Raw genomic sequence first — 56,544 nt, forward strand, 5'->3', positions numbered from 1 at the left:
TTAGCGAGACCCCGTCTGGACCGAGCACCGCAGGTTGCCCGTAGCGAAGCGCAGGGACGCAGCAACCAGGGTCGCCTTTTCTTTTGCTTACTTTTCTTTTGGCGAAGCAAAAGAAAAGTGAGTAGCCGCCGGGCTACCCCCGGCCAGCAGCCCTCAGCAGAGAAAACAGAACTCCCATGCTGAGCCGCCTAAAATCCCTCCCTCGCGACGCCCGCGACACCCTGTTCCTCCTGGCCGTCATAGCCTGGATCCTGCTACCGCAGGTCAACGAACTACCCCTCTGGTGCAGCGCCCTGGCAGCCGCCGTGCTGCTCTGGCGCGGCCGGCTGGCCGTGCTGGCGCGGCCGCTGCCGGGCAAGTACTGGCTGCTGATGCTGCTGGCTCTCACCATCATCGCGACATGGATCACGCATCGCTCGCTGCTGGGCCGCGACGCGGGCGTGACCATGCTGGTGGTGCTGTTGACGCTCAAGACACTGGAACTGCGCGCGCGGCGCGATGCCTTTGTGGTGTTTTTCCTCGGCTTCTTTTGCATGCTGAGCAATTTCTTCTACTCGCAGTCCCTGCTGACGGCCTTCAGCATGCTGGTGGGCCTGCTGGGCCTGCTGACCATGCTGGTCAACGCACACATGCCGGTCGGCAGGCCGCCGCTGGCCCAAGCCGCAAAAACCGCCGGCTGGATGGCACTGCTGGGCACGCCCATCATGCTGGTGCTGTTCATGCTGTTCCCGCGGCTGGCGCCCTTGTGGGGCGTGCCCGGCGACGCCATGACGGGGCGCAGCGGCCTGAGCTCCAGCATGCAGGTGGGCACCATCGCAAAACTGGCGCTCGATGAAAGCGTGGCCCTGCGCATCAAGTTCGAGGGCGCGCCGCCGCGCAAGCAGGACATGTATTTTCGCGGCCCGGTGCTGTCCAGTTTCGACGGCATCGAGTGGCGGCCCGCGCGCCTGAACACGGCGGTGCGCTACGGCGTGACGGCCGACCTGGCGGTCTCGGGCGAACCGCTCAACTACGAAGTCACGCTGGAGCCCACCAACCGCCCCTGGCTGTTCGTGATGGAAGCGGCGGTGCAAAGCCCCGCGCTGCCGGCCGGCTACCAAAGCGCCATGCAGCCCGACCTTCAATGGCTGGCCAACCGTCCCTTCACCGACCTCATACGCTACAAGGCCCAGAGCTACCCCGCCTTCCAGCACGGCCCGCTGCAATCCGTGCCGGGCCTGCAGGAGTTCAGGGACCTGCCATCCGGATTCAATCCCCGCACCCTGGCGCTGGCCCGCGAAATACGCGGCGACCCGCGCCTGCGAGGCGCGGACACCGCCCGGCTGGTGGAGGTGGTGCTGGAACGCCTGCGCACGGGCGGCTACACCTACACGCTGGAGCCCGGTGTTTACGGCCAGCACACGGCCGACGAATTCTGGTTCGACCGCAAGCAGGGCTTTTGCGAACACATCGCCTCGGCCTTCGTCATCCTGATGCGCGCCATGGACGTCCCGGCACGCATCGTCACCGGCTACCAGGGCGGGGAGCTCAACAGCGTCGACGGTTTCTGGGTGGTGCGCCAAAGCAGTGCCCACGCCTGGGCCGAGGTCTGGCAGTCGGGCCGCGGCTGGATGCGCGTGGACCCGACCTCGGTGGTCGCGCCCGCGCGGATCGGTGAGTTCGAGCGGCTGGTGGTGCCGCAAGGCGCGGTCGCGCGGGCCCTGGGTTCCTTCAGCCCGACGTTCACGACCCAGTTACGCCTGTTCTGGGAAGCGGCCAACAACAACTGGAACCAGTGGGTGCTCAACTACACCGAGGGCCGGCAGCTCGACCTGCTGAAAAACCTGGGCTTTGAGTCGCCCAGCTGGGAAGACTTGAGCTATGTCCTGATCGCCATCATCGTGGCAGCCGCGCTGCTGGGCGCCGGTTGGACCTTGTGGGACCGCGCCCAGCACGACCCCTGGGTGCGCCTGCTGGCCCGCGCGCGCAAGCGGCTGGACAAGGCCGGCATTCCGAGCACGCCGGCCAGCTCGCCGCGCCAGCTCGCACAGGAGGTGCTGGCCCGCTACGGCCAGCAGCCGGGCAGCACCGCCCAGGCCCTGGCCGACTGGCTGCTGCGCCTGGAGCAGCAACGTTACGCCGCGGGCAAAACGGCGCCGCAGCTGCATGCGCTCAGGGAAGAGTTCAGCCGGCTGAGCTGGCCTGCTTAAAATCGGGCTTGCTTTACCCCTCTACCTGATCGCCGCGCCATGCCCCTTCACCGCTCCGGACTTGCCCTTTTGCTGACGGCGGCCCTGGCCTGCTCCGCCTGGGCCGGAGACACCCAGCCCGCCCGGAAAAAAGTCTCGGGCAACGCCGCGCAAACCCAGGGGCCCTTGTATTCGACGCGGCCCGAGGCCATGCAGTTCGCCGACGACATGGCCGCGCGCCGCGACCTGGACCCCGACTGGGTGCGCGACGCCATCGGCCAGTCGCGCTACAACGCCACCGTCGTGCGCCTGATGCAGCCGCCCACCAAGGCTTTCGTCAAGAACTGGCGCGTTTACCGCAGCCGTTTCATAGACCCGGTGCGCATTGAAGCCGGCCGCCGCTTCTGGCTGGAAAACCAGCAGACCCTGGAGCGCGCCGAAAAGGAATACGGCGTGCCCGCCGAGATCATCGTCGGCATCATCGGCGTGGAAACCATTTACGGCCGTGACACAGGCAGCTTCCGCGTGATGGACGCACTCACCACGCTGGCTTTCGACTTCCCCGCCAATCATCCGCGCGCCAGGGAGCGCAGCGAGTTCTTCAAGGGCGAGATCGAACAGTTCCTGACACTGCAGAGCCGGCGCGAAGCCAGCCCCTTTGACGCGCGCGGCAGCTTTGCCGGCGCCATGGGCATGCCGCAGTTCATGCCCTCGAGCTGGGTCAAGTACGCCGTCGATTTCGACGGCGACGACAACATCGACCTCTGGAACAGCCCCGCCGACGTGATCGGCTCCGTCGCAAGCTACTTCAAGGCCTTCAACTGGCAGCCGGGCATGCCCACGCATTACCCGGTCAGCTTCGACAAAAGCCGCCTCGACATGGACGCGCTGATGGCGCCTGACATCCTGCCGACCTTCAGCGTCGCCAGCTTCAGCGCCAAAGGCGCGGTGCTCGAAGGCCCTGCTCTGCAACACCCCGGCCCGCTCGCGCTGATCGAACTGCTCAACGGCCAGGACGCCCCGCAATACGTGGCCGGCACCGAAAACTTCTACGCCATCACGCGCTACAACTGGAGCAGCTACTACGCGATGGCTGTGATTGAGCTGGGGCGGGAAGTGGCGGCGCGGGTCAAATCAAGCACACCGTAATTGCCATTTAAATTCTGTCGCGGGATTGGCGGCTGTTTCCCTTTGAAGCCTGAAAGGCAGACATGAAGCAACTGACAACATGGGCGCTTGGACTGCTGATGACTGCGGCAGCGATGGCGCAGACGGCGCCCGCGCCGCAGACCCAACCAGCCGTACGCTGGTTTCCCATCTATGCCCGCTTCGCACCCGATGACAGCTGGGTCATAGTCAATCTTTGCAGCTACCACAACCCGCTGTACTGCCGCCTGGTGCGTTGGGAGCCGGATGGGCAAGCGCAGCCCCTGGAAGACGGCACGCCGACCACCGGCCATTGGAGCCTCATTGCAGGACAGGACCCCGGCAAAAGCTACATCTGGCCCAGCGTGTCCTGGAATGGCAAAAAGCTGGCTTATGTGCTTGCCGACTGCCCCGTCAAATCGCAGCCCGCGCCGCCAAGGGCTTCGGGCACCGTACCATCGGTCCCACATCCATTGGAAAAGCTGGACTGCGCCTTCTACAACGGCCAGCCCGCCATGAGCGAATCCACGACCGACTTGAGTCAGGGACAACAGATTGCAGCCGTCTACAGCGCAACCAGGCCCGCCTGGCGACCCGACGATCAGGCTATCTTGTATTGGCGAACTGTCGCCAAGGTCACCTTGGCCAGCGGAAAAACCGGTGGGCTACGCGATGTCTACGAATACGACTTCAAGGCGCAATCAGAAACGCCGAAGTTTGATCGTTTTGCCACACATATATCGTGGGGTCTTGAGACTACAGGGCCTTTTTATGCACCAGATGGGAAGACGTTTGCATTCTGCGGATATGGATTTAACTTTCCACCCGCGCTTGGACTGCAACACATGATCCAGTGTGTCCAGGTCAACCCTCAGAATGTTGTTGATTTCAAAGGCCTCAACCCTCTTTCCCACAACACGACATTCCGATGGTTGATGGAAGATTGGCAAGGCACACACTGGATCACCAACGGGGAGCGCGTACGTCTTGTCGATAAAAAAACCCTTCTTGTCACCGACGAAATTTTAAATACACGACTTCCAAGCGGTTACATCGGCAATCTAAAAAGCCCCAACGGCGTCAGCGTATCAAAAGACAAAAATGCCATTTTCGTTAATCAAACGCTTTTTAGCTCACAGCCGGTTCGAAGAAGCGCTTATTGGATTGCGGACGGACGCGACGCACCGCCGGCACCGCATCTGTCTTACTACGACGCGCGGACACGGGAAATCCGACCCGTCTTTTGGCCCAACGTCGATCAATTGAACTAAGGAATTTTTACCTCACCCTGGTTCGACCTGGATGGACGGTTGAGGCAAGTTCACCTTCGTTAAACAGGCCGCGCTACTCGGGCCTGATGTTTGCGCTCTTGACCAGTTTTCCCCAGCGATCCGCTTCCGATTTGATCAGGGCGGCGAACTGCTCGGGTGTACCGCCGCCGAGTTCGTTGCCCTGGCCCAGCATCTGTTCTTTGATGGTCGGGTCGGCCAGCGCCTTGTTGACGGTTTCATTGAGCAACTTGATGAGGGCCGCGGGTGTGCCGGCCGGTGCCACCAGGCCTTGCCAGTTCTGTACCTCGAAGCCCGGCACGCCGGCCTCGACCATGGTGGGCACATCGGGAAACAGCGGCGAACGCGTCTTGCTGGTGATGGCCAGCGCGCGCAGCTTGCCGGCGCGGATCGAGGGAGCGGCCGAATACATCTGCTCGAACATCATGTCCACCTGTCCGCCCATCAGGTCCGTCGTGGCGGGCGCTCCGCCCTTGTAGGGAATGTGGGTGATGGACAGGCCGGCCAGCGACTTGAACATCTCGCCCGACAGATGGTGCGAGCCGCCCAGGCCGCCGGAGGCAAACGACAGCTTGCCGGGGTTGGCCTTGGCGGCGGCGATGATGTCTTTCACGCTCTTGAACTGGGAACTGGCGGGCACCATCAGCACCAGCGGACCCTTTTCGATCAGGCAGACCGGCACCAGCTCTTTGGCCGGGTCAAAGTTCATTTTCTTGAACATGGTGGGATTGACCGCCAGAGGGGCGAAGTTGCCCATGCCGATGACGTAGCCGTCCGGTTTCGCATGGGCAACGGCCTCGGTACCGATGTTGCCGCCTGCGCCTGGCTTGTTGTCCACGAGCACCGGCTGGTTCAGCGCCGTGGAGAGAAAGCGGCCGATCTGGCGCGAGCGCTGGTCGGCATTGCCGCCGGCCGAGTAGGGACAGATCAGCGTGATGGGCTTGCTGGGGTATTTGTCCTGGGCCCAGGCCAGCGAGGGCAGAGCGATGGCGACCGAAGTGGCTTGCAGGAGGTGGCGGCGTTTCATGGGGGATCCTTGTTATCAGTGGTGTTCCCCAACCTTAGTGCGCGTAGCTGTCAATCAGCTGCCATTGGGGACTGGTGGTTTCCCGTATAGGGCCATCCGGACCTGGGTCCGGCGCAGGCCGCAGTCATGACAGCCCGGGCGAAGAGCTCAAGCCGTCTTTTTTTGCGAAGGCCAGCGATAGCCCAGCACCGCCGCTAAAGGATAAAAATGCTCACGCACCTCGTCGAGCTGGTTGCCGCCCCACAAATACACATACTCCGCATCCGCGCGAAGAAAGAAACCGACATGGCCTTTCCAGCCGCCGGGGTCTTCACGCGACAGCACGGCGATGCAGCCGGGCACGGGTGCGGCCAGCGGTTCACCCCACTCCAGCCATGAGCGCGCCAGCGCCGACCCGGTGCCGGGAATACCAGCCTGGGCCAGCGACCAGTTGACGAACGACGAACACCAGGAAGCCTTGTCGTCATAACCGCGGATATTGGTCAGCGCGTGGTATTCGGTGACCCTGGGATTGCTCTGCCCCACGGGAAATGTACGGATCCCGGCTTCGGCGAGGGCGATGGGCATCCAGGGTCCTAGCTGCATAAAAGTCCAATCAGGCGCAACGATGAAATTCAACCTGCCGCAATTGCAGACTCGACCAGTGCTTAGTTTTCATCGCCGGAGCCCCGCTGTTGCATCGCCTCCTGCCACAGCCTGGCGAGTTCCCCCGGGCGATCAGGGTGGGTTTCGTACGCGGCTACGCCCGGTGGAATCACCATCCAGGAAAGCGCGCTTTTTGTCCAGAGGTGCGCAACAGGCTCAAACTCCCGCGCGTTATGCAATGTTCCAGGCAGCAGCGCCGCCATGGTTGGCTTGTCGGCCGGTTCCGCCCACAACCGGGTATCGCAATCAACGCACACCCTCGCCCTGCGTTGGCGCCCATTTCCCATATCAAATGTCAGGAGCTGCGGGCTTCCCTGCGTGACCTCCAGCGCCGAACGGTCAACCCACATGGCCAGCCGCATGCTGCTGCCGGAGCGCCGCTGGCAGTCTGTGCAATGACACGCGTAGAACGTCAGCGGATGCGCGGTCAGCTTGTAATGCACCTTCCCGCAAAGGCAGCTGCCGGTCCATGGGGGTTTTGATTCGGGGTAACGCATTGCGGTCAAAGGCTGGCACTGTTTGGAATTTGCATATGGCGAAAAGCCGCATTGTGTTGCACGTCAGTGTCTATCCAAATGCTGGACCACACCCGGCACCATTCGACGAAAGGCTCAGGCAGCATCCGCAAGCCGTGACGGGGAGAGTTCGAGGGCCAGGTATTTGGTGCCGGGAACGGGATTGAAGGTGACGGGCGCCGAAGCTTGAAAACCCAGGGATTCGTAGATGCGCTGTGCTGCAGCGAACTCAGGCAGGACATCGAGGCAGATGCGGGAGTAGCCCGCGGCCCGCGCTTCATCGAGGATGCGTTCGATGAGCCGCCGGCCAAGGTTTTCGCCTCTCGCATCCGGCCGCACGTAGACGCGCTTCATTTCACAGGTGCTAGCGTCAACGCGGCGAAGCGCGGCACACCCGACGACAGCCGATCCTTTCCACGCGAGAAGCAGACGGCCTTCAGGTGCCGCGTACTTTCCGGGCAAGGCAGCGAATTCCGCCTCGTAATTCTGGAAGGCCAGGCTCACGCTGGGACTGGCGACATACTCACGAAGGATGGCGACGACATGCGCAAGGTCGTCGGGGAAGATTGCGGGCTTGATGTCGGTCATGGCGAAAGCGTACTGCATTGTTGCAAGGCAAGCACAACGGATGGGAATTGACGAAGCGCATCTTGCATGGTCGGCTCCAGGGGACGGGCCAGGCTTGACCCGGACGTCAACCGAATGGCGACGCGCGCATCAGCTCTCCAAAGAGGAGCGTGATTGCATCACACCACATCACAGAAGCTCGGTGAGAGGCTGGGCGGCCCAAGACGGTATATCTTGATAGAAGGCATGGAATCCTTCCGAAAAACTGCCAAAGTGAAGCCCATGGCTCTGCGCCAGGAGCGCCAGGCTGCGCGATGAAAAAAGGCTGATGTGCCCATTGCGTGGCGCGGCATACCACCAGCTGAGTGGCTGGCCGGCCTGGATATGCCCGTCAGACGTCAAGGTCGAGAACAGGAGCACGCTATCCGGTGACATCAGCTTCTTGAGGTTGGCCATCAACGCCCAGACGTCCGGAACATGCTCAAACACCTCAAAGGCGGTAATAAGGTCGAACTTGCCCAGCGTCTCAACCCTGAGGTCTCTGTCCACAAAGGGGTCATATGAAGTGGATGGCCAATCGATTTCGCGCAACAGCCTGGACAGCGTGCCATTGCCGCCGCCATAGTCGAGATGCCTGAGGGCGGGATGCAGATTGCCGAATCCGGCGCGAAGCATGGTTGCGTTGGCTTTTGGCCGGGTTTCTATGTAACCGGGGTCGACAGCAACGTAATGATCGTTGTAGATTTTTTCCTCGAACTCCTGCAGGCTCCAGGTGCAGATCTCCGGCGCGAAACAAAAAGCACAGTTCTGGCAAATTGCGTAGGTCACAGGCACGCCGGAAAGCCCCAGCTTATTGGGGTGGCATGAGGTGTTGAAATCAACGGGATCAAGCAGCGTGCAATCGGCACTGCAGACCGGGCAAACCGTTTTGTCTGTCTTCATGGAGTTTTACGCGCATCGCGAGGCAGGAAGGCGACCTCAAGCTCTAGATGGTTGGTGGAATCGGGAAGCTGTTAGTTTCCCACAACCGGTTGAATCGTGATCTCCACTGTCATGGACTCTTCGCCGCCGCCCTGGCGCACACCCTTGATGGGCGGGCAGGCGTTGTAGTCGGTGCCCATGGCCAGGCGCACGTGGCGCTGGTCGATCTGGCAGCTGTGGGTCACGTCTATGCTCACCCAGCGGCGGGTGGCGACGTCGAGGCAGACGTCGCACCAGGCGTGGCTGGCCAGGTCGGGTTCGTTGGCGGCGTAGAAATAACCGCTGACATAACGTGCAGGGTAGCCCAGGCTGCGGCAGATGGCGACCATCACGTGGGCCTGGTCCTGGCAGACGCCCGCCCCCGACTTGAAGGCTTCAAGCGCGGTGGTGGTCACGCTGGTGCTGTTCTTGCGGTAGCTCACCGCGTCGGCCACGCCTTTGCTCAGGGCCAGCAAGGCCTGCAGGTCGGCCCTGCCGTCCAGGCTTTGTGGAATAAAGCGCCGGCCGAATTCGGCGAGTTCCCAATGCGGTTCGGCCAGATGGGTGGCGCGCAGAAAGAAATAAGGGTGCGGCAAGGTCTCCGCATCATTGAACTCAGCCACACCCAGGGTTTCGACGTCACCGGCCGCATTGACCAGGCTCCAGCGCACGTTGTCGGCGTCCTTGCCGACAAAGGTGTAGGAGCTGATGGTGTTGCCGAAGGCGTCGCGCTGGGTGAACAGCTTTTCGGGCGCGCCCAGGCTCCAGTAGTCCACCGTCTGGGCCGGGCCGGACTGCGGCGTGAGCCACAGGGTTTGCAGCGCGTAGCGCAGCGGCTCGGTGTACCGGTAGTCGGTGATGTGCCGGACGTGAAGTTTCATGCTCGCGCAAACGCTGAATCGGACGCACTACGGCCGCGCTGCAGCCTCGCCGAGAGAGAGGTCTTGGCTAGCAGGGGCCGCGGAACCGGCTTTGCCGGGCCGCAGGCGTAGCGCCCACTAGGGGCTGGAGCCCGCGGCTCCAAGCCTGCCTGCGCAGGCTTGGACGGGCGACAGGGGCGAAGCGTCTCGCGAGCCGCGGCCTGCAAGGCCTCGAGAGCTACGCGCAGCGAGCGAACGTGGGGGCTCAATGTGTGGCCGGCACAAGAAATTCGCGGCTGATGTGCGCGCCTATCTCGTTGACGCGGTCCAAAAATTGGGTCAGGAAAGCGTGCAGACCTGTGGCCAGGATTTCGTCGATGCGGGCGTACTGCAGGTCGGCGCGCAGCTTGCCGGCGCGGCGCTGGGTTTCGCTTGCCGTGTCGCTGGTCACCATGGCGAGGTTGCTCATGAGCTCGTTGAGGCAAGCCAGCAGCGAACGCGGCATGTCGGGCCGCAAAATCAGCAGCTCGGCCACGCGCTCGGGCTTGATGACGTCGCGGTAGACCTTGCGGTAGACCTCAAAGCCGGAGACGCTGCGCAAAATCGCGCTCCAGTGGTAGAAGTCGTATTCCTGGTCCTTCTCGCCGTCGGTGCCCAGGAAGTCGTTCTGCACCGCGTGGAACTTCACGTCGACCAGGCGGGCCGTGTTGTCGGCGCGTTCCAGGAAGGTGCCCAGGCGCAGGAAGTGAAAGGCCTCGTCCTGCAGCATGGTGCCGGCCGTGACACCGCGCGACAGGTGGGAGCGGAACTTGACCCATTCAAAAAACTGGCCGGGGTCGCGCTCGAAGTCGCCGTTGCGCAGCATGCGGATGACTTCAAGGTAGGTCTGGTTCTGGGTTTCCCAGACTTCGGTGGTCAAGGTACCACGCACGGCGCGGGCGTTTTCACGGGCGTTCTGCAGGCAGGAGACGATGCTCGAAGAGTTCTGTTCGTCGCGCACCATGAAGTCCATGACTTCGCGCGGGTTGATGCTGTCGCCGTACTTGGCGGCATAAGAAGGCTTGAGCTCGCTGATGCTCAGCAGGCTTTGCCAGCCGCCCTGCACGACGGCGGCGGACTGCGGCAGCAAGGAGGTCTGGTAGTTGACGTCGAGCATCCGGGCTGTATTCTCCGCACGCTCGGTGTAACGCGACATCCAGAAGAGGTGATCGGCAGTACGAGACAACATGATTATTTCCCTCCTTGGGTCTGCGACTGCGATTGGAACGCCACGGGCGATGACGGCCCCTCAAGAATCCAGGTGTCCTTGGTACCGCCGCCCTGCGACGAATTGACCACCAGCGAGCCGTCTTTCAGCGCCACGCGCGTGAGGCCGCCGGGCACCATCTGCACGTCCTTGCCGCTCAGCACAAAAGGCCGCAGGTCGATGTGGCGCGGCGCGATGCCGCTTTCGACATAGGTCGGGCAGGTCGAAAGGCTGAGCGTGGGCTGGGCGATGTAGCCGGATGGGTTGGCCAGCAAGGCGGCGCGGAATTCCTCGATCTCGGCCTTGGTGGCGGCCGGGCCGACCAGCATGCCGTAGCCGCCGGCGCCGTGCACTTCCTTGACGACCAGGTCCTTGAGGTTGGCCAGCGTGTACTGCAAATCCTCGTTGTTGCGGCACATATAGGTGGGCACGTTCTTGAGGATGGGTTTTTCGCCGAGGTAGAACTCGATCATCTTGGGCACGTAAGGGTAGATCGACTTGTCGTCGGCCACACCCGTGCCTATGGCATTGCACAGCGAGACATTGCCGCTGCGGTAAACGTTGAGCAGGCCCGCGCAACCCAGGGTGGAGTTGGGGCGGAAGGCCAGCGGGTCGAGGAAGTCGTCGTCGACGCGGCGGTAGATCACGTCGACGCGTTTGGGGCCGCGCGTGGTGCGCATGTAGACGAAGTTGTCCTTGACGAAGAGGTCCTGGCCCTCGACCAGTTCCACGCCCATCTGCTGCGCGAGGAAGGCGTGCTCGAAATAAGCCGAGTTGTACATGCCGGGCGTGAGCACCACCACCGTGGGCTCGGCCGTGGCCGGCGGCGCCATGCCGCGCAGGGTTTCGAGCAGCAGGTCGGGGTAATGGGCAACGGGCGCGACACGGTTCTGGCTGAAAAGCTCGGGGAAGAGCCGCATCATCATCTTGCGGTCTTCGAGCATGTAGCTCACGCCGCTGGGCACGCGCAGGTTGTCCTCGAGAACGTAGTACTCGCCCTCGCCCTGGGCATTGGGCGCGCGCACGATGTCGATGCCGCTGATGTGCGAATAGATGTTGCCGGGAACGTCGACACCCATCATCTCGGGACGGAACTGCGCGTTCTGGAAGATCTGCTCGGACGGGATGACGCCGGCCTTGATGATTTCCTGGCCGTGGTAGACGTCGTGGATGAAGCGGTTGAGCGCCGTGACGCGCTGGACCAGGCCTTTTTCCATGCTGGCCCACTCGTGCGCCGGAATGATGCGGGGGATCAGGTCGAAGGGGATCAGGCGCTCGGTGCCGGCGCCGTCTTCATCTTTAGCGCCGTAGACGGCAAAAGTGATGCCGACGCGGCGGAAAATCATCTCGGCTTCGGCGCGGCGCGCCTGCATCACGTCGGCCGGCTGCTTGGCCAGCCAGCGCTGGTAACCCTGGTAGTGTTCACGGACGCTGGATTCCGTGGCATTCATTTCATCAAACATCGGTCGGCTCATTGGCTTGATCTCCAGCAAGTTTTTGCTCAGGGCATTGTTTTGACGTAGCTTAGCAAGTTATGCGCCAAGGCGGCGCAGGCCCCAACCAATTTTTAACGCCCAGGCACATGATGCCAGTAGCGTTTGCCCTCCTCCCGCTGGCAGCGCAGGGCATCCGGATGCTGGCTGTCCCACAGCGCCGCGCCGCAGGGGGCGGACTTCACAAGGTGTATGCTGCGCGCCTCGTAGCGCGCCGCCACGGCCTCGGCCGGGTGGCCGAAGCGGTTGCGGTAGCCGGCCTGCGCCATGGCCCATTGCGGCTGCACGGCATCGAGGAAGGCCACAGTCGACGAGGTCTTGCTCCCGTGGTGGGGCACCAGCAGGAAATCGGCTTTGAGGCTGGCCGGGACGCTGGCGACGAGCGCGGCTTCCTGGGGCGCCTCGATATCGCCCACCAGCAAGGCCGTGCGGCTACCGTTGGAGATACGCAGAACACAGCTCATGGCGTTGGGCTTGGCGGCCGCGCCGTAGGCCTCGGCGGCCGGGTGCAATACCTCGAACCGCACGCCATCCCATTCCCATTGCTGGCCGGCCACACAGCGTTCAGCCTTGCGCAGGGCCTGCAACGGGTGGGTGTCTTCAATCGAACTGAGGAACCGGGCTCCCGGCTGCATCGCCAGCACGGCAGCCGCCCCGCCTATGTGGTCGATGTCGCGGTGGCTGATCATGAGCATGTCCAGCCGTTCGCCGAGCGCGCGCAGCAGCGGCACCAGCACGCGGTGGCCGGCATCGCTTTCGCGCGAAAAGCGCGGGCCGGCGTCATAAAGCAGGCTGTGCCTGGCGGTGCGCACCAGCACCGCATTGCCCTGCCCTATGTCGGCCGCCAGCAGCTCAAACTGCCCGGGCACGACCCGCACCGGCTGCCACAGCAGCACGGGCAGCAGCAGCGGGATGCCGAGCACGCGCCAATGCCAGGGCAGGCGCGTAGCCAGCAAACCGCCCCCCGCCACACCCGCGGTGGCGCACCACAGCGGCGCCGCGGCCACACTGATCGAGGCCATGGGCCAGGCCGCCAGCCACTGCAGGAACAGCGCCAGCACGCTGACGCAGCCCGCCGTGGCAGCCCAGGCCGGCGCCCACAGCACGCCCAGCAGGGCCAGCGGCGTGATCAGCAAGGTCACGGCCGGAATGGCCACGGCATTGGCCAGCAGGCCTACCAGCGAGACCTGGTTGAACAGCAGCAGCGACAAAGGCGTGAGCGCGAGCGTCACCACCCATTGTTCGCGCAGGGCGCGGGCCAGGCCGGCCAGCCAGCGCGGGCCGAACCGCCGCCATCCCGTCTGCGGCGCGCCCGAAGGGTTCATCCTTTCGTCCCCCGCATGGCCGGCGCCCGCATCCGTGGCAAACAGCACGCCGACCGCCACAAAAGAGAGCCAGAAGCCGGCCTGCATCAGCGCCCAGGGGTCCAGGGCCACCACCACGGCCATGGCCAGCAGCCAGGTCTGCGTCCAGGGCCATTGCCGGCCACCCTGGCGCAGCAGGATCACGGTGGCCAGCATCCAGATGGTTCGCTGCGCGGGCACGCCCCAGCCTGAAAACAGCGCATAAAGCGCCGCCAGCAACAGCCCGCCCAGCGCGCCGGCGCCGGCGGCCGGCAGTGCCAGGCACAGGCTGGGTGTGAGGCGCGCGGTGCGCCGCCACAAACCGCCCACCAGCAGCGAGGCGGCCCAGGCGAACATGGTGATGTGCAGGCCGGAAATACTCATCAAATGCGCGACACCGGTGGCGCGAAAGACGTCCCAGTCAGCGCGCTCAATGGCATTCTGGTCGCCGACCACCAGCGCGGCGATGATGCCGGCCCACTGGCGGTTCTCCACACGTTCAAAAATCCGCTCGCGCACCGCCTGCCGGGCTTGCTCCACAGGGTGCCGCCAGCTGCTGGAAAGTTTTTCGGGTGGCGCGTCATGCGTGCCGGCGCGCACATAGCCGGTGGCCTGTATGCCCTGCTCCCACAGCCACAGCTCGTAGTCGAAGCCGTGCGGGTTGCTGTTGCCGTGCGGTGCCTTGAGCCGCACCGTCATGCGCCAGCGTTCGCCGGCCCGCAAGGCCTGCGGCTGGCGCTGCAGGGCCAGCGCCACTTCGAAAGGGTCCGAGTCCTGGGCCAGGGGGCGAGGCTCGCGCCCGGCAAAGCCCGAATACCAGCCCAGCAGGATTTGTGGCGGCAGGGTGAGTTTGCGGCCGTCCAGGCGGGCGGACTCGATGCCGAGGCGAAAGCGCAAGCCATCCTCGCCGGGCTGCGGCATGGCCAGCACGCTGCCGGTGACCTCGATGTCGCGGCCTTCCAGGGCCGGTTCCAGGGCCGTGGACTGGAAAGCGCAGGCCCGCCAGCCGGCCGAGCCCCATCCCAGCAGCGCCGCCAGCGCAAACGCGAGCATCACCCTGCCCCACAGGGGTTTTATCGCGCGCCGGCCGAAACGCCAGAAAATCCCGGCCACGGCGACCGCCAGCAGGGTGCACAAGGTATAGCCTGTCTGCGACCACAGCGTGGGCTGCTGCAACTGCAGGGCCACGCCAGAGATGAAACCGGCCAAAACAGGCCCCGGGCTCGCAGCGTATGGCCGTGGCACCGTGAATACAGCTGGCTTCAAAGCTGCCTCCCCTTCTTTTTTTGCTTTTTTTAGAACCTGTTTAACGGGAGGCCCAGGCAAAGAGCCGACAGCAGGCCATGCAAACTCCGCATATGGCGCAGCTCTTGCTTTCAGAAATACCGTCAAATCCGGGTAAGCTGTCTACGCGTCCTAATGTCCAGGCTGCATGATGTGGCGGCCTGTGATGGGTTTATTTTTCCGGCGGTGTGCCACGCCCTGTTATTTTTTTAAGCGAGGTTGCCTTGTCCATCCACGTTGCCCTGAGCCACATCACCCACTACAAATACGACCGGCTGGTGAAACTCGGCCCCCAGGTGGTCCGCCTGCGGCCAGCGCCGCACAGCCGCACGCAGGTGCTGTCTTATTCCCTCAAGGTCGAGCCCGCCGGGCATTTCATCAACTGGCAGCAAGACCCGTTTGCCAACTACCAGGCCCGCCTGGTGTTTCCCGAGCCGACACGCGAGTTCAAGGTCACGGTGGACCTGGTCGTCGAGATGGCGGTGTTCAACCCCTTTGATTTCTTCCTGGAACCGGCCGCCGAGGAGTTCCCCTTCACCTACAACGCGCTGCAGGCCCGCGAACTCGCCCCCTACCTGGCCACCCAGCCGGCGACGCCGCTGCTCAAGCGCTACCTCGAAAAAATCGACCGCACGCCCAAGCGCACCATCGACTTCCTGGTGGGCCTGAACCAGGGCTTGCAGTCGGACATCAAGTACTCGATCCGCATGGAGCCCGGCGTGCAGACGCCCGAAGAAACCCTGCGCCTGGCCTGCGGCTCCTGCCGCGACACCGGCTGGCTGCTGGTCCAACTGCTGCGCCACATGGGCCTGGCCGCGCGTTTTGTCTCGGGCTACCTGATCCAGCTCAAGGCCGACGTCAAATCCATCGACGGCCCCAGCGGCGCCGAAGCCGACTTCACCGACCTGCACGCCTGGTGCGAAGTCTTTCTGCCCGGCGCCGGCTGGGTGGGCCTGGACCCGACCTCCGGCCTGATGGCGGGCGAAGGCCACATCCCGCTGGCCTGCACACCCGAGCCATCGAGCGCCGCGCCGGTCGAAGGCGGCGTCGACAAATCCGAAGTCGAATTCGAGCACCACATGGCGGTGCAGCGCATCTACGAATCGCCGCGCGTGACCAAGCCCTATACCGAGGAACAATGGCAGGAGGTGCTGGCGCTCGGCGAAAAGGTCGACCAGGACCTGGCAGCCGGCGACGTGCGCCTGACCATGGGCGGCGAGCCGACCTTTGTGGCCACCACAGACCGCGACGCGGCCGAGTGGAACATCGACGCCCTGGGCCCGACCAAGCGCGGCTACGCGACCGAACTCGTGCAGAAGCTGCGCGCCGAATACGGCGAAGGCGGTTTCCTGCATTTCGGCCAGGGCAAGTGGTACCCCGGCGAGCAGCTGCCGCGCTGGGCGCTCAGCATCTTCTGGCGCAAGGACGGCCAGCCGATCTGGCAAAACCCGGCGCTGTTCGCCGACGAGCGCCAGCCCTGCAACTACAGCAGTGCCGACGCGCAGCGTTTTGTGCAGACCCTGGCCGGCAAGCTGGGCCTGGCCACCACCTACATCACGCCGGGCTATGAGGACACCTGGTACTACCTCTGGCGCGAGCGCCGGCTGCCGGTCAATGTCGACCCCTTTGATTCGAAGCTGGACGACGCCATGGAGCGCGAGCGCCTGCGCCGCGTCTTCATGCAGGGCCTGGATTCGGTCGTGGGTTATGTGCTGCCGCTGCAGACCAAGGAGCAGCTCAAGCAGAGAAACGCCGGCGCTTCGCCTTCGCTGGCCGGCCCGAAATGGACCACCGGCCCCTGGTTCTTCCGCGAAGAACGCATGTACCTGATGCCGGGCGACTCGCCCATGGGCTACCGCCTGCCGCTGGATTCCGTGCCCTGGGTGTCCAAGACCGACTACCCCTACATGATCGAGGCCGACCCGTTCGCGCCACGGCAAGAGCTGCCGGCCGCTTCGGCGCTGGCCGCGCGCTACAACGGCAGCTTCAGCGCGGCCCGCGGCGCCACGCCGGTGGCGCCTTCCACGGGTGGAAGCGCCAGCTCGCTGGCGCAGTACATGGCGCGCTACATGGCCGGCAATACGGCACTGACGCAGGCCAGCCGCATCCTGCAGTTCCGCCCGCTGGGCAACAACGGCACGAACGGCGCCCAAGGCGCCGACGGCAAACCAGCCGGCGCTTCACCCGAGACGGCCGCGCCCCAGGACGACCGCGCGCCCAAGCCTTTTGAATCGGCCGCCTGGCTCACGCGCACCGCGTTGTGCGTCGAAGTACGCGACCCCCAACGCGCCAACGGTCCCAAGGACAAGCCCAAGGCCAATCCCGACAGCAAGGCCAACAAGTCGGGCCGCGGCGAAACCGGCGCGATCTACGTCTTCATGCCGCCCATGGAGCGCCTCGAAGACTACCTGGACCTGCTGGCCGCCGTGGAAGCCACGGCGCAGTCGCTGGGCGTGAGCATCGTGCTCGAAGGCTACCCGCCGCCGCGCGACCCGCGACTGAAGATGCTGCAGGTCACACCGGATCCGGGCGTGATTGAAGTGAACATCCACCCGGCCTATAACTGGGGTGAATTGGTGGAACATACCGAGTTCCTCTACAAGATCGCGCACGAGACGCGCCTGTCGGCCGAAAAGTTCATGACCGACGGCCGGCACACCGGCACCGGCGGCGGCAACCACTTCGTACTGGGCGGCGCCACGCCGGCCGACAGCCCCTTCCTGCGCAAGCCCGAGGTGCTGGGCAGCCTGATCGCCTACTGGCACAACCACCCCTCGCTGAGCTACCTGTTCTCGGGCATGTTCATAGGCCCGACCAGCCAGGCGCCGCGTGTGGACGAGGCCCGCAACGACCAGCTGTACGAACTCGAAATCGCCTTGCGCGAAATCGAAAACAACCGCAAGAAATACGGCGCCGACATGCCGCCCTGGCTGGTGGACCGCACTTTGCGCAACATCCTGGTCGACGTCACCGGCAACACCCATCGCAGTGAGTTCTGCATCGACAAGATGTATTCGCCCGACTCCGCCACCGGGCGCCTGGGCTTGCTGGAGCTGCGCGCCTTCGAGATGCCGCCGCATGCGCGCATGAGCATCGCCCAGCAGTTGCTGCTGCGCGCGCTGGTGGCGCGCTTCTGGAACAAGCCTTACCACGGCCGCGTCACGCGCTGGGGCACCGAACTGCACGACCGCTTCCTGCTGCCCGGCTTCATCCGCATGGACTTTGAAGACGTGCTGACCGAACTGCGCGAAGCTGGATACGCCTTCGACATGGCCTGGTTCGAGCCGCATTTCGAGTTCCGCTTCCCGCTGATCGGCCAGGTCAAGTCCAACAGCATTGAACTGACGCTGCGCAGCGCGCTGGAGCCCTGGCATGTGATGGGCGAGGAAGGTTCGGCCGGCGGCACCGTGCGCTACGTCGATTCCTCGCTGGAACGCATCGAGGTGCACGTCACCGGCCTTAACGACAACCGCTACGTGGTCACCGTCAACGGCCGCGCGCTGCCGCTGCAAAGCACGGGCCGCGTCGGTGAATACGTGGCCGGCGTGCGCTACAAGGCCTGGAACCCGCCTTCGGCCCTGCACCCGTCGATAGGCGTGCATGCGCCGCTGACCTTCGACATTGTCGACACCTGGATGGAACGTTCGCTGGGCGGCTGCCAGTACCACGTGGCGCACCCGGGCGGGCGCAGCTACGACACCTTGCCGGTCAATTCGTACGAGGCCGAAAGCCGCCGCCTCACGCGCTTTTTCCGCATGGGCCACACGCCAGGCAAGATGCGCGTGGCGCCGGCGCAGGCCAGCCGGGAATTCCCGTTCACGCTGGACTTGCGCTGAGGACTCATAAGACAGGCCCATCAGCCTGTCTTATGGCTGCAACAATTGCATGCGCAAGCGGCATAAATAGCCGCTTTGGCCGGAAACCAGCCCCTCATTGAGTCTTTGCGCTCCTGGGCCGCAGGCATACTTGCAGCACGTGGAAAATAACACCCAGTCCCTTTTTGCCGCCCAGGCGCTCGAATCCCCCTGCGCCCTGGCCGCCGCGCTGGCGCCGCATGCGGCAGCCGGCCATTTCGACGAGTTGCGGGGCCGTGCCTCCGAAGGCCCCGCGCCCGTGGAAGCGGCCGCGCCCGCCCAGCCCGCCTTGCGCGCGGCCGGCAGCGCCCCTGAAGCCGCCGCATCCCAACCCGAAGCCGCCGCCCCCGACGACAGCCTGTCGCCCGACTGGGCGCGTTTTTTCAACTTCCTGGGCACCGACGGTTTTTACGACCTGAACCACCGCACCGCCAACCTGCGCCGCCAGATCCGCGACAACGGCGTGACCTACAACGTCTATGCCGACGCCAACGGCCCGCAGCGGCCCTGGGCGCTGGACCTCTTTCCCATGATGGTTTCGGCCGGCGACTGGGCGGAGATCGAGGCCGGCATCCAGCAGCGCGCCCGCCTGCTGGACCGTGTCATGGCCGACATCTACGGCCCGCAGGAGCTGCTTTCCAAGGGCCTTTTGCCCAGCGCGCTGGTGCATGCCCACCCGGGTTACCTGCGCGGCATGCAGGGCGTGCAGCCGGCCGGCGGCACCTACCTTCACATAGCAGCCTTCGACATCGCCCACGGCCCCGACGGCCGCTGGTCGGTGGTCTCGCAGCGCACGCAGGCGCCTTCCGGCCTGGGCTACCTGCTCGAAAACCGCCTCACCATCTCGCTCTTGTTCCCCGAAGCTTTCCGCGAAATGCAGGTCGAGCGCCTGGGCGCCTCGTACAAGGCGCTGGTCGACGGACTCAAGGCCATGAGCCCGGGCGACGGCAACGAGGAAAGCCGCGTGGTGCTGCTGACCCCGGGGCCTTACAACGAAACCTATTTCGAGCATGCCTACCTCGCCCGCTTCCTGGGCCTGACGCTGGTGGAAGGCAGCGACCTGCTGGTGCGCGACGACAGGCTTTACCTCAAGACCCTGCGCGGGCTGGAGCCGGTGCATGGACTGCTCAAGCGCCTGGACGACGAATTCCTGGATCCACTGGAGCTGCGCTCGGACTCCACGCTGGGCGTGCCCGGCCTGCTGCAGGTGATACGCGCGGGCAATGTGCTGGTGGTCAACACGCCGGGCTCGGCTTTCCTCGAATCCAGCGCGCTGCTCGGTTTCCTGCCCGCGCTGTCGGAACACCTGCTCGGCGAAACGCTGGCGCTGCCCTCGCTGGCCACCTGGTGGTGCGGTGAGCAGGCCGTCATGCAGGACGTGCTGGGCCAGCTCAAGAACTGCGTGATCAAGCCGACCTACCCCGGCTCGGGCATGGAGTCGGTGATAGGCCATACGCTGTCGCGCCGCGCGCTCGACGAATGGGCCGGCCGCATCGTGCGCCGCGGCGAAGACTACACGGTGCAGGCCTACCTGCCGCTGCCGCAGACCCCCACCTGGCAGGGCGAGCGGATTTCCCCGCGCTCGGCCATGCTGCGCGTGTTTGCGGTGGCCGACGGCAAGGGTTCCTGGCAGGTGCTGCCGGGTGGGCTGGCGCGGCTGGCCGGCAAGAACGAAAACATGTCCTCCATGCAGCACGGCGGCAGCAGCGCCGATGTGTGGGTGCTGGGCGATACCTCCGCGGCCAGGGCCGGGCACGCCGGCGTCCCGCGCGCCGAGCAGCCCGCGCCGGCCTGGGCCGCTGCGCCGCTGCGCCACCGCCCGCCGGTCACCAGCCGCGCGGCCGAAAATCTTTTCTGGCTGGGCCGCTACACCGAGCGCGCAGAGAACTCCACGCGCCTGGCGCAGATCACGCTGCAATGCCTGGGCGGCGAAGACCAGACCTCACAGCCGCTGCTAGCCTGGCTGACCAGCATGGCCGTCGGCAATGCGCTGGTGCTGGACAGCGTGCCGCCGGCCACACAGGCGCGCCGGGTCTTTGAACGCGCCTTGATCGCCAACCTGGCCGACACCGAGCAGGCCGCCAGCGTGGGCTACAACCTGCGCGCGCTCAAGAGCGCGGCTTCGGCCGTGCGCGAACGCCTGTCGCAGGAACAGTGGCACATGATCGTGCGCACCGAGGCTGATTTTTTCCAGCGCTGCTCGATTTTCAGCAGCGTGGGCCAAAGCCAGACGCAAAGCCAGGGCGGACAGAGCCAGCAGCAGACCAGCCAGTACCTGCTCGAATACTCCTCGGTCGAGGCGCTGCGCGCGCTCGAATCGGCCAGCGGTTTCCTCTCGGCCATGACCGGCGCGCAGACCGACCGCATGACGCGCGACGACGGCTGGCGCCTGCTTAGCATGGGACGCCTCATCGAGCGGCTCAACACCCTGGCCGGTGCGCTGGTGCGCGGTTTTGAAACCGGCTCGGTGTTCGAGGAAGGCGGCTTCAACGCCATGGTGGCACTGTTCGACAGCACCATCACCTTCCACGCGCAATACCAGCAGCGCCGAGACATCCCGGCCCTGCTCGATTTGCTGGTGCTGGACCGCGACAACCCGCGCTCGCTGGGCTGGGTGGTGCAGACCCTGCGCGGCCGCCTGGCCAAGCTGGCCGGTAGCGCGCCGGGCGACATGCCCGAGCTTGCGATGGAACTGCCCGATCCCGGCAGCTGGGCCCTGGCCGACCTGTGCGCGGACATGCAGACCGAAGGCGACGGCGAGGGCCAGTGTCATGACGGTCGCCTGGTCGAGCTGCTGCGGCAATGCTGCGATGCCGCGCTGGATCTGTCGGACACCCTGAGCCGCCGCTACTTCAGCCACGCGGCCTCCGGCAGCCAGAGCCTGGGCGCCTGAGCGCCGGGACAAGCGAGTCATTCCATGCTGCTGCACGTCGTCCACGAAACCCGCTACCGCTATGCGCCGGCGGTGGAAAATGCCCACCACGTGGTGCACCTCAAGCCCGCCAGCCGCAACGGCCAGAGCCTGCTCAGTTACGCGCTGCACGTGGACCCGGCGCCCGTGCAGTTGCGCGAGACCGTGGACGTCTACGGCAACACGCGCAGCTATTTTTCGCTGCAGGCCGCGCATGAAAGCCTGACCGTGGTGGCCGACAGCGTGGTCTCTACCTCGGTGGCCAACCCCTTGCAATCCGAAAGCTCGCTGTCTTCCGGCGGGCCGGTGTCGCCGCCCTGGGAGCAGGTGCGCGAGCAGTTCCGCTACCGCGCCGGCGCGGCCTACGACAGCGCCTCCGAATTCCTGTTCGCCTCACCCTATGTGCCGCGCGATGAGGCTTTTGTCGAGTTCGCCCGCCCCAGCTTCCTGCCGGGCCGGCCGCTGCCCGAAGCCGCGCGCGACCTGATGGAGCGCATCCACCACACCATGGCCTATGAGAGCGAAAGCACCGAGGTCAACACGCCGGCGCTCGAGGCGCTCAAACAAGGCAAGGGCGTGTGCCAGGACTTCGCCCACATCATGGTGGCCTGCTGCCGCGCCATGGGCCTGCCGGCGCGTTATGTGAGCGGCTACCTGCTGACCAGCCCGCCGCCCGGCCAGCCGCGCCTGGTTGGCAGCGACGCCTCCCATGCCTGGGCCTCGGTCTACTGCCCGGGCCTGGGCACCTGGCTGGATTTCGATCCCACCAACAACCGCGCGCCGGGCGAAGACTACGTCACGCTGGCTACCGGCCGCGACTTCCTCGACGTCTCGCCCATGCGCGGCGTGATACGCGGCGGGGCGCAGCACATTCTCGACGTGGCCGTGACGGTGGAGCCGCTGCCAGAGACCGAAGTCCAGTCCCTTACGACGGGGAACTGAGCGGCGCTTCGCCCAACAGCGAGCCTTCGGGCAGGCTGCCCACCAGCCGGCGCCGGCACAAGCCCACAAATTCCTGCGCGGCGCCCGACTGGGCCTGCAGCGGCTTGAAAGCCAGCAAGGCGCGAAACGACACGTCGGCCGCCAGCGGCACGCTGCGCAGGCCCAGCGCCAGGTACTCGCGCGCCACCAGTGGATTCGTCACCGCCAGCCCGGCGCCGGCCAGCACCAGCGCGCATTGCGTAGCGCTGTAAGGCGTTTCAATCACAAAGCGCGCCTGCACCCCGGCCTGCGCGAGCGCCGCTTCCAGGCGCCGCTGCGCCGGGTCGGAGGCCGACAGGCCCACCAGCGGCACCTCCTGCAGGTCCTGCAAATGCAGCAGCTGCTTGCGCGCCAGCGGATGGGCGGCCGGCATGATGCAGACGGCGGGCGCCTGGTAGAACAGCGAAGACACCAGGCCGCTGGTGTCGGCCTCGTCGCCGAGGAAGGCCAGGTCCACCGCCCCCTGGAACAAGGCTTCGCGCAGCACCTTGGAGCTGTCGACCAGCAGCAGGCAGCGCGTGCGCGGGTAGCAGCGCTGGAACTCGGCCAAAGCCCAGGGCATGACGCTGGCGGCCATGGCGTGTAGCGAACCTATGCGCAGCACCGTGTCTTCATGCGACTGCAGCGCCACGATTTTTCGCTGCACGGCTTCCAGGCCTTCGTAGACCCGTTCCACCTCTTCCATCAGCGCATGGGCTTCGGGCGTGGGCGTGAGCTTGCCTTTGGGCCGGTCAAACAGCTTGAGGCCGGCGCGCGCCTCCAGTTGCTGCAGCAGCTGCGTGACGGCCGGCTGGCTCACGTGCAAAGCCGCAGCCGCGCGGTTGGCCGTGCCCAGGCGCATGACCATGCGGAACACTTCGATCTGGCGTGCGCTTGCTTCGGCCATGGTGGACTCCTATAAGTTTTACTTATTCTAAATCGCCATCAGGCGCTGCACGGCCACCTCCGGCCTTCGTACCATTGGCCGCATGAATTCCCTTGTTTCCCAACCCGGCGCGGCGCCCCTCACCGTGGTCCGCAACCCGCAGCTGTCCGGGCTGCGCTGCATCCACTGTGCCCGCGAATACCCCTTGCGAGACCTCCCGGCCGGTTGCCCGCACTGCGCAGCGACGGGCACGCCCGCGAGCCTGGAAGCGGTCTATGCCGAACTGCCCAAAACCCTCAAATTCACCAGTACGGGTTATAAGTGGGGCGCCTGGCTGCCCTACACCCAGGGCGTTTCCCTGAGCGAAGGCGGCACGCCCTGCCTGGACCTGCCGCGCCTGGCGCGCGCTTTCGGCCTGCGGCAGCTGTCGGCCAAACACGAGGGCATGAACCCCACGGGCTCGCACAAGGACCGCATGTCGGCCCAGGCCGTCAGCCGGGCGCTGGACGTGGGCGCGCAGACCGTGGTTCTCGCCTCCAGCGGCAACGCGGCGGTGTCGGCCGCGGCTTATTGCGCGGCCGCCGGCCTGGCCTGCGAAGTCGCCACCTACCACGACATGCCGGAGCCCTATGCGCGCGCGCTGCACCGCCTGGGCGCCAAACGCCTGGCCTTCGAGCGCGGCTTCGGCCGCTGGGAACACCTGCGCCGCCGCGTCGAGCAGGATGGCGCCTTCGCACTGACCAACTACAGCGTGCCCGCCGTCGGCAGCCCGGCCTTCGGCGTCGAGGGCTACCGCGCGGTGGCGCTCGAATGTGTGGCCGATGGCTGCATCCCCGACCACGTACTGGTGCCCACGGCGCGCGGCGACCTGCTCTGGGGGCTTTACAGCGGGTTTCGCGACCTGCTGCAGGCCGGGCTGGTCGCGCGCATGCCGCGCCTCTGGGCGGTCGAGCCTTTCCCGCGCCTGTCTCGCGTGCTGGGCGGGGAATCACCGCAGTCCGAATTCGCCGGCCAGACCGCGCAGTTTTCCATCGCCGGCAGCACCGTCACCTTGCAGCAGGCGCTGGCCGTGCGGCGCTCGGGCGGCGGCGCGGTGGTGGTGGACGACGCCGGCGCCGTGGAAGGCAGCAGGCAGCTGGGCGCGCAAGGCCTGTGGGTGGAACTGTGCGCGGGCGCCTGCCTGGGCGCGCTGGCGCAGTTGCGTGCGCGCGGCGAAATCGCGCCTTCAGAGCACGCGCTGCTGCTGCTGACCGCCAAGGGTGACCGCGACACCTTCGACGCCTTGCCTTGACCTCCTCGATTCCCCGACTCCCCCGACCCCTCCCCCAGACCGCAAAGGATTTCCCCATGAAGACCCGACTGTTCACCGCCCTCTTCCTGGCCGGCGCCGCCTTGATCAGCGCAAGCGCCCATGCCGCCTACCCCGACAAGCCCCTGCGCCTCATCGTGCCCTGGGCGCCCGGCGGCAGCACGGACGCGATCGCGCGCGCCATCGCGCAGCGCATGGGCGAGACCATGGGCCAGAGCGTGGTGGTGGACAACCGCTCCGGCGCCTCGGGCCGCATAGGCACCGAGGCCGCGGCCAAGGCTGCGCCCGACGGCTACACCTTCGCCATCGTCGAGTTGCCGCATGCGATCGCGCCGGCCGTGTTCAACAAGATGCCTTATGACCTGCTGCGCGACTTCACGCCGGTTTCCATGGTCGGCACCTCACCGCTGATGCTGTTCGCCGGCGCGGCGTACAAGAACGGCGACATCAAGGGCTTCCTCAAAAACCACCGCAACAGCAAGGTGCCGCTGGCCCTGGCCCACAGCGGCAACGGCTCCATCAGCCATCTGTCGAGCGAGTTGTTCGCCACCGCCACCGGCATCAAGGTCAACGCCATTCCCTACCGCGGCTCGGCGCCGGCGCTCACCGACGTCGCGGCCGGCCAGGTGGACGCGCATTTCGCCACGCTGGCGAGCGCCAGCTCGCTGTTGGGCGCGAACAGGATTTCAGCCCTGATGGTGACCGGCAACACGCGCCTGGCCGGCTTGCCCGACGTCCCCACCGCGCGCGAAGCCGGCATGGAAGGCATGCAGTTCAACCAGTGGTGGGCCCTGGTGGCGCCGGCCACCACGCCCATCGAGATCGTCGAGCGGCTGCGCAACGAAGCCGTCGCGGCGCTGGCCCACCCGTCGACGCGTGAGCGGCTCACCACGCTGGGCATAGACCTCAAGGGCTCGAGCCGCGACGAGTTGCGCGCCTTCATGCGCAGCGAGGTGGACCGCTGGGGCGCCGTGGTGCGCAAGGCCGGCATCAAGCCCGAATAAGCCAGCCCCGCTGCATCACTTCCTTTCATGCCGCTACAGGCCCGCCCGCTGGCGGGCCCGCCCTACAATTCCCTGCACCACCCCGCCTGCGGGAACCGCCTTCAACCAAAGGGAAACACCATGAGCGCCTACGACAAGCTGAAAGCACTGAACATCACCCTGCCCCCCGTCGCGATCCCCGTCGCGGCCTACCTGCCCTTTGTGCGGACCGGCAATCTGGTGTTCCTGAGCGGCCACATCGCCAAGAAAGACGGCAAGCCCCTGGTCGGCCAGCTCGGCAAGAACATGACGACCGAAGAAGGCAAGGCCGCCGCGCGTTCGGTCGCCATCGACCTGATGGGGACGCTGGAAGCCGCCGTCGGCCTGGGCAAAGTCAAGCGCATCGTCAAGCTCATGAGCCTCGTCAACTCGACCGGCGACTACACCGAGCAACACCTGGTGACCAATGGCGCGAGCGAACTGTTTGCCGAAGTCTTCGGCGACGCCGGCAAGCATGCGCGCAGCGCGTTTGGCGTGGCCCAGGTTCCCATGGGTGCTTGTGTCGAGATCGACCTGGTCGCGGAAGTCGAATAAGTTCGCGTGATGAAACAGGCGCTGCTCGTCATCGATGCCAGCGCTGGCTGTTCGACACATTGCTGCGGCCCTTTGAGGCCGCCGGCAGCGGAAATCCTGTTCGGCCAGCAGGCCCAATAATTCCCGGGCAACGACCGGCGGTCACCCGGCCTTAAACTCAGACCGTCCCGGCCATTTCGCCGGGGCAGCGTTCTCAGGGCGGGGTGAAATTCCCCACCGGCGGTGTTTGCAGGCAACTGCATCAGCCCGCGAGCGCCCGCACCTCTTCACCGGGGCGCGGGGTCAGCAGATTCGGTTCAACTCCGAAGCCGACGGTCACAGTCCGGATGAAAGAGAGCGCGATGCAAACGGCTGTGCCGTGGGCGCCTGCGCGCTCATGGCCGGCCGCAGGCTCGTGCGCCCTGATTCTGGTAATACCTACAGAGGCCATCCATGAGTCAGACAAACAGTTCAGTCGCTTCCCCTTCCGCCATCCATTCCGGTGGCGCCCCCAAGGCTCGTTTCGCCTTTATCCAGTCGTCCTGGCACGAAGACATCGTGGACCAGGGGCGCGGCGCCTTCCTGGCCGAAATGGCCAGGCAGGGCGTGGGCCCTGAATCCATAGACACGTTTGAAGTGCCGGGCGCCTTCGAAATTCCCCTGCACGCCAAAAAACTCGCGCAGTCGGGCCGCTATGCGGGAGTGGTCTGTTGCGGGCTGGTGGTGGACGGCGGCATCTACCGCCACGAGTTCGTCGCCGATGCGGTGATCAGCGCGCTGATGGGCATACAGCTGGAAACCGGCGTGCCGGTGTTTTCGGCAGTGCTGACGCCGCAGCATTTCCATGAGCACGAAGAGCATCGCCAATTTTTCACCGCGCACTTCCTGACCAAGGGCAAGGAAGTGGCGCAGGCCTGCCTGGAGACGGTGGCGAGCCTGAAAAAGCTCGAGTCATTGCTCGCGGCTTGATGAGAAGGCCGAGCCCGTAGCGTTGCGCTACGGGCGTACGCTTACTCGACGCGCGCGATACCGCTGGGCTTGAAGCCCAGGTCGGCGGCCTTGCCCTTGCGCGCGCGTGCCGCGCGGGCGTTGTTCAGCGTGCGGATTTCCAGTGTTTCTTCGCGCGCTTTGCCGCCGCGGCCTATGCCTTCGATCTTGACGCTGCGAGTGTAAGCCGCCGCGCCGGCGAGGGTGTCCTTGGCTTCGAGGTCAATCAGCATCAGGCCGCGTCCGCCGGCGGCCTGCATTTTCAGCTCGCCGATTTCAAAGGTCAGGATGCGGCCGCCGGTAGAGGCGCAGGCCACATGCGTGGCGGGCACCATCGGCGTCGTGCCGCTGTTGAAGGCGGCGTGCGAGGGCCTGCAGATGGTTTCGCCTTCGGCGCAGCTGATGAAGGCCTTGCCGGCCTTGAGGCGCGACGTCATGTTCTCGACCGTCGCGAGGAAGCCGTAGCCGCCACTAGCGCTGAGCAGCAGCGCGGCATTGGACGGGCCCGCGAAGTAATGCACCAGCTGCGTGCCGGATTCGAGGTCGATCAGGGTGGTCAGCGGCTGGCCGTCGCCTCGCGCGCCGGGCAGCACGGACACCGGCACCGAATAAATGCGGCCGCGCGAACCGAAGGCCAGCAGCGTGTCGACAGTGCGGCATTCAAAGGTGCCGTAGAGGCCGTCGCCGGACTTGAAGGCAAAGCCCGCCGGGTCATGGCCGTGGCCGCTGCGCGCGCGCACCCAGCCCCGGTCGCTGATGACCACGGTCACCGGCTCGTCCAGTACCTTGACTTCGAGCACGGCTTTCTTCTCGGCCTGGATCAGGGTGCGGCGCGCATCGGCGAACTGCTTGGCGTCGGCCTCGATTTCCTTGATCAGCAGGCGCTTGAGCGCCGCCGGGCTGCCGAGGATTTCCTCGAGCCGGCCCTGCTCTTCACGCAGGTTTTTCAGGTCCTGCTCGATCTTGATGGCTTCGAGCCGCGCGAGCTGGCGCAGGCGGATTTCAAGAATGTCCTCGGCCTGGATTTCGCTGAGCTTGAAGCGCTCGATCAGCGCAAGCTTGGGCTCATCCGACTGGCGGATGATGGCGATGACCTCGTCGATGTTGAGCAGCACCAGCTGCCGCCCTTCGAGGATGTGGATGCGGGCCAGCACCTTGTCGAGACGGTGCTGCGAACGCTTTTGCACCGTGGTCTGGCGAAATTCGATCCACTCCGTCAATATCTGGCGCAGGTTTTTCTGCGTCGGCTTGCCGTCCAGCCCGACCATGGTCAGGTTGATGGGCGAGGAGCTTTCCAGGCTGGTGTTGGCCAGCAGGGTGTTGATGAGTTCGGACTGGCTGATCTTGCTAGTCTTGGGCTCGAACACCAGGCGCACGGCGGCGTCCTTGCTGGATTCGTCGCGCACCACGTCGAGCACGGCCAGGATGGTCTGCTTGAGCTGCACCTGGTCCTGGCTCAGGGCCTTTTTGCCGGCCTTGATCTTCGGGTTGGTGATCTCTTCGATTTCTTCAAGCACACGCTGGGTGCTGACACCGGGTGGCAGTTCCTGCACCACCAGTTGCCACTGGCCGCGCGCCAGTTCCTCGATCTTCCAGCGCGCACGCACTTTGAGCGAGCCGCGGCCGGTGCTGTAGGCCGCCGCGATTTCCGCGCTGCTGGAGATGATCTGCCCGCCGCCCGGATAGTCGGGCCCGGCGATCAGCGTGAACAGTTCTTCATCGCTGAGCTTGGGCGCCTTGATGAGGGCCACGCAGGCGTCGGCCACCTCACGCAGGTTGTGGCTGGGGATTTCGGTGGCCAGGCCGACGGCAATGCCGCTGGCGCCGTTGAGCAGGGTGAAGGGCAGGCGCGCGGGCAGCTGGCGCGGCTCTTCAAAGGAGCCGTCGTAGTTGGGCACAAAGTCGACCGTACCCTCATCCAGCTCGTCGAGCAGCAGGGTCGTGATGCGCGCCAGCCGCGCCTCGGTGTAGCGCATGGCCGCCGCGCCGTCGCCGTCGCGCGAACCGAAGTTGCCCTGGCCGTCGACCAGCGGGTAACGCTGGCTGAAGTCCTGGGCCATGCGCACCATGGCGTCGTAAGCCGCCTGGTCGCCGTGCGGATGGTATTTGCCGAGCACGTCGCCGACCACGCGGGCACTCTTGACCGGCTTGGCACCGCTGGCGCCGTTGGCGCCGCCGAAGCCCAGGCCCATGCGCGACATGCTGAAGAGGATGCGGCGTTGCACCGGCTTCTGGCCGTCGCAGACGTCGGGCAGGGCCCGGCCTTTGACGACGCTGAGCGCGTATTCAAGGTAGGCCCGCTGCGCGTACGCGGCCAGCGAATCCTGGTCGGCGGGTTCGGGAATGGGGGCGACTGCGTCCGGTGTGAAAAGATCATCCATCGTGATTTGGCTTGGGCTAGGTCAGGTTATGCCGGGCCGGTGCGCACAGCGCGGCCGGTACAGGATTATGAAAAGAAAAAAGAGGGGAGCCGCTTTCAGGCTGCCGGGTTGCCGGCGGGACTCCGGATGCATGGGCGTCAGTTCCGCTCGGGTGGGGCCTCAGGCGTGGCGGTGGACGCGACGGTGGTCGGCACCATGTTGCTGCGACCCGTGGCGCCGCCCATCATCTCCATGCGCACCCGGCCGCCGCTCGCGCTCATCATGCTGGGCGGCTTGAGGTGGTTGTAGAGCTGCATCACGGTCTTGACGTAGTTTTTGGTCTCGGGGTAGTTGGGGATTTTGTTGCCCGCGCGCTGCACGGCGCCTTCACCGGCGTTGTAGGCGGCGATCGCCAGCTCAAGCTGGCCCGGGAACATGGCGATCAGGTCGCTGAGGTAGCTGGAGCCGGCCCGGATGTTGGTCTTGGGGTCGGTGAGCTTTTTGTGGACCGTGGAATCCTTGCTGGCCCGCACGCCATATCGCTCGGCCGTGGGCGGGATCAGTTGCATCAGCCCGACCGCGCCCTTGGGCGAGACGGCCTGGGTGTTGAAGCCCGATTCGGTGGCGATCAGCGCCTGCAGCAGTTCGTAGTCGATGCCGTGCGTGACGGAAGCTTCACGCAGCAGGTGCTTGACGGCCTTGTAGTTGGGCGACACGTCGAAGTAGGCCAGCAGCTTGGGCGGCGCGGCGGCCACGCCGGTGGCGCGATTGGCGCCGCTGCCGACAGCCTTGCCGCTTCGGCCCACGTTGTCGCCGGCGCTAAAGCTTTCGCTGCCACGGAAAAAGAGTTCATAACGGTCGTCCAGCCGCACAGCAGAGAAGTGCGCGATGCCGTCCTTGTCCACGTAGCCCCAGATGTCGGCGTGGGCGGGAGAGGTGAACAGCGCTGCCAGGCCCATGACCATCAAAGGCAGGCCCAGCGCGCGCAGGGGCCGCCGCAGAAAGGATAAAAAGGTCTCAGGCAGCTTCATCAAATATCAATCTCCACGGCATCGCCGTGCAACTCCATCAGTTCGCGGCGGGCCGCGGCTTCGCCCTTGCCCATCAGCTTGGTGATCAGGCTCTCGGTTTGCCCGAAATCCTGGTTGCCCAGTTGCACGGGCAACAAACGGCGGGTATCCGGATTGAGTGTGGTTTCCCACAGTTGTTCCGCACTCATTTCGCCCAGGCCCTTGAAGCGGCTGATGCTCCAGGCGCCTTCGCGCACCCCGTCCTTGCGTAATTTATCCAATATGGCGGTCAATTCACCTTCGTCCAGGGCATAGACCTTGGACGCAGGCTTTTTGCCCCGCGCGGGCGCATCGACCCGGAAAAGCGGCGGCCGCGCGACATACACATTACCCGATTCAATCAATTTGGGGAAATGGCGGAAAAACAGCGTGAGCAGCAGCACCTGGATGTGGGAGCCGTCGACGTCGGCATCGCTCAGGATGCAGACCTTGCCGTAGCGCAGGCCGCTCAGGTCGGGCGTGTCGTTCGGGCCGTGCGGGTCGACGCCGATGGCGACCGCGATGTCGTGGATTTCGGTGTTGGCAAACAGGCGATCGCGCTCGACCTCCCAGGTGTTGAGCACCTTGCCGCGCAGCGGCAGGATGGCCTGGCTTTCCTTGTCGCGGCCCATTTTGGCGCTGCCGCCGGCCGAGTCGCCCTCGACCAGGAAGACTTCGTTGTGGGCCAGGTCGCGGCTTTCGCAGTCGGTCAGCTTGCCGGGCAGCACGGCCACGCCGGAGCCCTTGCGTTTTTCGACCTTCTGGCCGGCCTTCTGACGGGTTTGCGCGGCCTTGATGGCGAGTTCGGCCAGCTTGCGGCCGTAGTCGACGTGCTGGTTGAGCCACAGTTCCAGCGTCGGGCGGACAAAGCTGGACACCAGCCGCACGGCGTCGCGGGAATTGAGGCGCTCCTTGATCTGGCCCTGGAATTGCGGATCCAGCACCTTGGCGCTCAGCACATAGCTGGCGCGGGCAAAAACGTCTTCAGGTAGCAGCTTGACGCCCTTGGGCAATAGCGAATGCAGGTCGATAAAGCTCTTGACGGCGTTGAAGAGGCCGTCGCGCAGGCCGCTTTCATGGGTGCCGCCGGCGCTGGTGGGGATCAGGTTGACGTAGCTCTCACGCACCGGCTGGCCGTCTTCGGTGAAGGCCACGCACCATTGGGCACCCTCACCTTCGGCGAAGCTGTCGTGCTGGGAATCGGCAAAACCTTCACCTTCGAACATCGGGATGACGGGGTCACCGTTCAGCGTCTGCATCAGGTAATCGCGCAGGCCGCCTTTATACGACCAGGTCTGGGTGTCCTTGGTCTTCTCGTTGGTCAGCGTGACGGTGACGCCGGGCATGAGCACGGCCTTGCTTCGCAACAGGTGCGTGAGCTCGGCCATGGGCAGCGCGGCCGACTCGAAGTATTTGGCGTCGGGCCAGGCGCGGACGGTGGTGCCGGTCTTGCGGTCGCCTTCGCCGTTTTTGCGCAGGTGCAGCTTTTCGATGACGTCGCCGCCCGAAAACACCAGGCGGGCCACCATGCCTTCGCGGTAGGACGTGACTTCCAGGCGTTTGGACAGCGCGTTGGTCACGCTGACGCCCACGCCGTGCAGGCCGCCCGAGAAACTGTAGGCACCGCCCTTGCCCTTGTCGAACTTGCCGCCAGCGTGCAGGCGGGTGTAGACGATCTCGATGACCGGCACCTGTTCTTCCGGGTGCAGGCCGAAGGGAATACCGCGGCCGTCGTCGTCGACGCTGACCGAGCCGTCGGTGTGCAGCGTGACCTTGATCTTCTTGCCGTGGCCGGCGAGGGCTTCATCGGCGGAGTTGTCCAGCACTTCCTGGATGACGTGCAGGGGGTTGTCGGTGCGGGTGTACATGCCCGGGCGTTGCTTGACGGGCTCCAGGCCCTTGAGCACGCGGATCGAGCCTTCGGAATATTCGGTGGGTAGTTTGTCGGCCATGGCAGATGAAAGAATTGCCGCAATTGTAGTCCGGGCCGGAAAAGTCACTGTACAAACATACAGTCCACCCGATTCTGGCGCGGGAACGAAAGGCGGGCACGGCAGCGTTTCGCCATTTTCGTTACAGTCGGCGGATAGCTTCCCTGCCGCCCCAGGCCTTTCCTTTTTCGCCGCTTACGGCGACCGTCCATGACCACCGACACCAAAAAACTCTCCATGCTGCAGGTGCTGATCTGCGGCGCCACCATCGTCACGCTGTCCATGGGCATACGCCACGGCTTCGGGCTGTGGCTGCAGCCCATCACCCAGGCCCAGGGCTGGACGCGCGAAACCTTTGCCTTCGCGCTGGCGGTGCAGAACCTGTCCTGGGGCGTGTTCGGCATCTTCGCCGGCATGGCGGCCGACCGCTTCGGCGCTTTCCGCGTGATCGTGGGCGGCGCCCTGCTGTACGGGCTGGGCCTGGTGGGCATGGCGCTGTCGCCCACGGGCTTTCTGTTCACCATGACGGCCGGGGTGCTGATAGGCGCGGCGCAGGCTGGAACCACCTATGCCGTCATCTACGGCGTGATAGGCCGCAACATTTCGGCGGAAAAACGCTCGTGGGCCATGGGGGTGGCTGCGGCGGCGGGCTCCTTCGGCCAGTTCCTGATGGTGCCGGTCGAAGGCCTGCTGATCAGCGGCCTGGGCTGGAAAGAGGCCCTGCTGGTGCTCAGCGGCGCCGTGCTGCTGATCGCGCCGCTGGCGCTGGGCCTGCGCGAAGGCGGGTTTGCCGGCGGCCAGCCCGCCAAACGCGAGCAGACCATCGCTCAGGCGTTGCGCGAAGCTTTCAAGTACCCGAGTTTCCAGCTGCTGATGGCGGGCTACTTCGTCTGCGGCTTCCAGGTGGTGTTCATCGGCGTGCACATGCCCAGCTACCTCAAGGACAAGGGCCTGTCGCCCCAGGTGGCCAGCTATGCGCTGGCGCTGATCGGGCTGTTCAATGTCTTCGGCACCTATATCGCCGGCTCGCTCGGCCAGAAAATCGCCAAACGGAAAATCCTGGCGACGATTTACCTGTCGCGTGCGGTGGTGATCGCCGTGTTCATCGCGGCGCCCCTGAGCCCGCTGAGCGTCTACATCTTCGCCAGCCTGATGGGCCTGCTGTGGCTGTCGACCATCCCGCCGACCAACGCCGTGGTGGCGCAGATCTTCGGCATCCAGCATCTGTCGATGCTGGGCGGCTTCATCTTCTTCAGCCACCAGATCGGCTCCTTCCTGGGCGTCTGGCTGGGCGGCTATCTATATGACCGCACCGGCAGCTACGACATCGTCTGGTACATCGCCATCGCGCTCGGCGTGTTTGCCGCCCTGGTGAACCTGCCGGTGCGCGAGGCGCCGATCACACGCGCCGGCGTGCCGCAAGGGGCCTGAGATGGCCAAAAAAGCCGGCCTGTGGGCGCTCGCGGTCATCGCGTCGCTGGGGGTGTTTGCCCTCTACACACGGCCGGAATTTCTTCTCACACTCGCAAATCAGATCTGGGCCTGCTTTTAGGAGCCGCTCAAAAACCCTCCTGGCGTTGTTGCAGCCGCCTTGCCGTGCTGTAGCACTGTCTGCGGCGTCGCGCCTAGCCAGGACCGCTTCGCTGGGTTTTGTGAGCAGCTCCGGAGCAAGAAGAATTCAGAATTTAAGGGCGATGGGGCGCAATCCAGGAAGACGGGGACAACACCATGAAAACCATCATCATCACCGGCGCCTCGGACGGCATTGGCGCCGAAATGGCGCGGCAACTGGCCAAAACGTTTGGCCCCGGCATCGCGCTGGTGCTGGCGGCGCGCAATGAAACGCTGCTTGATGAAGTCGCGGGCCAATGCGCCGCGCACGGCGCGCAAACCCTGGTCGTCAAGACCGACGTGTCCATCGAAGCCCAATGCCGCCACCTGGTGGATGCCACCATCGGGCGCTTCGGGCACGTCGACGCCCTGGTCAACAACGCCGGCATGTCGGCGCAGGCGCTATTCGAGGACGTCAAGGCCCAGGACCTGGGCTGGTATGAGCAGTTGATGCGCATCAACCTCTGGGGCAGCGTCTGGTGCACCCACGCTGCCCTGCCCCACCTGAAGCTGCGCCACGGCAGCATCGTGGCCGTTTCCAGCCTGGCCGGGCTGATCGGCGTGCCGGGCCGCACGGCCTACAGCGCCACCAAATTCGCCATGGTGGGATTTTTTGAGGCGCTGCGCGCCGAAATGAAGGGCGCCGGGGTCAGCGTGACCACCGCCTACCCGGGCGTGGTCGCCACCCATATCCGCCACCGCGGCTTCAATGCGGCGGGCGTGGCGGCGGGCTCCAGCGGGCTCAAGGAAGACGACGCGATGAGTGTGGAAGAATGCGCCCGGCTGATTCTGCAAGGCATGGAGCGCCGAGACCGGGAAGTCGTCATGACGGCCAAGGGCAAGCTGGGCCGCTGGCTCAAATTGATCGCGCCGGGCCGGGTCGAGTCCATGGCGCTGGCCGCGCTCAAGGACGACGTAAAGCCCCTCTAATATGAGCAGCACTCCGCACGGAACGGAATTGCCCGCCGCCTGGGTGCAGCGCTGGTCGCACCTGGTCCGCGAGCGCGGCGTGGTGCTGGACGTCGCCTGCGGCTATGGCCGCCACGCCCGCTGGTTTCACCAGCGAAACCACCCTTTGGTGCTGGTGGACCGCTCGCAGGAAGCGATGGACGCCATCGCCGGCGCCATCCCCGCATCCGCCCGCGAGGCGGTGGTGGCCGACATTGAAGCCGGCCCCTGGCCTTTCGCGGGCCGGCAATTCGACGCGATCGTCGTGACCAACTACCTGTGGCGCCCCCTGCTGCCCACGCTGCTGGCCGCCCTGGCGCCCGGCGGGGTGCTGATTTACGAAACTTTTACGCAAGGCAATGAGACCGTGGGCAAGCCCTCCCGGCCGGATTTTTTGCTGCGCACCGGCGAATTGCTGGAAACCTGCCGGGCGCTGCGGGTGGTGGCCTTCGAGGAGGGTTTCCATGAGAGCCCGCCGCGGTTTATCCAGCGCATTGCCGCGGTCCGCGAAGCGCCCGCGACTGCGGGTTTGCCCGCCCCGCCGCGCTATGGACTGCCCTAGGCTCTGGGTAGAATGCAGGATTGGCCGTTTTGGGCCGGCCTGGCGGTATTCCGGCCAGTCCCCTTCCCTAGCTCCCGGCCGCGAACGTTTACAAGCAAAGCATGAAACCCATTACTGGCAGCATCGTTGCACTGGCAACACCCTTGCATGATGACGGCAGCGTAGATTACCCGACACTGCGCAAACTGGTGGACTGGCACATCGCCGAGGGCACGGACTGCATAGGCGTGGTCGGCACCACCGGCGAATCCCCGACCGTCAACGTCGAGGAGCACTGCGAAATCATCCGCGTCTCGGTGGAGCAAGCCAAAAAGCGCGTGCCCATCATGGCCGGCTGCGGCGCCAACTCCACCGCCGAAGCAATCGAACTCGCCCGCTTCGCCAAGCAGGTGGGCGCCGACTGCCAGTTGCAGGTCGTCCCCTATTACAACAAGCCCACGCAGGAAGGCCAGTACCGGCACTTCAAGGCGATCGCCGAAGCCGTCGGCGACCTGCCCACCGTGTTGTACAACGTGCCCGGCCGCAGCGTTGCCGATATGGCGCACGCCACCGTGTTGCGCCTGGCCCAGGTGCCCGGCATCGTCGGCATCAAGGAAGCCACCGGCAATATCGAGCGCGCGCAATGGCTGATCAAGGAAGTGCCCAAGGGCTTTGCCGTGTATTCGGGCGACGACCCGACCGCCGTGGCACTCATGCTTTGCGGCGGCCAGGGCAATGTCAGCGTGACGGCCAACGTGGCGCCCCGGCTCATGCATGAGCTGTGCGTGGCCGCCGTGGCGGGCGACACCCGTCGCGCCATGGAACTGCAGCTCAAGCTGCTGCCGCTGCACAGAAACCTGTTTATCGAAGCCAACCCGATTCCCGTCAAATGGGCCATGGCCCGGATGGGTCTTTGCGGCGGCACCTTGCGGCTGCCGATGACGCCGCTGGAGACATCGAACGAAGCGGCCGTGGAAAGCGCCCTGCGCGCCTGCGGCCTGGTTTGATTTGCCTGATCTGATTTTTAAGGGAACCCAAGTGAAGATATCGCCAACACGTCCTGCATTTTCAAAAGTCCGGAGCACCGCGGCTGTGTCCGCGCTGCTGGCTCTCGGCCTGCTCGCCGGCTGCTCCTCCCTCAAGGATGTGATGGACGGCGAACGCGTCGATTACAAATCCAGCGGCACCAAGGGCCCTTCGCTGGACATTCCTCCCGACCTGACCCAGCTCAGCCGCGAGACCCGCTATGTGGTACCCGGCACGGCGGTCTCCGCCAACAGCTACCAGGTGGGCCAGCCCACGCAGGCCGTGCAGACGGCCACCGCCAATGTCGGCGACGTGCGCATCGAGCGCGCGGGCAGCCAGCGCTGGCTGGTCGTGAACCGGCCCGCCGACAAACTCTGGGGCCCTGTGCGCGATTTCTGGCTCGAAAGCGGTTTCCTGCTCGCGCAGGACCAGGAAAACCTCGGCATCATGGAAACCGACTTCGCGGAAAACCGCGCCAAGCTGCCGCAGGACTTCATCCGCAGCGCGCTGGGCAAGGTCTTCGACGGCCTGTATTCCACCGGCGAACGCGACAAGTTCCGCACGCGCCTGGAGCGCCGCCCCGACGGCGGCACCGAGATTTATGTGAGCCATCGCGGCATGGTTGAAGTGGTCACCGGTGGAAAGACCGGTAGCGCCGCCTCAGGTGACAGCACGGTCTGGCAGCCCCGTCCCGCCGACCCGGAACTCGAAGCCGAATTCCTGCGCCGCATGATGGTCAAGCTGGGCGTGACGCAAGAGCAGTCCAGGGCCCTGGTGGCCGCGGGCGCCGCCAAGCAGACCTCGCGCATCGCCACGGTGAACAACGTGCCCGTTGTGCAAATCGACGAAGGCTTTGAACGCGCCTGGCGCCGGGTCGGCCTGGCGCTGGACCGCACGGGCTTCACGGTCGAAGATCGCGACCGCAGCCAGGGCACCTACTTCGTGCGCTACGTCGAGCCGGTCGCCAACAAGACCGAACCCGGCTTCTTCAGCAAGCTGTTCAGCGGCTCGCCGGCCGCCACGCCGCCCCTGAAATACCGCATCGCCGTCAAGAGCCAGGGCGAAAGCACCACGGTGTCCGTCCTGAATGCCCAGGGCGCCGCGGAATCATCGGCCAACGCCCAGCGCATCGTGCAGGTGATTGCCGACGACCTGAAGTAATCCGGGCTTACCGCCCGGACCGCCCAGCCGCGAATTGCCACACCCATGTTGAGGTTCAAAAGCCTGGGCAGCGGCAGTTCGGGCAATGCCGCCGTCGTCGAAGCAATGGGAATCGCGCCTTCGCGGGTTCTCGTCGACTGCGGGCTGGGCCTCAAGCATTTGCTCTACCGGCTTGGCGAAGCTGAACTGCAGCCTGAGGACATACATGCCGTGTTCGTCACGCATGAACACGGCGACCATATCGGCTGCGCCCGTTCGCTCGCCCTGCGCTACCGCATCCCGGTCTGGATGAGCCACGGCACATATACCGCCATCGGGGCGCCGGACTTTGACGGCCTGCTGCATATCGCGCGCGACGGCAAAACCATCGAAGTGGGAGGCCTGCAACTGACGCCTTTCACGGTGCCCCACGATGCCAGGGAGCCCTTGCAGCTCACCTGCACCGACGGCTCGGCCAAGCTGGGCATCCTGACCGACCTGGGCCATGCCACGGCGCATGTCATGTCGCACCTCATGGCATGTGACGCCCTGATGCTGGAGTGCAACCATGACACCGAAATGCTGGCGCAATCGTCGTATCCGCCTTTTTTAAAGCGGCGCGTGGGCGGCCAGTACGGCCACCTCTCCAATGCCGCGGCGGCGGAGATTGCCCGCGGCCTCATTCATGGGCGGTTCAGGCACCTGGTGGCCGCGCACCTGAGCGCGCAGAACAACCGGCCGGCGCTGGTGCAAACGCTGATGGCTGAAGCGCTGTCGTGCGGCGCGGACGATATCGTGGTGGCCAGACCCGATACCGGTACACCCTGGCTTTCGCTTTGAAGCCGCGGCGCCCGCCGGGAACACGGCGAGGCGAAAAACAGCGGGCATAAAAAAAGCCGCCTTGCGGCGGCTTTTTTCAATTCACTGAAGAATTACTTGGCAGCGCTTGCAGCAGCGGTCGTAGCGGCAGCGGCGGCAGCGTCAGCAGACGGAGCAGCGGCAGCAGGTGCGGACGTGGCAGCGGCTGGAGCGGAAGCTTCAGCAGCAGGTGCTGGAGCAGCTGCAGCAGGTGCGGGCGCAGGAGCTTCTTCCTTCTTGCCGCAAGCAGCCAGAGCAACAGCGGCGACGATAGCTGCCAAAACGAGTGACTTGTTCATTTTTACGATCCTTGGTGATATTTAAGAAAACAATTTCCGGAAATTGCCAAAAGAAAACCCAAACCGGAATTCAAGTAATTTTTGACCGGGGAAAGGACTCGAGCTCTTTCTACCCAGCTTTAAATTATATGCTGGATATTACAAGTCTGAAAACCCTTAGTCGACGAAGCACGACCGCATGGCGCCTGCGGCCTGCTGATTCTTGCGCCTAAAGCCCCAGGGTTGTGGCCGGAAAAGCCGGGGAGCTTTTCAGCAGGCGCTCGTGGATGCGCTCCCTGAGCGCCACCCGGCGGGCCGGCTCGGACCCGGCCATGCCCGTGCAGCGCTGCAAGTCCAGGCGCTCGAAAACCCAGCCCGGGCCCAGCAAGGCGCTGGGCATGTCGTCGGCCGGGGCGGACGTGATGGCGCGGCAGTCCACGATGTGCGCCCAGGTCCGCCGCCAGGTGACGAAGCGCGCATGCCGACGAAGCACTTCGTCGTAATTCCCGGCCAGCATCGTGAACGTGCGGCCGGTCTTGGACCAGTCGTTCAGGGCCTGCGCCACCGCGCGCTCGCCCAGGGGCCAGTCTTCGAAATCCGGGTCGCAGACGATGATTTCACGCCAGCCCTGCTGCGCCGCCACGGCAAAAGCCTGGCGAATCATGTCCGTAAAATCCGTGCGCCCGCTGAAGCGGCCTTCCGGCAAGGCTTGCGGCTGGGTGAATGAGGTTTCGGTGTCCATGGAGCATCTCCTTCCTTGGGTGGCAAACAGATGATGATGGGTCGGGTCAGAAATCCGCGGGCGGCTCCTGCCGTAGCCAGCCGGCATCGTGCCAGTCGCCCAGCAGCGCCAGCGCGGAGGCGCCGGCCTTGCGCAGGTCTTGCGGCGCCAGGCCGCGGCCGTCGGCCAGGCGTCGCATCAGGTTTGCGTCGGCGCCTTTGGCGCGGTAGCTCTCCCCGTTGATGAACACGTGGTCGGTGTCATACATCATCCGGGTGCGCGCATCCAGCTTGACCGCCATGCGGCCGGCCTTCGCGGCGTCGGCATCCCATTCATCCGCGGCTTCGTCAAACCACACAGAGGGCTTGGGTTCGGTCATGTATTCACCCAGGACACAGGCCAGCGCCAGAGGGTCTTTCAGCGCGTCCTGCACGGCCTGGCTCGCGAAGGTGGCCAGGGCCGCGGGCAAGGCCGCCGGGGTGGCCGTCGCGTCCTGGCCGGGATCACGGTACATGTCGGGCACCTTGGGGGCACGTCCTGCCGGGACATCCGCGCCGTCGCCATCCTCGCTAAATTCCGCCAGGCGCTGCAGCAGCTCAGCCGCCAGCTCGCCCCGTCCCGGCGACCTGAAGCCGATCGAATAGGTCATGCAGTCGCCCGCTTTGCCGTCGCCAGGAGCCGCCGCTTCGGCGATACCGTCATGCGCATAACGCGGGGGCAGGTAAAGCATGTCGCCGGCTTCCAGCACAAACTCCTGTTCGGGCTCGAAGTTCTGCAATATCTTCAGCGGCACATCCTCCTGCAGGCTCAGGTCTTTTTGCCGGCCTATCTTCCAGCGCCGCCGCCCGCTGGCCTGCAGCAAAAAGACGTCGTAGCTGTCAAAGTGCGGGCCCACCCCGCCGCCCGCCGTGGCGAAAGAGACCATCAGGTCGTCAAGCCGCGCATCGGGCACAAAACGGAACTGCTGCAGCAGCTCGTGCGCCCCGGCGTCATGCAGGTCCACCCCCTGCACCAGCAAGGTCCAGGCTTTCTGGCTCAGCGGCGGCAGGCTGCGCGGCGCTAAAGGCCCCTGCTTCATGCGCCAGCCCTTGGCCTGCTGGACGATCAGCCGCGACTCAACCTGCTCGCTCGCGGCCAGCTTGAACAAGGCCGCGCGGCTCAACAGAGGCTGGAATCCGGGCAGGGCCTGGCGCACGAGAAGCGGCTTTTTTTGCCAGTGCCGGCGCATGAATTGCGCCGGGCTCAGGCCGGCAAGGAGCGCTAGAGATTGGTTTACATCCATGGGACAATTGTCGGATGAAAATCACCCCGCAATGCGTCGTAGCCCTGACATGGACGCTGAAAGACACCCTGGGCGATGTGCTGGACGAACTGGATGAACCCATCGAGTTCCTGCTGGGCGGCGATGACCTCCTCGCCAAGATAGAGGAAGCGCTGCAAGGCCATGAAGCCGGCGACAAACTTGAGTTGCACCTGGAGCCCGAAACCGCCTTTGGCGACTATGACGAAGAGCTGGTGTTCCTTGAGCCCCGCAAGGTCTTTCCCGCCGAACTCGAAGAAGGCATGACCTTCGACGGTGCGGCCCTTCCGCAGGGCGTCAGCGGGACGGCGCCGCAGCAGCATATCTACACAGTCACCGAAATCTACCCCGACCATGTGGTGCTTGACGGCAACCATCCGCTGGCGGGCATCGCCATCCGGCTGGCCGTCAAGGTCGAGTCCGTGCGCGAAGCCAGCGAAGAGGAAATCGGCCAGGGTTCGCTGGGCACCGGCTTTTTCAAGCTCGAGCCGCTCACGCCCGGCAGCGGCACCTTGCATTAAGGCAAAAGCGCAAGGGCGGCACGAAGCCGCCCTTTACGCCCTCCCCGCTTGCTGCTTACATCCGGTACAGCAGGCCGTTCTCAATCCTCACACGGTCGCCGACACGCAGGTCGCCGGTCGACGGCACGTCATAGGCGCGGCCGGTACCGTTGTCGAGCTGTACGGAGACGCGGTAGGTTTCACGCACCGTGGTATTGCGGTTTCTTTCGATCGCATTGCCGGCCACGGCGCCGCCCACAGCACCGGCAACCGTCGCCACATCCTTGCCGGTGCCGCCGCCGATCTGGTGGCCCACCACCGCGCCGGCCACACCACCGAGGATGGCACCTATGCCTGAGCTCCTGGCTTGCTCCGGGGTACGAAACACTTCGACGTTGCTCACCCGCCCGTATTCGACATAGCGGTTCTGCTGGTTGGCGGGATAGGTTCCGGCCGGGTAGGTTCCGGCGGGATAGGTCTGGTTAGGGTAGCTGGCGGTGTTCGGATAGGCCGGCGGGTAGTTCGCGTCCGACGTCGGCGGAGGGTTCATGGGTGCGCAGGCCGCCAGGGCGGCCAGCGCCAGCACCACGGAAGCGGATGAAATAAAGCGGGATGTGTTTCGCATGAGTCTCTCCTTTTGATAGTTCATGAGATCCCGGCATCAGCATGCACATGCACGGGGACTCTCATGACCCATTAAGGACGGGACCCAGGCCATCCCGGGTGAGGATTGGGCCTGTGGCGGCGTGGGAGGCTTGTTGCAGGGGTTGTAGGAAAACCCCCACCACCCATTTCCCGCACAGTGGCGCGCAGCGCGCCGGGCTCAGGCTTTGCCGGTGGAGCCGTAGCCGCCCTCTCCGCGCTCGCTGGCGGGGAATTCGGAGACCACATTGAACTGCGCCTGCACTACAGGCACGATCATCAATTGCGCGATGCGCTCCATGGGTTCAATGGTGAAAGGCACGTCGCTGCGGTTCCACGCGCTGACCATCAGCTGCCCCTGGTAGTCGCTGTCGATCAGTCCCACCAGGTTGCCCAGCACGATGCCGTGCTTGTGGCCCAGGCCGGAGCGCGGCAGGATCAGCGCGGCATAGCCCGGGTTGTGCAGGTAGATGGCAATGCCGGTGGGCACCAGTTGCCAGGCGTTGGCGGCCAGCGTGAGAGGCGCGTCCAGGCAGGCGCGCAGGTCCAGGCCGGCGCTGCCGGGCGTGGCGTAGGCGGGGAGATTGTCCTGGAGGCGCGGGTCGAGAATCTTGACGTCGATGTGCATGAACTATTTTTTCTTCGGTGGTTGATTTTTCTGAGCTTCTTCGGCGGCTTGCCGCGCCAGTTCGCGCAGGCGCTGAACCAGCGCGCCGGATGACCGGCGGTTGGCCTGAAAGATCGCCCACGCGCCGTACACCAGCAGCGCGGGCAGAAACAGGAAACCGGCGCCGGGCAGTACTTCATCCAGCACCTGGGTGGCGATCCACAGGACGACCACCCATTTGACGTGGGTCAAAAAGGCAGCGCCGGTAGCAACAGCAGAGGCGGGTTTGACGGGAGGCGTAGCGGCGCTTGCCGCAGACGCAGAAGGGGCGCGAAGCGAAGTCTTTTCCTGGGGCTTGAGCAGGTCTTCACGGGCGCCGGCCGACGCATTCGCATGCGTCAGGCGCTCCACATAGCTGGCGAAATCGCCGTCCGGCGGCGTGTTCGAGGGGAGGTTCACGGTGCGGCCGCCTTTCCTTTGGAAGGAGCCGCCGCCATCCTGGTCGCGACCTCCCTGACCAGTTGCCGCGCCAGCAAGAGCTTGGAGGCCCGGGGCAGCGCCGTGCTGCCCTGCGCATCCACCAGCAGCAGCGCGTTATGGTCCTGGCCGAAGGTGTCGGGGCCGATGTTGCCGACCAGCAGCGGCACTTTTTTGCGCAGGCGCTTGGCCTCGGCGTTTTCCGCGAGGTCCTGGCTTTCCGCAGCGAAACCCACGCAGAAAAGCCGGCCTGCCTGCGCCGCCACCGATTGGGCGACGGTGGCCAGGATGTCGGGGTTCTCTGTGAACGCGAGCTGAGGCGCCTGTCCGGAGCCGTCTTTCTTGATTTTCTGGGCCGAGGGCGCGGCGGGCCGCCAGTCGGCAACCGCCGCCGTGGCAATAAAAACATCGGCGGCCTGGGCACGCGCAGCCACCGCCTCCAGCATCTGCTGCGCGGACCGCACGTCGACGCGGGTCACGCCGCGCGGCGTGGGCTGGCTCACCGGGCCGGCGACCACGGTCACCTCGGCGCCCGCCTCGCGCGCCGCGCGCGCGATGGCAAAGCCCATTTTGCCGCTGGACAGGTTGGTGATGCCACGCACCGGGTCTATGGCTTCGTAGGTGGGGCCTGCGGTGACCAGCACCCGCCGGCCGGCCAACACCTTGGGCGCGAAAAAGGCGACCAGGTCCTCAAGGATCTGCTCGGGCTCCAGCATGCGCCCGTCGCCGGTCTCCCCGCAGGCCTGGAAACCGCTGCCCACGCCCAGCACCGTGGCGCCGTCGGCGTCCAGTTGCACGAAATTACGCTGCGTGGCCGGGTGGGCGTACATCTCGCGGTTCATGGCCGGCGCCACCAGCAGCGGCACCTTGTCGATGGGACGGGCCAGGCACATCAGGCTCAACAGGTCGTCGGCGCGCCCGTGCAGCAGCTTGGCCATGAAATCGGCGCTCATGGGCGCAACCAGGATGGCGTCGGACTCGCGCGACAGGTTGATGTGCGCCATGTTGTTGCTCATCCCACCGGAAGGGCGGCTGTCCCACTGGCTGGTGTAGACCGGCCGGCCACTCAAGGCCTGCATCGTGACGGGCGTGATGAACTGTTCGGCCGCCTCGGTCATGACCACCTGTACCGTGGCGCCGGCCTTGATCAGGGCCCGGCACAGTTCGGCCGCCTTGTAACAGGCGATCCCACCCGACAGGCCCAGCACGATGTGTTTGCCGGCCAGGTCCAGGGCTTCACCGCCGTCTGCGCCGTTTCCCAAAGGAGTCGCTTGATTCGTCATGTTCCGCAATGTATCAGCTAGACAAGCCCCCACACGCTTAACGGCTGGCCATGCCCGGCCCGCAAGCCGCCATGCAAGCCTGGAATGGCTTTGCCCCGAAATTCAATGGCCTTGCGGCCGGTATCCCGGCGGGCAACCCGTATAATCTCCGTTTACCACCTCTACGAACTTGCGGTTCGTACCTGACATGACCAAATTTGTCTTCGTCACCGGCGGTGTGGTGTCTTCCCTGGGCAAGGGAATCGCCTCAGCCTCCTTAGCTGCGATCCTGGAATCGCGAGGCCTCAAAGTCACTTTAATCAAGCTCGATCCCTACCTCAACGTGGATCCGGGCACGATGTCGCCCTTCCAGCACGGCGAAGTGTTCGTGACCGACGACGGCGCTGAAACCGACCTGGACCTCGGCCACTATGAGCGTTTCATCGAAACGCGCATGCGCAAGGCCAACAATTTCACCACCGGCCAGATCTACAAAAGCGTGCTCGAAAAAGAGCGCCGCGGCGACTACCTCGGCAAGACCGTGCAAGTCATCCCGCACGTCACCAATGAAATCCAGGAATTCGTCAAGCGCGGCGCCGGTTACGAAACCCCCGACGCGGTCGACGTCGCTATCGTCGAAATCGGCGGCACCGTCGGCGACATCGAGTCGCTGCCCTTCCTGGAAGCCGTGCGCCAGATGAGCCTGCGCCTGGGCGCCAACAACACCGCCTTCGTGCACCTGAGCTACGTCCCCTGGATCGCCGCCGCCGGCGAGCTCAAGACCAAGCCGACGCAACACACCGCCAAGCAGCTGCGCGAGATCGGCATCCAGGCCGACGTGCTGCTGTGCCGCGCCGACCGCCGCATTCCCAACGAGGAGCGCGAGAAAATTTCGCTGTTCTCCAACGTTCCCGAATGGGGCGTGATCTCGATGTGGGACGTCGACACGATTTACAAGGTCCCGCGCATGCTGCACGAGCAGGGCCTGGACGGCCTGATCTGCGACAAGCTGCGCCTCAACACGCCGCCCGCCAACCTCAGGCGCTGGGACGACCTGGTCTACGAGACCGAGCATCCGCAGACCGAAGTCCACATCGCCATGGTCGGCAAGTACGTCGACCTCTCCGACAGCTACAAATCGCTCAACGAAGCCTTGCGCCACGCCGGCATGAAAAACCATGCCAAGGTGGTCATCGAGTACGTCGACTCCGAAACCATCTCGCCCGACAACGTCTCGCGCCTGGCGCGTTTTGACGGCATCCTGGTGCCCGGCGGCTTCGGCGTGCGTGGTGTCGAAGGCAAGATCTGCGCGGCCCGCTTCGCGCGCGAGAACAAGATGCCCTACCTCGGCATCTGCCTGGGCATGCAGGTCGCCACCATCGAGTTCGCGCGCCACGTCGCGGGCCTGAAGGACGCCAACAGCACCGAGTTCGACGCCGCCACCCCGCACCCTGTCATCGCGCTGATCACCGAATGGAAAGACGCCGACGGCACCATCAAGACGCGCAACGCCAAGTCCGACCTGGGCGGCACCATGCGCCTGGGCGCGCAAAGCTCCGACGTCGCCGCCGGCACGCTGGCGCACAAGATCTACGGCGACGTGGTGACCGAACGCCACCGCCATCGCTATGAAGCCAACGTCAACTACCTCGACGCCCTGCGCGCTTCGGGCCTGGTCATCTCCGCGCTGACGCAGCGCGAGCAACTCACCGAGATCGTCGAGCTGCCCCAGGACGTCCACCCCTGGTTTGTCGGCGTGCAGTTCCACCCCGAGTTCAAGTCCACGCCCTGGGACGGCCACCCGCTGTTCAACGCCTACATCGCCGCTGTGCTCCAGCTCCGCGCCACGGCGGGCCAGGACGGCAAGCCCGCTGCCAAGCCCCTGAAGGCGGTTGCCTGACCATGAAGCTCTGTGGATTCGACATTGGCCTGGACCAACCCTTTTTCCTGATCGCCGGCCCCTGCGTCGTCGAGTCCGAGCAGTTGCAGATGGACACCGCCGGCACCCTCAAGGAAATCACCGCCTCGCTGGGCATTCCCTTCATTTTCAAATCGAGCTACGACAAGGCCAACCGTTCCAGCGGCACCAGCTTTCGCGGTCCCGGCATGGCCAAGGGCCTGGAAATCCTGGCCAAGGTCAAGCGTGAGCTGGGCCTGCCCATCCTGACCGACGTGCATTCCGAAGCCGACATCGCCGCGGTCGCTTCCGTCGTTGACGTGCTGCAGACCCCGGCCTTCCTGTGCCGCCAGACCGACTTCATCCATGCGGTGGCGCAATCGGGCAAACCGGTCAACATCAAGAAGGGCCAGTTCCTGGCCCCCGGCGACATGAAGAACGTCATCGACAAGGCCCGCGCCGCCGCGCGCGAAAAAGGCCTCGATGAAGACAGCTTCATGGCCTGCGAACGCGGCGCGAGCTTCGGCTACAACAACCTCGTGTCCGACATGCGCAGCCTGGCCATCATGCGCGAGACCAAAGCCCCCGTGGTGTTCGACGCCACCCACTCGGTGCAGCTGCCCGGCGGCAACGGCACCAGCAGCGGCGGCCAGCGCGAGATGGTGCCGGTGCTGGCGCGCGCCGCCGTGGCGGTCGGCGTGGCGGGCCTCTTCATGGAAACGCATCCCGACCCGGCCAAGGCCATGAGCGACGGCCCGAATGCCGTGCCACTCAAGCACATGAAGGCGCTGCTCGAAACACTGCTGGCGCTGGACCGCGTGACCAAGAAGAACGGCTATCTCGAGAACAATTTTTCCGCCTGACCACTAATCTGGCACCCGGGGGAGCTCCGGGGTCTTCGGCAAAACACAGTCCCGCGCCGGCAAGGCATGTGGAAACCTTGAAACAACATCGGAACCCGACACATGCCCAGCGCCTACATCATCGCCAACGTCACAGTTACGAACCCCGAACAATACGAACAGTACAAAAAACTGTCTAGCATCGCCATGCAGGCGCACGGCGCCGAGGTGTGCGTGCGCGGCGGCAAGATCGAGGTGCTGGAAGGCGACTGGGCTCCCAGCCGCATCGTGATACTCAAGTTCCCCAGCATGGAGCAGGCACGCGCTTTCAACGAGTCCACCGAATACGAAGCGGCTCGCCAGTCGCGCCAGGGTATCGCCGTGATGCGCATGGTGCTGGTCGAAGGCGTCTGAGCTTTTTAGTTTTTCTATTTCTGGTTTTCTATTTGGTTTTTCTATCTTTTATTTTCTGATTTTTGAAAGAGCCTAAATGAGCGCAATTGTTGATATCGTCGGCCGCGAAATTCTCGACAGCCGTGGCAACCCTACCGTCGAATGCGACGTGCTGCTGGAGTCCGGCGTCATGGGTCGCGCGGCGGTCCCTTCGGGCGCTTCCACCGGTTCGCGCGAAGCGATTGAACTGCGCGACGGCGACAAGTCGCGCTACCTCGGCAAGGGCGTGCTCAAGGCCGTCGAGCACATCAACACCGAAATCTCCGAGGCCGTGCTGGGCCTGGACGCCAGCGAGCAGGCCTTCCTGGACCGCACCCTGATCGACCTGGACGGCACCGACAACAAATCGCGCCTGGGCGCCAACGCAACGCTGGCCGTCAGCATGGCCGTGGCCCGCGCCGCGGCCGAGGAAGCTGGCCTGCCCCTGTACCGCTACTTCGGCGGCAGCGGTGCCATGCAAATGCCCGTGCCCATGATGAACGTGGTCAACGGCGGCGCGCACGCCAACAACAACCTGGACCTGCAGGAACTGATGATCATCCCCGTGGGCGCACCGAGCTTTCGCGAAGCCGTGCGTTACGGTGCCGAAGTCTTCCATGCGCTCAAGAAAATCCTGCACGACAAGGGCATGAGCGTGGCCGTCGGCGACGAGGGCGGCTTTGCCCCCAACGTGACCAACCACGAAGCCGCCATCCAGATGATCCTGGAAGCCATCGATGCGGCCGGTTATGTCGCCGGCGAGCAGATCGCCCTGGGCCTTGATTGCGCGGCATCCGAGTTCTACAAGGACGGCAAATACGTCCTGGGCGCCGAAGGCCTGAGCCTGGACGCCACCGAGTGGACCAACATCCTGGCCACCTGGGTCGACAAATACCCCATCATCAGCATTGAAGACGGCATGGCCGAAGGCGACTGGGACGGCTGGAAAATTCTGACCGAGCGGCTCGGCAAAAAAGTGCAACTGGTCGGCGACGACCTGTTCGTCACCAACACCAGGATCCTCAAGGAAGGCATCGACAAGCAGATCGCCAACTCCATCCTGATCAAGATCAACCAGATCGGCACCCTGACGGAGACCTTCGCCGCCATCGAGATGGCCAAGCGCGCCGGCTATACCGCCGTGATCTCGCACCGCTCCGGCGAAACCGAAGACTCCACCATCGCCGACATCGCCGTGGGCACCAACGCCGGCCAGATCAAGACCGGATCGCTCTCGCGCTCGGACCGTATGGCCAAGTACAACCAGCTGCTGCGCATCGAAGAAGACCTGGGTGATATCGCGTCCTACCCAGGCCGCGCGGCGTTCTACAACCTGAAGTAATGGCCCCCACGCTCGTCGCTTCGCGTACTTCGCTGCCCCCCGAGGGGGCCGCTGCGCCTGCGGCCCGGCAAAGCCGGTTCCGCGGCCCCTGCTGGTGTGGAGAGCCCGCGACGAAACATCATCCTCTGGCGTAACGTGGGAAAAAGACTCGTCCCCGCCGTCCTGATTGCGCTGCTGGTGATCTTCCATGCGCAACTCTGGATAGGCCGGGGCAGCATTCCCAGCGTGCGCGAGATGCAGCACCGACTGACCGAGCAGCTCGCCAAAAACGTCCAGGCCCAGGCCGCCAATGACCAGCTCACGGCGGAAGTCAGGGACCTCAAGGAAGGCCTGGAGATGGTCGAGGAAAAAGCCCGCAGCGAGCTGGGCATGGTCAAGCCCAATGAAATCTTCGTGCAAGTCACGAAGTAGGCCTTGCAAGCCCGCGGGCCTGGCTGGCTGATTGATTAACCAATCGTGCTGAAAATCGCCGTTACCGGCGCTCCCTCCACCGGAAAACACCAGTTGGCATCGGCACTGGGCCGCGCCCTCAAGGACGCGGGCCGGGATGCGCTTGTGGCCGTGACGGACCCATCTGCCTCGCCAAGCGACACTGCGGGCCTGACACTGCTGTGCGGGCTGGAGTCCGCCGCGCAGGCCTCCCAGCAGGCGGCAGACCAGTCCATACGCGCGGCCCTGGCCGCCGGCGGCATGGCTTACTGTGTCCTGTATGGAAGCGCCCCGCAGCGTCTTGCCCAGGCGCTGGGCGCCGTTGAACGCCTGCTGCCGGGCTTGCCGCAGCAAAAGCCGGCGCCTGCACGTAAAGAAGGCAACAAAGCCTGGGTATGGGTCTGCGACAAATGCAGCGACCCCGTCTGTGAGCACCGCCTGCTCAGCGACCTGCTGGTGCAGCGCGCCGTTTCAGCCGCTTCCTGATCCTTATTGGACCGTCGAGGTCGGCGGCTGCTGGTTGGTCTGGCTGGTGAACAGCTGCGCCGCGTCCACCGGGTCGAACTCGTACTGCGCGCCGCAGAACTCGCAGCCGACCGCCACCTTGCCGCGCTCGGAAATAATGCTTTCAATTTCGCCCGTGCCCAGGCTGCGCAGCATGCCGCCCACGCGATCGCGCGAGCAGCTGCAGGCAAAACTCGGCGTCACCGGCTCAAAGCGCGTGACCTGCTCTTCCCAGAACAGGCGCCGCAGGATGGTGTCGGCGTCCAGGCCCAGCAACTCTTCGCGCTTGAGCGTGCCGGCCAGCATGGCGATGCGCTTGTAGTCTTCATTCACGCCGATCTGGTCTTCATTGGCGTCGCGGTCTATCTGGCCTTCAAGGTTGCCCTGGCCTTTGACCGGCAGGCGCTGGATCAGCAGGCCCGCGGCAACCTTGCCGTCGGCCGCGAGGATCAGCTTGGTATCCAGCTGCTCGCTCTGCAGCATGTAATGCTCCAGCACCTCCGCGAGGTTTTCAATCTTCTCGCGCTGGTCGCCGTGGAGCGGAACCACCCCCTGGTAGGCCTGCTGGCCCGGCAGCTTGTCCTTGGGGTCCAGCGTGATCGCGCAGCGCCCCTGATTGCTCACATTGACCAGCTGGCTCAGCGTGCTGCCCGGGTCGACCGTGCCGGTCACTGTGGCGGTGGCCCGCAGGCTCAGGTCGGGCTGGACCTCGGCCACCGCCAGCTTGACCGGGCCGTCGCCGAAAATCTGCAGAATCAGCGCGCCGTTGAACTTGATGTTGCTCTGCATCAGGGCGCCGGCAGCCGTCATTTCCCCCAGCAGCTGCATGACCTCAGCCGGATAGCCGCCACCCGCCTGCCTGCGTTTGAGGATTTCCTGCCAGGAGCCGGTCAGGCGCACGAGCATGCCGCGCACCGGCAGGCCGTCAAAGATAAATTTATGTAATTCAGACATGGCTGGAAGGGGTAAAGGTAGCGGGCCAATGAAAAAGAAAGCGGGCCTCAGCCCACCTTCTTGAGCCCGGTCTTGTAACGCCGGGCATTGTCTACATAGTGCTTCGCGCTCATTTTTAAACCCTCGATCTGCTCCGGGGACAGCTGCCTGACAGCCTTGGCCGGGCTTCCGAAGATCATGGATCCGTCCGGGAACTCCTTGCCCTCGGTGACCAGCGAGCCGGCGCCGACCAGGCAGTTCTTGCCGATCTTCGCGCCGTTGAGCACCACCGCCTGGATGCCGATCAGCGAACCGTCGCCTATGGTGCAGCCGTGCAGCATGACCTGGTGGCCGACCGTGACGTTCTCGCCTATCGTCAGCGGCAGGCCCATGTCGGCGTGAAGCACGCTGTTGTCCTGGATGTTGGAGCCCCGGCCCACGGAAATGGTCTCGGTGTCACCTCGTATCACCACGCCGAACCAGACGCTGCTGTCTTCGGCGAGGTGCACATTGCCCATGACCTGGGCGTTGTCGGCCACCCAGGCGGATTCGTGAACGGTGGGGGTCAGCTTGTCCAGTTGGTAGAGAGCCATGGTTTTGCGCTTTTATTCAGGGAAACACGGTCGGGAGCCAAGGCCAGCCCAAGGCTGCCCGTCTACCCCGATTGTAAGGAGCCCCCCAGGCGTATCGCCGACAATTCCCCCATGACCCCAGAGCCTCCTCCCGCCGAACTGCGCCAGCAAGCGCTGCGGGCGCTGCTGGAAACCGATCCCACGCAAAAAGTCCGCCTCGCCGAGCAAGCCATGGCTCAGGCGGAGACGCTGGAGGTAGCGGCCGAAATGGCGCTCCAGGCCCCGCCCGGCCTGCCCGGCTGCCCCGCACAGCCCGAGCTGCGTTCCCACCTGGACGTGCCCAAGCGATCTCCCTTCACGCGCGAGGGCCTGGCCGCCCTGCTCCATGCCGTGACCCATATCGAGTTCAACGCGATCAACCTGGCCCTGGATGCCGTCTGGCGCTTTCCCGGCATGCCGCGCGCCTATTACCTGGACTGGCTCAAGGTTGCCGCCGAGGAGGCCCGGCACTTCAGCCTGCTGCGCGCCCACCTGCAGGCCATGGGCTACGACTACGGCGACTTCCCGGCCCACACCGGCCTCTGGGACATGACCGCCAAAACCGAAGGCGACCTGCTGGCGCGCATGGCCCTGGTGCCGCGCACCCTGGAAGCCCGCGGCCTCGACGCCACCCCGCCCATGCAGGCCAAGCTGCGCAAGGTCGGCACGCCCGAGGCACTGCGGGCCGTGGACATCCTGGATGTGATCCTGCGCGACGAGATAGGCCATGTCGCCATCGGCAACCACTGGTATCGCGCGCTGTGCGCCCAGCGCGGTCTGGAGCCGATCGCCACCTATGCGCTGCTGGCCCGGCAGTACGAGGCCCCCCGGCTCAAAGGGCCGCTGAATCTGGACGCCAGGCGGCAGGCGGGATTTGACGAGACGGAAATTGCCTTGCTGAACGGGTCCGAAACCTTGGGGTGACATCGCCCTCCTCGCTCAATCTCTCATACGCAGACCCTGTTACACAGGCACGCCATTGTGAAATGACTCGACGGCTGCCCGATACGCTGCCAGTGGCTCCGAAGCACCTGCTATGGCCCGGCCGATGACGATGTGGGTGGCGCCTGCCTTGGCTGCCGCAGCAGGCGTGGAGATGCGCACCTGGTCTGTGGCCACCGCCTGGGCAAGCTGAATGCCAGGGCAGACGATGAGTACCCCGGCAGGCAAGGAAGCACGCAAGTAGGCGGCCTCCTGGGCGGAAGCCACGACACCGTGGCAGCCTGACTTGCAAGCCAGCGAAGCGAGGCGGAGAACCTGGTCTTTGACGGATGGTGCGAGACCGATCTCCGGGAGCTCGGCATCAGAAAGGCTTGTGATGACCGTAAGGCCAAGGACTCTTAGATGGGGGTATGACTCGGCAGCAGTAGCAGCCGCTCGCAGAACGGCCGAACCCGCCGACGCATGAACCGTGACCATTGAAACCCCAAGCTTGCCAGCGGCGTTGACGGCATGGGCCACGGAGTTCGGTATCTCATGAAGTTTGAGATCGAGGAAGACCTGTTTGCCTGCCGACACCAGCTCTCGAACGACCTGCGGTCCAGCCTCTGTGAGCAACTGAAGGCCGACCTTGTAGTGACCGGCTTCGGGGCCGAGCCGATCGACCAATGCCAAGGCCTCGGCCGAGGATTCGAAGTCAAGCGCGACGATGACGGGTGATGGCATGCGTGAGATGGCCGAACTCATTGGGCTGCAAGGCCCTGCACAAAAAAACGCTCCACCCGAGTCCAATTCCCGGTATCCAAGGACGCGTCGAGGGCATGAGGCGGGATTTTTGTCCCCATCCACACCACTTCTTTTCGGGCGGCAACTCCCACAAGAAATTCGGACGCTTGAGTCTTGTATGCGGACGCTTCGGGTACTGACAACAAGACCTTCGCCGCAGCTGGAAGGTCGGCCAAACGAGCAATGTTTGTATTCAATTCGACGCTCATTGATCCATCGCCATTCCGATACGCATTGATCACGTTTGACCAAAAACTACGTTGGAGATTCGCGAGCACATCAACGGCGGCTTGCCAGCAACGGATTTGGCCTTCCTTGTCTTCTTTCCGAATGACGGGCCAATCGGTCCAAAACTTGGTAAGGAGTGGGGAATTGGCCGGCGGAGGCTCAATGCTCAAAAGCCGCTGTACAACATACTTTTGTTCGTTGGAAAACTGGGGCTCGCCAAGCTGCGCGTTGCAATCAAGAGAGCCTTGGGCAAGCGCCGGGCAGGCGACAATGGCCAGCGACAGCAGCATTGATATTTTCATGGTGCGTTCCAAGGTAGAAGTGAGCGGCGGACAGCAGGCCGGCGAAAGCCGGTCGATAGGATGTCCCTGTCGATCACCGAGTTAGAGGTCATGCTCTCTCCGCTCCTCGGAGGTAACCCGCTGGACCGAATACGGCTCGACTTGAGCTGGCCAGAACCCCCAAGGTCCGAAGCCGCCCCTTCCGAGGGAACCCACGGGTGCCAGTGAGAGGTAGCTCGTAAGAATGCCGTGCACGCGAACACGCTTCCCGACCCACCGGTCAAGAACTGAGGCGTTCAAGCGCATGCTGCCATCGCCCGGAGCGATCCAGATGGCGGGTTCATAAATGTGATCGTCAACCGCGAAAGGCGTCCGACGCTTGGCCGTCGGGTAGTGCAGCAGTTGGTATCCCTCCGACTCCGAACTCAGGACACCTTCGATTTCAACCGGACGTCCGTCGAGGCTGTCCAGATCCTGCAGAACTTCGTTGATCGCACGGTGATTTGTCATGACTTCTAACGTAGAGGTAAGTGGCGACCGTGGGTGCCCGCGAGTGTAGCGAGTGGCCGCCTTTGGGCGTCCGTCTCGACCGCCTTGTTATGCCTTCGCGTCACGAACACAAAACCACTGCTCAATAAGTTTGGCTGCTTCAGAGATTGCGTTCACATCATTACCAAAACGTTCCTCAACATGCGCCTCCCAGCCGACGATTGGCGATACGCTCCATTGGGCTGACAACCACACGCTGAACTCTTGCCCAATTAGCGGTTCGACACCGGCATCAAATAGCGCGGTCTCATATCCCGCGATAGCCGCAGCGAATGTGCGTAGCGACATCGTTGGACCAAGCCACATACCGGGCCGAACACCAAGTCGGGCGACAAAAAGCCGCAAGCTATCGATAGAGAGGGGCATAACGTTTGATAGGAGGGAGAAGGGTTAGGTCTCTGTCGCACGGACGCACCGGTGGCTGGCGCCCCTGGCCGCTGAAAACCCAGCCAAGTGCTTGTTATTAAAAGACTTATCGTCCATTTTTAGTTCGTTCAGCCCGACAAAGAGGGCCCAAACCCCGCAAATCGATTCTAGGTGGACAGTGTGGTTGCCGCCTCCTCAATATGGACGAGCACAGGCCAAACAGCCGACTAAAAACGCGGCAAAGTCCTACACACACGATCACGGCAGGGATTTTCGAACGGCGCTAGACTGCAAACCTCTCTTGAAAAGGAGTTTGCGCAATGATCCGGCACCTGGTTCCAGACATCCCCTCGCAAATGCCGCGCTTGCCCGCGGACGTGGCCCTCCAGCTGCCGCAAGGCCAGCGCCTGGGATCGGCCAACGCTCCCGTCAAGCTGGCTTTTTCCCATTGGTCCAGCATCGCCCGCCTCAAGGCCGGCCAGATAGGCGCGCTGGCCGAAGATTACGTCGAAGGCAAGCTCCAGCTCGAAGGCGCCATGCGCGACGTGATGCGCGCGGTGACCAAGCTGCTGCCCGGCAACCCGGTGGAAAGCGACACCGGCTGGTGGTCCCACCTGCTGCGCCACGCCAAGTCCCTGGCGGCCCACACCCATGCCCGCGACGCGGCGCAAATCCAGTTCCACTACGACGTTTCGGACGCCTTCTACGCGCTGTGGCTGGACCCGCGGCGCGTCTACTCCTGCGCCTATTACCGCGATGAGGCCATGACCCTGGCCCAGGCGCAGGAAGCCAAGCTCGACCATATCTGCCGCAAGCTCATGCTCAAGCCCGGCGAGCGCTTCCTGGACATAGGCGCCGGCTGGGGCGGTTTGCTCATGTGGGCCGCCGAGCACTACGGCGTCGATGCCACCGGCATCACCCTGTCGAAAAACCAGCACGCGCACGTGCAGCGGCTGATCGAGGAAAAAGGCCTGGGCGGCCGCGTGCGCATGGAGCTGCGCGACTACCGTGACATGCCCGAGGACCGGCCTTTCGACAAGGTGTCTTCCGTCGGCATGTTCGAGCACGTGGGCCACGCGCGGATGACGGGCTACTTCCAGAAGATCCTGCGCCTGCTGGCCCCCGGCGGCCTGGTCATGAACCACGGCATCACGGCCGGCGGCCTGGAGAACCGCCAGCTCGGCGCCGGCATGGGCGATTTCATCGAAAAATACATCTTCCCCGGCGGCGAGCTCATGCACGTCAGCGCCGTGCTGGAGCACATGTCCCGAGCCGGCCTGGAAATGGTCGACACCGAAAACCTCAGGCCGCACTACGCACGCACGCTGTGGAACTGGTCGGATGCACTGGAAGCCAGGCTGGACGAGGCACGCCAGGTGCTGGCCCGGGACGGCGGCGCCGGGCGCGCCGAAAAAACCCTGAGGGCCTACCGGCTCTACCTGGCCGGCAGCGCCATGAGCTTCGAGCAGGGCTGGATCTCGCTGCACCAGATGCTGGCCGCCAAGCCTTCCGGCGAGGTGCACGACACCGCCTTGGCCGGCGCGCAGTCCAGCTATCCTTTTAATCGAAACTATATGTACGGCGACGCCGCCTGAAGGCGCCCGGGACGGCGATCACTCGGCCTTGATGTTCGCGGCTTTCACGATGCGGGCGTTGGCGGCCGACTCGGCGGAAATCTGCCGGGCAAAGTCCGCCGCACTGCCGCCGGTCGGGACATTGTCGGCATCCAGCAGCTTTTTGCGCAGGTCGGGCGCGCGCAAGGCCTGGTTGATTTCGGTGTTGAGCCGCTGCAGCAACTCCGCCGGTATTCTGGCCGGCGCGAACACCCCGAACAGCGACGTGAGGTTGGCCGGCGCCAGGCCCAGCTCGGCAAAGGTCGGCACCTGCGGCAAGGTCTCCACGCGCGCCGGCGCACCCACCGCCAGCGGGCGCAGCTTGCCTGACTGGATGTGCTGCATCACCGTGCCGCTGAGATTGGTTGAAACCAGCTCCACCTGCCCGCCCAGCGCGTCGGTGAGCTGCTGGCCGCCGCCCTTGTAGGGCACGTGGGTGAACTCGACATTCGCCCCATGGCGGACCTGCTCCAGCATCAAATGCCCTACCGTAGCCAGTCCCGACGTGGACCAGCGCAGGCTGCCCGGTTTCGCC

At 64.8% G+C, this 56,544-nt stretch carries 51 protein-coding genes and 1 riboswitch (1 of these 52 only partly in view); of the genes, 25 read left to right on the forward strand and 26 right to left on the reverse strand.

The features are described 5' to 3' along the window. The first annotated feature begins 176 nt into the window (after positions 1-176). The 3 genes from AC1D1F_RS20220 (at position 177) to AC1D1F_RS20230 (ending at position 4,585) form a co-directional block, all read left to right on the forward strand. The gene (locus AC1D1F_RS20220) at positions 177-2,189 is read left to right on the forward strand and encodes a transglutaminase TgpA family protein (protein ID WP_477696678.1); all 2,013 of its coding nucleotides are present in this window, start codon (positions 177-179) and stop codon (positions 2,187-2,189) included. Between the two features lie 39 nt (positions 2,190-2,228). Next, positions 2,229-3,317: a lytic murein transglycosylase B gene (gene mltB, locus AC1D1F_RS20225; RefSeq protein ID WP_477675516.1), complete on the forward strand. Its 1,089-nt coding sequence runs from the start codon at positions 2,229-2,231 to the stop codon at positions 3,315-3,317. Between the two features lie 62 nt (positions 3,318-3,379). Further along, entirely contained in the window at positions 3,380-4,585 is a 1,206-nt protein-coding gene (locus tag AC1D1F_RS20230) for a hypothetical protein (protein WP_477675517.1), read from the forward strand. A 73-nt stretch (positions 4,586-4,658) separates the two neighbouring features. Here AC1D1F_RS20230 and AC1D1F_RS20235 read toward each other — a convergent pair whose 3' ends face one another. From AC1D1F_RS20235 to AC1D1F_RS20275, 9 genes are all read right to left on the reverse strand, one after another. After that, a complete protein-coding gene (locus AC1D1F_RS20235; RefSeq protein ID WP_477675518.1) occupies positions 4,659-5,630 on the reverse strand; it encodes a Bug family tripartite tricarboxylate transporter substrate binding protein in 972 nt (323 codons plus the stop codon). A 147-nt stretch (positions 5,631-5,777) separates the two neighbouring features. Further along, on the reverse strand, positions 5,778-6,197 hold the full coding sequence (locus tag AC1D1F_RS20240) for a TIGR02594 family protein (RefSeq protein WP_477675519.1): 420 nt from the start codon (positions 6,195-6,197) through the stop codon (positions 5,778-5,780). A gap of 80 nt (positions 6,198-6,277) precedes the next feature. Then, positions 6,278-6,772 carry a GFA family protein gene (locus AC1D1F_RS20245; protein WP_477696679.1) on the reverse strand — a complete coding sequence of 165 codons (495 nt, stop codon included), beginning with the start codon at positions 6,770-6,772 and terminating at the stop codon, positions 6,278-6,280. A 114-nt stretch (positions 6,773-6,886) separates the two neighbouring features. Continuing rightward, complete coding sequence (locus AC1D1F_RS20250; RefSeq protein WP_477675521.1) at positions 6,887-7,378, reverse strand: GNAT family N-acetyltransferase; 492 nt, start codon at positions 7,376-7,378, stop codon at positions 6,887-6,889. Between the two features lie 168 nt (positions 7,379-7,546). Next, complete coding sequence (locus AC1D1F_RS20255; RefSeq protein ID WP_477675522.1) at positions 7,547-8,299, reverse strand: class I SAM-dependent methyltransferase; 753 nt, start codon at positions 8,297-8,299, stop codon at positions 7,547-7,549. A 71-nt stretch (positions 8,300-8,370) separates the two neighbouring features. After that, positions 8,371-9,198, reverse strand: a complete 828-nt coding sequence (locus tag AC1D1F_RS20260; protein ID WP_477675523.1) for a transglutaminase family protein — start codon at positions 9,196-9,198, stop codon at positions 8,371-8,373. A gap of 244 nt (positions 9,199-9,442) precedes the next feature. Further along, positions 9,443-10,405 (reverse strand): alpha-E domain-containing protein, encoded by a 963-nt coding sequence (locus AC1D1F_RS20265; protein ID WP_436155163.1) that lies wholly within the window; start codon positions 10,403-10,405, stop codon positions 9,443-9,445. Positions 10,406-10,407: 2 nt separating this feature from the next. Continuing rightward, positions 10,408-11,898, reverse strand: coding sequence for a circularly permuted type 2 ATP-grasp protein (locus AC1D1F_RS20270; RefSeq protein ID WP_477700814.1), 1,491 nt, complete (start codon positions 11,896-11,898; stop codon positions 10,408-10,410). 92 nt (positions 11,899-11,990) lie between these two features. Further along, positions 11,991-14,468 (reverse strand): DNA internalization-related competence protein ComEC/Rec2, encoded by a 2,478-nt coding sequence (locus tag AC1D1F_RS20275; protein ID WP_477675525.1) that lies wholly within the window; start codon positions 14,466-14,468, stop codon positions 11,991-11,993. A 299-nt stretch (positions 14,469-14,767) separates the two neighbouring features. Between AC1D1F_RS20275 and AC1D1F_RS20280 the strand changes: the two genes are divergently transcribed. The 3 genes from AC1D1F_RS20280 to AC1D1F_RS20290 all read left to right on the forward strand — a co-directional run bounded on the left by AC1D1F_RS20280 (position 14,768) and on the right by AC1D1F_RS20290 (position 22,250). Then, on the forward strand, positions 14,768-18,379 hold the full coding sequence (locus AC1D1F_RS20280) for a transglutaminase family protein (protein WP_477696681.1): 3,612 nt from the start codon (positions 14,768-14,770) through the stop codon (positions 18,377-18,379). 139 nt (positions 18,380-18,518) lie between these two features. After that, complete coding sequence (locus AC1D1F_RS20285) at positions 18,519-21,290, forward strand: circularly permuted type 2 ATP-grasp protein (RefSeq protein ID WP_477696682.1); 2,772 nt, start codon at positions 18,519-18,521, stop codon at positions 21,288-21,290. 24 nt (positions 21,291-21,314) lie between these two features. Then, on the forward strand, positions 21,315-22,250 hold the full coding sequence (locus tag AC1D1F_RS20290) for a transglutaminase family protein (protein WP_477675528.1): 936 nt from the start codon (positions 21,315-21,317) through the stop codon (positions 22,248-22,250). On the opposite strand, the gene AC1D1F_RS20295 is transcribed toward AC1D1F_RS20290, so the two are convergent. Further along, a complete protein-coding gene (locus tag AC1D1F_RS20295) occupies positions 22,234-23,175 on the reverse strand; it encodes a LysR substrate-binding domain-containing protein (protein ID WP_477675529.1) in 942 nt (313 codons plus the stop codon). The genes AC1D1F_RS20290 and AC1D1F_RS20295 overlap by 17 nt on opposite strands. A gap of 82 nt (positions 23,176-23,257) precedes the next feature. Here AC1D1F_RS20295 and AC1D1F_RS20300 point away from each other — a divergent pair, with 82 nt between their 5' ends. The 4 genes from AC1D1F_RS20300 (at position 23,258) to AC1D1F_RS20315 (ending at position 26,988) form a co-directional block, all read left to right on the forward strand. Next, complete coding sequence (locus tag AC1D1F_RS20300) at positions 23,258-24,445, forward strand: pyridoxal-phosphate dependent enzyme (protein ID WP_477675530.1); 1,188 nt, start codon at positions 23,258-23,260, stop codon at positions 24,443-24,445. A gap of 56 nt (positions 24,446-24,501) precedes the next feature. Then, the gene (locus AC1D1F_RS20305; protein ID WP_477677973.1) at positions 24,502-25,467 is read left to right on the forward strand and encodes a tripartite tricarboxylate transporter substrate binding protein; all 966 of its coding nucleotides are present in this window, start codon (positions 24,502-24,504) and stop codon (positions 25,465-25,467) included. 120 nt (positions 25,468-25,587) lie between these two features. Beyond that, a complete protein-coding gene (locus tag AC1D1F_RS20310) occupies positions 25,588-26,040 on the forward strand; it encodes a RidA family protein (RefSeq protein WP_477677974.1) in 453 nt (150 codons plus the stop codon). Between the two features lie 185 nt (positions 26,041-26,225). After that, positions 26,226-26,382: riboswitch (FMN riboswitch) on the forward strand. A gap of 90 nt (positions 26,383-26,472) precedes the next feature. Beyond that, positions 26,473-26,988, forward strand: coding sequence for a 6,7-dimethyl-8-ribityllumazine synthase (locus AC1D1F_RS20315; RefSeq protein ID WP_477677975.1), 516 nt, complete (start codon positions 26,473-26,475; stop codon positions 26,986-26,988). A gap of 41 nt (positions 26,989-27,029) precedes the next feature. Here the strand turns inward: AC1D1F_RS20315 and parC are convergent, their stop codons facing one another. The 3 genes from parC to AC1D1F_RS20330 form a co-directional block, all read right to left on the reverse strand. Beyond that, positions 27,030-29,387, reverse strand: coding sequence for a DNA topoisomerase IV subunit A (gene parC / locus AC1D1F_RS20320; RefSeq protein ID WP_477677976.1), 2,358 nt, complete (start codon positions 29,385-29,387; stop codon positions 27,030-27,032). A gap of 137 nt (positions 29,388-29,524) precedes the next feature. Next, positions 29,525-30,397, reverse strand: a complete 873-nt coding sequence (locus AC1D1F_RS20325) for a lytic transglycosylase domain-containing protein (RefSeq protein WP_477677977.1) — start codon at positions 30,395-30,397, stop codon at positions 29,525-29,527. Beyond that, complete coding sequence (locus AC1D1F_RS20330; RefSeq protein WP_477654201.1) at positions 30,397-32,367, reverse strand: DNA topoisomerase IV subunit B; 1,971 nt, start codon at positions 32,365-32,367, stop codon at positions 30,397-30,399. Before AC1D1F_RS20330 ends, AC1D1F_RS20325 begins: the two co-directional genes overlap by 1 nt. A gap of 189 nt (positions 32,368-32,556) precedes the next feature. On the opposite strand from AC1D1F_RS20330, the gene AC1D1F_RS20335 reads away from it, so the two are divergent. From AC1D1F_RS20335 to AC1D1F_RS20360, 6 genes are all read left to right on the forward strand, one after another. After that, entirely contained in the window at positions 32,557-33,777 is a 1,221-nt protein-coding gene (locus AC1D1F_RS20335) for an MFS transporter (RefSeq protein WP_477696683.1), read from the forward strand. Positions 33,778-34,074: 297 nt separating this feature from the next. Further along, a complete protein-coding gene (locus AC1D1F_RS20340; RefSeq protein WP_477696684.1) occupies positions 34,075-34,887 on the forward strand; it encodes an SDR family oxidoreductase in 813 nt (270 codons plus the stop codon). Position 34,888: 1 nt separating this feature from the next. Then, positions 34,889-35,467 carry a class I SAM-dependent methyltransferase gene (locus AC1D1F_RS20345; protein ID WP_477677441.1) on the forward strand — a complete coding sequence of 193 codons (579 nt, stop codon included), beginning with the start codon at positions 34,889-34,891 and terminating at the stop codon, positions 35,465-35,467. Positions 35,468-35,568: 101 nt separating this feature from the next. Beyond that, a complete protein-coding gene (dapA, locus tag AC1D1F_RS20350) occupies positions 35,569-36,453 on the forward strand; it encodes a 4-hydroxy-tetrahydrodipicolinate synthase (protein WP_477654205.1) in 885 nt (294 codons plus the stop codon). Between the two features lie 31 nt (positions 36,454-36,484). Next, on the forward strand, positions 36,485-37,633 hold the full coding sequence (gene bamC, locus AC1D1F_RS20355) for an outer membrane protein assembly factor BamC (RefSeq protein WP_477700815.1): 1,149 nt from the start codon (positions 36,485-36,487) through the stop codon (positions 37,631-37,633). Between the two features lie 45 nt (positions 37,634-37,678). Continuing rightward, positions 37,679-38,452: an MBL fold metallo-hydrolase gene (locus tag AC1D1F_RS20360; protein WP_477696685.1), complete on the forward strand. Its 774-nt coding sequence runs from the start codon at positions 37,679-37,681 to the stop codon at positions 38,450-38,452. Positions 38,453-38,528: 76 nt separating this feature from the next. Here the strand turns inward: AC1D1F_RS20360 and AC1D1F_RS20365 are convergent, their stop codons facing one another. From AC1D1F_RS20365 to AC1D1F_RS20375, 3 genes are all read right to left on the reverse strand, one after another. Beyond that, on the reverse strand, positions 38,529-38,729 hold the full coding sequence (locus tag AC1D1F_RS20365) for a hypothetical protein (protein ID WP_477677444.1): 201 nt from the start codon (positions 38,727-38,729) through the stop codon (positions 38,529-38,531). Positions 38,730-38,977: 248 nt separating this feature from the next. Beyond that, positions 38,978-39,490 carry a hypothetical protein gene (locus AC1D1F_RS20370; protein ID WP_477677445.1) on the reverse strand — a complete coding sequence of 171 codons (513 nt, stop codon included), beginning with the start codon at positions 39,488-39,490 and terminating at the stop codon, positions 38,978-38,980. 46 nt (positions 39,491-39,536) lie between these two features. Then, the gene (locus tag AC1D1F_RS20375) at positions 39,537-40,751 is read right to left on the reverse strand and encodes a cupin domain-containing protein (RefSeq protein ID WP_477677446.1); all 1,215 of its coding nucleotides are present in this window, start codon (positions 40,749-40,751) and stop codon (positions 39,537-39,539) included. Between the two features lie 14 nt (positions 40,752-40,765). Here AC1D1F_RS20375 and AC1D1F_RS20380 point away from each other — a divergent pair, with 14 nt between their 5' ends. Next, positions 40,766-41,290: an FKBP-type peptidyl-prolyl cis-trans isomerase gene (locus AC1D1F_RS20380; protein WP_477677447.1), complete on the forward strand. Its 525-nt coding sequence runs from the start codon at positions 40,766-40,768 to the stop codon at positions 41,288-41,290. A 55-nt stretch (positions 41,291-41,345) separates the two neighbouring features. Here the strand turns inward: AC1D1F_RS20380 and AC1D1F_RS20385 are convergent, their stop codons facing one another. From AC1D1F_RS20385 to coaBC, 4 genes are all read right to left on the reverse strand, one after another. Then, positions 41,346-41,894 carry an outer membrane lipoprotein gene (locus AC1D1F_RS20385; protein ID WP_477677448.1) on the reverse strand — a complete coding sequence of 183 codons (549 nt, stop codon included), beginning with the start codon at positions 41,892-41,894 and terminating at the stop codon, positions 41,346-41,348. Positions 41,895-42,092: 198 nt separating this feature from the next. Then, positions 42,093-42,539, reverse strand: coding sequence for a dUTP diphosphatase (gene dut, locus AC1D1F_RS20390; protein WP_436155214.1), 447 nt, complete (start codon positions 42,537-42,539; stop codon positions 42,093-42,095). A gap of 3 nt (positions 42,540-42,542) precedes the next feature. Beyond that, entirely contained in the window at positions 42,543-42,977 is a 435-nt protein-coding gene (locus AC1D1F_RS20395) for a hypothetical protein (RefSeq protein ID WP_477677449.1), read from the reverse strand. Further along, the gene (gene coaBC / locus AC1D1F_RS20400; protein ID WP_477677450.1) at positions 42,974-44,278 is read right to left on the reverse strand and encodes a bifunctional phosphopantothenoylcysteine decarboxylase/phosphopantothenate--cysteine ligase CoaBC; all 1,305 of its coding nucleotides are present in this window, start codon (positions 44,276-44,278) and stop codon (positions 42,974-42,976) included. The genes AC1D1F_RS20395 and coaBC overlap by 4 nt, the downstream gene beginning before the upstream one ends. Before the next feature lie 187 nt (positions 44,279-44,465). On the opposite strand from coaBC, the gene AC1D1F_RS20405 reads away from it, so the two are divergent. From AC1D1F_RS20405 to AC1D1F_RS20430, 6 genes are all read left to right on the forward strand, one after another. Then, entirely contained in the window at positions 44,466-46,157 is a 1,692-nt protein-coding gene (locus AC1D1F_RS20405; protein ID WP_477697081.1) for a CTP synthase, read from the forward strand. A 2-nt stretch (positions 46,158-46,159) separates the two neighbouring features. Continuing rightward, positions 46,160-47,017 (forward strand): 3-deoxy-8-phosphooctulonate synthase, encoded by an 858-nt coding sequence (kdsA, locus tag AC1D1F_RS20410; RefSeq protein WP_477675643.1) that lies wholly within the window; start codon positions 46,160-46,162, stop codon positions 47,015-47,017. 102 nt (positions 47,018-47,119) lie between these two features. Next, positions 47,120-47,410: a DUF1330 domain-containing protein gene (locus AC1D1F_RS20415; RefSeq protein WP_477654217.1), complete on the forward strand. Its 291-nt coding sequence runs from the start codon at positions 47,120-47,122 to the stop codon at positions 47,408-47,410. Between the two features lie 76 nt (positions 47,411-47,486). Continuing rightward, positions 47,487-48,770 (forward strand): phosphopyruvate hydratase, encoded by a 1,284-nt coding sequence (eno, locus tag AC1D1F_RS20420; protein WP_477675644.1) that lies wholly within the window; start codon positions 47,487-47,489, stop codon positions 48,768-48,770. A gap of 135 nt (positions 48,771-48,905) precedes the next feature. Then, positions 48,906-49,181: a septum formation initiator family protein gene (locus AC1D1F_RS20425; RefSeq protein WP_436155221.1), complete on the forward strand. Its 276-nt coding sequence runs from the start codon at positions 48,906-48,908 to the stop codon at positions 49,179-49,181. A gap of 45 nt (positions 49,182-49,226) precedes the next feature. Continuing rightward, positions 49,227-49,685: a hypothetical protein gene (locus tag AC1D1F_RS20430; RefSeq protein WP_477675645.1), complete on the forward strand. Its 459-nt coding sequence runs from the start codon at positions 49,227-49,229 to the stop codon at positions 49,683-49,685. Between the two features lie 3 nt (positions 49,686-49,688). On the opposite strand, the gene hslO is transcribed toward AC1D1F_RS20430, so the two are convergent. Both hslO and AC1D1F_RS20440 read right to left on the reverse strand, forming a co-directional pair. Continuing rightward, positions 49,689-50,657, reverse strand: a complete 969-nt coding sequence (hslO, locus tag AC1D1F_RS20435) for an Hsp33 family molecular chaperone HslO (protein ID WP_477654221.1) — start codon at positions 50,655-50,657, stop codon at positions 49,689-49,691. A gap of 47 nt (positions 50,658-50,704) precedes the next feature. Beyond that, complete coding sequence (locus AC1D1F_RS20440; RefSeq protein WP_477654222.1) at positions 50,705-51,229, reverse strand: gamma carbonic anhydrase family protein; 525 nt, start codon at positions 51,227-51,229, stop codon at positions 50,705-50,707. A 111-nt stretch (positions 51,230-51,340) separates the two neighbouring features. On the opposite strand from AC1D1F_RS20440, the gene AC1D1F_RS20445 reads away from it, so the two are divergent. Beyond that, positions 51,341-52,171 carry a ferritin-like domain-containing protein gene (locus tag AC1D1F_RS20445; protein WP_477675646.1) on the forward strand — a complete coding sequence of 277 codons (831 nt, stop codon included), beginning with the start codon at positions 51,341-51,343 and terminating at the stop codon, positions 52,169-52,171. Positions 52,172-52,210: 39 nt separating this feature from the next. Here the strand turns inward: AC1D1F_RS20445 and pyrF are convergent, their stop codons facing one another. The 3 genes from pyrF to AC1D1F_RS20460 form a co-directional block, all read right to left on the reverse strand. Further along, a complete protein-coding gene (pyrF, locus tag AC1D1F_RS20450; protein ID WP_477675647.1) occupies positions 52,211-52,912 on the reverse strand; it encodes an orotidine-5'-phosphate decarboxylase in 702 nt (233 codons plus the stop codon). A gap of 17 nt (positions 52,913-52,929) precedes the next feature. Next, positions 52,930-53,502 (reverse strand): hypothetical protein, encoded by a 573-nt coding sequence (locus AC1D1F_RS20455; protein ID WP_477675648.1) that lies wholly within the window; start codon positions 53,500-53,502, stop codon positions 52,930-52,932. Between the two features lie 576 nt (positions 53,503-54,078). After that, a complete protein-coding gene (locus AC1D1F_RS20460) occupies positions 54,079-54,396 on the reverse strand; it encodes a hypothetical protein (protein ID WP_477675649.1) in 318 nt (105 codons plus the stop codon). A 320-nt stretch (positions 54,397-54,716) separates the two neighbouring features. Here AC1D1F_RS20460 and AC1D1F_RS20465 point away from each other — a divergent pair, with 320 nt between their 5' ends. Beyond that, the gene (locus tag AC1D1F_RS20465) at positions 54,717-55,991 is read left to right on the forward strand and encodes a class I SAM-dependent methyltransferase (RefSeq protein ID WP_477697079.1); all 1,275 of its coding nucleotides are present in this window, start codon (positions 54,717-54,719) and stop codon (positions 55,989-55,991) included. A gap of 18 nt (positions 55,992-56,009) precedes the next feature. On the opposite strand, the gene AC1D1F_RS20470 is transcribed toward AC1D1F_RS20465, so the two are convergent. After that, on the reverse strand, positions 56,010-56,544 hold the 3' portion of the coding sequence (locus AC1D1F_RS20470; protein WP_477675672.1) for a Bug family tripartite tricarboxylate transporter substrate binding protein. The gene runs 449 nt beyond the window's last position; the window shows 535 of its 984 coding nt (coding positions 450-984); its start codon lies off the right edge, out of view; it ends in the stop codon at positions 56,010-56,012.

Source organism: Polaromonas sp. P1_H6 (genome assembly GCF_056405195.1).

Coding starts and splice junctions, on each gene's coding strand:
- AC1D1F_RS20415 (WP_477654217.1), top strand. CDS start 47,120: ATGCCCAGCGCCTACATCATCGCCAACGTCACAGTTACGAACCCCGAA.
- AC1D1F_RS20455 (WP_477675648.1), bottom strand. CDS start 53,502: ATGAAAATATCAATGCTGCTGTCGCTGGCCATTGTCGCCTGCCCGGCG.
- AC1D1F_RS20325 (WP_477677977.1), bottom strand. CDS start 30,397: ATGAAGCTGCCTGAGACCTTTTTATCCTTTCTGCGGCGGCCCCTGCGC.
- dapA (WP_477654205.1), top strand. CDS start 35,569: ATGAAACCCATTACTGGCAGCATCGTTGCACTGGCAACACCCTTGCAT.
- AC1D1F_RS20380 (WP_477677447.1), top strand. CDS start 40,766: ATGAAAATCACCCCGCAATGCGTCGTAGCCCTGACATGGACGCTGAAA.
- AC1D1F_RS20250 (WP_477675521.1), bottom strand. CDS start 7,378: ATGACCGACATCAAGCCCGCAATCTTCCCCGACGACCTTGCGCATGTC.
- AC1D1F_RS20370 (WP_477677445.1), bottom strand. CDS start 39,490: ATGGACACCGAAACCTCATTCACCCAGCCGCAAGCCTTGCCGGAAGGC.
- AC1D1F_RS20460 (WP_477675649.1), bottom strand. CDS start 54,396: ATGCCCCTCTCTATCGATAGCTTGCGGCTTTTTGTCGCCCGACTTGGT.
- AC1D1F_RS20360 (WP_477696685.1), top strand. CDS start 37,679: ATGTTGAGGTTCAAAAGCCTGGGCAGCGGCAGTTCGGGCAATGCCGCC.
- mltB (WP_477675516.1), top strand. CDS start 2,229: ATGCCCCTTCACCGCTCCGGACTTGCCCTTTTGCTGACGGCGGCCCTG.
- AC1D1F_RS20290 (WP_477675528.1), top strand. CDS start 21,315: ATGCTGCTGCACGTCGTCCACGAAACCCGCTACCGCTATGCGCCGGCG.
- kdsA (WP_477675643.1), top strand. CDS start 46,160: ATGAAGCTCTGTGGATTCGACATTGGCCTGGACCAACCCTTTTTCCTG.
- AC1D1F_RS20440 (WP_477654222.1), bottom strand. CDS start 51,229: ATGGCTCTCTACCAACTGGACAAGCTGACCCCCACCGTTCACGAATCC.
- AC1D1F_RS20375 (WP_477677446.1), bottom strand. CDS start 40,751: ATGGATGTAAACCAATCTCTAGCGCTCCTTGCCGGCCTGAGCCCGGCG.
- AC1D1F_RS20245 (WP_477696679.1), bottom strand. CDS start 6,772: ATGCGTTACCCCGAATCAAAACCCCCATGGACCGGCAGCTGCCTTTGC.
- AC1D1F_RS20300 (WP_477675530.1), top strand. CDS start 23,258: ATGAATTCCCTTGTTTCCCAACCCGGCGCGGCGCCCCTCACCGTGGTC.
- AC1D1F_RS20260 (WP_477675523.1), bottom strand. CDS start 9,198: ATGAAACTTCACGTCCGGCACATCACCGACTACCGGTACACCGAGCCG.
- AC1D1F_RS20310 (WP_477677974.1), top strand. CDS start 25,588: ATGAGCGCCTACGACAAGCTGAAAGCACTGAACATCACCCTGCCCCCC.
- AC1D1F_RS20445 (WP_477675646.1), top strand. CDS start 51,341: ATGACCCCAGAGCCTCCTCCCGCCGAACTGCGCCAGCAAGCGCTGCGG.
- eno (WP_477675644.1), top strand. CDS start 47,487: ATGAGCGCAATTGTTGATATCGTCGGCCGCGAAATTCTCGACAGCCGT.
- AC1D1F_RS20340 (WP_477696684.1), top strand. CDS start 34,075: ATGAAAACCATCATCATCACCGGCGCCTCGGACGGCATTGGCGCCGAA.
- AC1D1F_RS20305 (WP_477677973.1), top strand. CDS start 24,502: ATGAAGACCCGACTGTTCACCGCCCTCTTCCTGGCCGGCGCCGCCTTG.
- hslO (WP_477654221.1), bottom strand. CDS start 50,657: ATGTCTGAATTACATAAATTTATCTTTGACGGCCTGCCGGTGCGCGGC.
- coaBC (WP_477677450.1), bottom strand. CDS start 44,278: ATGACGAATCAAGCGACTCCTTTGGGAAACGGCGCAGACGGCGGTGAA.
- AC1D1F_RS20230 (WP_477675517.1), top strand. CDS start 3,380: ATGAAGCAACTGACAACATGGGCGCTTGGACTGCTGATGACTGCGGCA.
- AC1D1F_RS20335 (WP_477696683.1), top strand. CDS start 32,557: ATGACCACCGACACCAAAAAACTCTCCATGCTGCAGGTGCTGATCTGC.
- AC1D1F_RS20385 (WP_477677448.1), bottom strand. CDS start 41,894: ATGCGAAACACATCCCGCTTTATTTCATCCGCTTCCGTGGTGCTGGCG.
- AC1D1F_RS20345 (WP_477677441.1), top strand. CDS start 34,889: ATGAGCAGCACTCCGCACGGAACGGAATTGCCCGCCGCCTGGGTGCAG.
- AC1D1F_RS20465 (WP_477697079.1), top strand. CDS start 54,717: ATGATCCGGCACCTGGTTCCAGACATCCCCTCGCAAATGCCGCGCTTG.
- AC1D1F_RS20265 (WP_436155163.1), bottom strand. CDS start 10,405: ATGTTGTCTCGTACTGCCGATCACCTCTTCTGGATGTCGCGTTACACC.
- AC1D1F_RS20220 (WP_477696678.1), top strand. CDS start 177: ATGCTGAGCCGCCTAAAATCCCTCCCTCGCGACGCCCGCGACACCCTG.
- AC1D1F_RS20295 (WP_477675529.1), bottom strand. CDS start 23,175: ATGGCCGAAGCAAGCGCACGCCAGATCGAAGTGTTCCGCATGGTCATG.
- pyrF (WP_477675647.1), bottom strand. CDS start 52,912: ATGCCATCACCCGTCATCGTCGCGCTTGACTTCGAATCCTCGGCCGAG.
- parC (WP_477677976.1), bottom strand. CDS start 29,387: ATGGATGATCTTTTCACACCGGACGCAGTCGCCCCCATTCCCGAACCC.
- AC1D1F_RS20270 (WP_477700814.1), bottom strand. CDS start 11,898: ATGAGCCGACCGATGTTTGATGAAATGAATGCCACGGAATCCAGCGTC.
- AC1D1F_RS20315 (WP_477677975.1), top strand. CDS start 26,473: ATGAGTCAGACAAACAGTTCAGTCGCTTCCCCTTCCGCCATCCATTCC.
- AC1D1F_RS20235 (WP_477675518.1), bottom strand. CDS start 5,630: ATGAAACGCCGCCACCTCCTGCAAGCCACTTCGGTCGCCATCGCTCTG.
- dut (WP_436155214.1), bottom strand. CDS start 42,539: ATGCACATCGACGTCAAGATTCTCGACCCGCGCCTCCAGGACAATCTC.
- AC1D1F_RS20255 (WP_477675522.1), bottom strand. CDS start 8,299: ATGAAGACAGACAAAACGGTTTGCCCGGTCTGCAGTGCCGATTGCACG.
- AC1D1F_RS20240 (WP_477675519.1), bottom strand. CDS start 6,197: ATGCCCATCGCCCTCGCCGAAGCCGGGATCCGTACATTTCCCGTGGGG.
- AC1D1F_RS20405 (WP_477697081.1), top strand. CDS start 44,466: ATGACCAAATTTGTCTTCGTCACCGGCGGTGTGGTGTCTTCCCTGGGC.
- AC1D1F_RS20330 (WP_477654201.1), bottom strand. CDS start 32,367: ATGGCCGACAAACTACCCACCGAATATTCCGAAGGCTCGATCCGCGTG.